The sequence below is a fragment of the Pseudomonas paraeruginosa genome, assembly GCF_003025345.2.
Classification (GTDB): Bacteria; Pseudomonadota; Gammaproteobacteria; order Pseudomonadales; family Pseudomonadaceae; genus Pseudomonas; species Pseudomonas paraeruginosa.
The window spans coordinates 1,686,419-1,741,790 of the sequence record NZ_CP020560.1 but is presented as its reverse complement, the minus strand read 5'-3'; the positions used below and the strand labels follow the sequence as shown (position 1 = coordinate 1,741,790).

At 66.9% G+C, this 55,372-nt stretch carries 53 protein-coding genes, 1 tRNA gene and 2 pseudogenes (1 of these 56 only partly in view); 17 read left to right on the top strand and 39 right to left on the bottom strand.

Translation table 11 applies throughout. The features are described from left to right. The first annotated feature begins 170 nt into the window (after positions 1-170). Genes B7D75_RS08360 through B7D75_RS08350 form a run of 3 tightly spaced genes read left to right on the top strand, consistent with a single transcriptional unit; the run spans position 171 to position 3,712 of the window. Complete coding sequence (locus B7D75_RS08360) at positions 171-1,046, top strand: M24 family metallopeptidase (protein ID WP_053813597.1); 876 nt, start codon at positions 171-173, stop codon at positions 1,044-1,046. Beyond that, positions 1,043-2,815, top strand: a complete 1,773-nt coding sequence (locus tag B7D75_RS08355; protein WP_043098650.1) for an SDR family oxidoreductase — start codon at positions 1,043-1,045, stop codon at positions 2,813-2,815. The genes B7D75_RS08360 and B7D75_RS08355 overlap by 4 nt, the downstream gene beginning before the upstream one ends. Before the next feature lie 9 nt (positions 2,816-2,824). Further along, complete coding sequence (locus B7D75_RS08350) at positions 2,825-3,712, top strand: metal-dependent hydrolase (protein WP_034082000.1); 888 nt, start codon at positions 2,825-2,827, stop codon at positions 3,710-3,712. 40 nt (positions 3,713-3,752) lie between these two features. Here B7D75_RS08350 and B7D75_RS08345 read toward each other — a convergent pair whose 3' ends face one another. The 3 genes from B7D75_RS08345 to B7D75_RS08335 all read right to left on the bottom strand — a co-directional run bounded on the left by B7D75_RS08345 (position 3,753) and on the right by B7D75_RS08335 (position 5,957). Beyond that, positions 3,753-4,349: an ATP-dependent Clp protease proteolytic subunit gene (locus B7D75_RS08345; RefSeq protein ID WP_034081998.1), complete on the bottom strand. Its 597-nt coding sequence runs from the start codon at positions 4,347-4,349 to the stop codon at positions 3,753-3,755. Between the two features lie 228 nt (positions 4,350-4,577). Beyond that, a complete protein-coding gene (gene rfaD, locus B7D75_RS08340) occupies positions 4,578-5,570 on the bottom strand; it encodes an ADP-glyceromanno-heptose 6-epimerase (protein WP_034081996.1) in 993 nt (330 codons plus the stop codon). A gap of 96 nt (positions 5,571-5,666) precedes the next feature. Then, positions 5,667-5,957, bottom strand: a complete 291-nt coding sequence (locus B7D75_RS08335; protein WP_003153251.1) for a SelT/SelW/SelH family protein — start codon at positions 5,955-5,957, stop codon at positions 5,667-5,669. A 68-nt stretch (positions 5,958-6,025) separates the two neighbouring features. Here B7D75_RS08335 and plpD point away from each other — a divergent pair, with 68 nt between their 5' ends. Next, entirely contained in the window at positions 6,026-8,212 is a 2,187-nt protein-coding gene (gene plpD / locus B7D75_RS08330; RefSeq protein ID WP_033996570.1) for a patatin-like phospholipase PlpD, read from the top strand. Positions 8,213-8,219: 7 nt separating this feature from the next. Here plpD and B7D75_RS08325 read toward each other — a convergent pair whose 3' ends face one another. The 10 genes from B7D75_RS08325 to B7D75_RS08275 all read right to left on the bottom strand — a co-directional run bounded on the left by B7D75_RS08325 (position 8,220) and on the right by B7D75_RS08275 (position 20,319). Beyond that, a complete protein-coding gene (locus tag B7D75_RS08325) occupies positions 8,220-10,259 on the bottom strand; it encodes a FimV/HubP family polar landmark protein (RefSeq protein WP_107113912.1) in 2,040 nt (679 codons plus the stop codon). Positions 10,260-10,534: 275 nt separating this feature from the next. After that, a complete protein-coding gene (locus B7D75_RS08315; RefSeq protein WP_012074902.1) occupies positions 10,535-10,969 on the bottom strand; it encodes a MarR family transcriptional regulator in 435 nt (144 codons plus the stop codon). Positions 10,970-11,082: 113 nt separating this feature from the next. Next, positions 11,083-12,099, bottom strand: a complete 1,017-nt coding sequence (locus B7D75_RS08310; protein ID WP_033996572.1) for a DUF2804 domain-containing protein — start codon at positions 12,097-12,099, stop codon at positions 11,083-11,085. A gap of 152 nt (positions 12,100-12,251) precedes the next feature. Further along, complete coding sequence (locus B7D75_RS08305) at positions 12,252-13,421, bottom strand: GGDEF domain-containing protein (RefSeq protein WP_107113911.1); 1,170 nt, start codon at positions 13,419-13,421, stop codon at positions 12,252-12,254. Between the two features lie 88 nt (positions 13,422-13,509). Beyond that, a complete protein-coding gene (gene recQ, locus B7D75_RS08300; protein WP_107113910.1) occupies positions 13,510-15,645 on the bottom strand; it encodes a DNA helicase RecQ in 2,136 nt (711 codons plus the stop codon). 84 nt (positions 15,646-15,729) lie between these two features. Continuing rightward, the gene (gene htpB / locus B7D75_RS08295; protein WP_003151931.1) at positions 15,730-16,080 is read right to left on the bottom strand and encodes a two-component system sensor histidine kinase HtpB; all 351 of its coding nucleotides are present in this window, start codon (positions 16,078-16,080) and stop codon (positions 15,730-15,732) included. A gap of 65 nt (positions 16,081-16,145) precedes the next feature. Continuing rightward, positions 16,146-17,861, bottom strand: coding sequence for a two-component system response regulator HsbR (gene hsbR, locus B7D75_RS08290; protein WP_033996577.1), 1,716 nt, complete (start codon positions 17,859-17,861; stop codon positions 16,146-16,148). 1 nt (position 17,862) lies between these two features. After that, positions 17,863-18,168, bottom strand: a complete 306-nt coding sequence (gene hsbA, locus B7D75_RS08285) for an anti-anti sigma factor HsbA (RefSeq protein WP_003151927.1) — start codon at positions 18,166-18,168, stop codon at positions 17,863-17,865. Between the two features lie 316 nt (positions 18,169-18,484). Further along, positions 18,485-19,309, bottom strand: coding sequence for a protein-glutamate O-methyltransferase CheR (gene cheR / locus B7D75_RS08280; RefSeq protein ID WP_012074898.1), 825 nt, complete (start codon positions 19,307-19,309; stop codon positions 18,485-18,487). Positions 19,310-19,386: 77 nt separating this feature from the next. Continuing rightward, positions 19,387-20,319: a chemotaxis protein CheV gene (locus B7D75_RS08275; RefSeq protein WP_003151925.1), complete on the bottom strand. Its 933-nt coding sequence runs from the start codon at positions 20,317-20,319 to the stop codon at positions 19,387-19,389. Positions 20,320-20,450: 131 nt separating this feature from the next. Between B7D75_RS08275 and flgA the strand changes: the two genes are divergently transcribed. The 4 genes from flgA (at position 20,451) to flgZ (ending at position 22,962) form a co-directional block, all read left to right on the top strand. Then, the gene (gene flgA / locus B7D75_RS08270; protein WP_003151924.1) at positions 20,451-21,149 is read left to right on the top strand and encodes a flagellar basal body P-ring formation chaperone FlgA; all 699 of its coding nucleotides are present in this window, start codon (positions 20,451-20,453) and stop codon (positions 21,147-21,149) included. A 144-nt stretch (positions 21,150-21,293) separates the two neighbouring features. After that, entirely contained in the window at positions 21,294-21,617 is a 324-nt protein-coding gene (gene flgM, locus B7D75_RS08265) for a flagellar biosynthesis anti-sigma factor FlgM (protein ID WP_003151922.1), read from the top strand. A 54-nt stretch (positions 21,618-21,671) separates the two neighbouring features. Then, the gene (locus tag B7D75_RS08260; protein ID WP_034081983.1) at positions 21,672-22,142 is read left to right on the top strand and encodes a flagella synthesis protein FlgN; all 471 of its coding nucleotides are present in this window, start codon (positions 21,672-21,674) and stop codon (positions 22,140-22,142) included. A 28-nt stretch (positions 22,143-22,170) separates the two neighbouring features. Further along, positions 22,171-22,962, top strand: a complete 792-nt coding sequence (gene flgZ / locus B7D75_RS08255) for a flagellar brake protein FlgZ (protein WP_049792028.1) — start codon at positions 22,171-22,173, stop codon at positions 22,960-22,962. Between the two features lie 2 nt (positions 22,963-22,964). On the opposite strand, the gene B7D75_RS08250 is transcribed toward flgZ, so the two are convergent. The 3 genes from B7D75_RS08250 to B7D75_RS08240 all read right to left on the bottom strand — a co-directional run bounded on the left by B7D75_RS08250 (position 22,965) and on the right by B7D75_RS08240 (position 26,354). Beyond that, on the bottom strand, positions 22,965-23,576 hold the full coding sequence (locus tag B7D75_RS08250) for a TIGR04282 family arsenosugar biosynthesis glycosyltransferase (protein ID WP_012074895.1): 612 nt from the start codon (positions 23,574-23,576) through the stop codon (positions 22,965-22,967). Positions 23,577-23,625: 49 nt separating this feature from the next. Continuing rightward, the gene (locus tag B7D75_RS08245; RefSeq protein ID WP_033996579.1) at positions 23,626-24,930 is read right to left on the bottom strand and encodes an MFS transporter; all 1,305 of its coding nucleotides are present in this window, start codon (positions 24,928-24,930) and stop codon (positions 23,626-23,628) included. A gap of 182 nt (positions 24,931-25,112) precedes the next feature. Beyond that, entirely contained in the window at positions 25,113-26,354 is a 1,242-nt protein-coding gene (locus B7D75_RS08240; protein ID WP_074197259.1) for a glutamine synthetase family protein, read from the bottom strand. Positions 26,355-26,680: 326 nt separating this feature from the next. Between B7D75_RS08240 and dsdA the strand changes: the two genes are divergently transcribed. Then, positions 26,681-28,024, top strand: a complete 1,344-nt coding sequence (gene dsdA / locus B7D75_RS08235) for a D-serine ammonia-lyase (RefSeq protein ID WP_107113909.1) — start codon at positions 26,681-26,683, stop codon at positions 28,022-28,024. A gap of 57 nt (positions 28,025-28,081) precedes the next feature. After that, positions 28,082-28,960 (top strand): DMT family transporter, encoded by an 879-nt coding sequence (locus B7D75_RS08230; RefSeq protein ID WP_012074891.1) that lies wholly within the window; start codon positions 28,082-28,084, stop codon positions 28,958-28,960. A 4-nt stretch (positions 28,961-28,964) separates the two neighbouring features. On the opposite strand, the gene B7D75_RS08225 is transcribed toward B7D75_RS08230, so the two are convergent. Beyond that, complete coding sequence (locus B7D75_RS08225; RefSeq protein ID WP_079384913.1) at positions 28,965-29,975, bottom strand: DUF2955 domain-containing protein; 1,011 nt, start codon at positions 29,973-29,975, stop codon at positions 28,965-28,967. A 22-nt stretch (positions 29,976-29,997) separates the two neighbouring features. After that, a complete protein-coding gene (locus B7D75_RS08220; RefSeq protein ID WP_043098659.1) occupies positions 29,998-31,056 on the bottom strand; it encodes an HlyD family secretion protein in 1,059 nt (352 codons plus the stop codon). A 458-nt stretch (positions 31,057-31,514) separates the two neighbouring features. Between B7D75_RS08220 and lecB the strand changes: the two genes are divergently transcribed. Continuing rightward, the gene (lecB, locus tag B7D75_RS08215) at positions 31,515-31,862 is read left to right on the top strand and encodes a fucose-binding lectin LecB (protein WP_034081967.1); all 348 of its coding nucleotides are present in this window, start codon (positions 31,515-31,517) and stop codon (positions 31,860-31,862) included. Positions 31,863-31,908: 46 nt separating this feature from the next. Here the strand turns inward: lecB and B7D75_RS08210 are convergent, their stop codons facing one another. From B7D75_RS08210 to B7D75_RS08190, 5 genes are all read right to left on the bottom strand, one after another. Continuing rightward, positions 31,909-32,583, bottom strand: a complete 675-nt coding sequence (locus tag B7D75_RS08210) for a DUF3313 domain-containing protein (protein ID WP_034081964.1) — start codon at positions 32,581-32,583, stop codon at positions 31,909-31,911. Between the two features lie 252 nt (positions 32,584-32,835). After that, positions 32,836-33,426, bottom strand: a complete 591-nt coding sequence (locus B7D75_RS08205) for an ANTAR domain-containing response regulator (protein WP_034081962.1) — start codon at positions 33,424-33,426, stop codon at positions 32,836-32,838. Continuing rightward, positions 33,423-34,580 carry an aliphatic amidase expression-regulating protein AmiC gene (amiC, locus tag B7D75_RS08200; protein ID WP_012074885.1) on the bottom strand — a complete coding sequence of 386 codons (1,158 nt, stop codon included), beginning with the start codon at positions 34,578-34,580 and terminating at the stop codon, positions 33,423-33,425. The genes B7D75_RS08205 and amiC overlap by 4 nt, the downstream gene beginning before the upstream one ends. 25 nt (positions 34,581-34,605) lie before the next feature. Next, complete coding sequence (locus B7D75_RS08195) at positions 34,606-35,721, bottom strand: AAA family ATPase (protein ID WP_107113908.1); 1,116 nt, start codon at positions 35,719-35,721, stop codon at positions 34,606-34,608. An 81-nt stretch (positions 35,722-35,802) separates the two neighbouring features. Further along, positions 35,803-36,843: an aliphatic amidase gene (locus B7D75_RS08190; RefSeq protein WP_012074883.1), complete on the bottom strand. Its 1,041-nt coding sequence runs from the start codon at positions 36,841-36,843 to the stop codon at positions 35,803-35,805. 266 nt (positions 36,844-37,109) lie between these two features. Between B7D75_RS08190 and B7D75_RS08185 the strand changes: the two genes are divergently transcribed. Both B7D75_RS08185 and B7D75_RS08180 read left to right on the top strand, forming a co-directional pair. After that, a complete protein-coding gene (locus B7D75_RS08185) occupies positions 37,110-37,448 on the top strand; it encodes a YdcA family protein (RefSeq protein WP_012074882.1) in 339 nt (112 codons plus the stop codon). A 154-nt stretch (positions 37,449-37,602) separates the two neighbouring features. Next, positions 37,603-38,149 (top strand): annotated as a pseudogene (locus B7D75_RS08180) (DDE-type integrase/transposase/recombinase); the annotation flags it as partial. Between the two features lie 57 nt (positions 38,150-38,206). On the opposite strand, the gene B7D75_RS29320 reads toward B7D75_RS08180, so the two are convergent. The 5 genes and pseudogenes from B7D75_RS29320 to B7D75_RS08160 form a co-directional block, all read right to left on the bottom strand. After that, complete coding sequence (locus B7D75_RS29320; RefSeq protein WP_124082882.1) at positions 38,207-39,478, bottom strand: T6SS immunity protein Tli4 family protein; 1,272 nt, start codon at positions 39,476-39,478, stop codon at positions 38,207-38,209. After that, complete coding sequence (locus B7D75_RS08175; protein WP_053813587.1) at positions 39,475-41,250, bottom strand: esterase/lipase family protein; 1,776 nt, start codon at positions 41,248-41,250, stop codon at positions 39,475-39,477. The genes B7D75_RS29320 and B7D75_RS08175 overlap by 4 nt, the downstream gene beginning before the upstream one ends. Positions 41,251-41,289: 39 nt before the next feature. After that, positions 41,290-43,786: pseudogene (locus B7D75_RS08170) on the bottom strand (type VI secretion system Vgr family protein). 171 nt (positions 43,787-43,957) lie between these two features. After that, the gene (locus tag B7D75_RS08165) at positions 43,958-44,476 is read right to left on the bottom strand and encodes an Hcp family type VI secretion system effector (RefSeq protein ID WP_012074519.1); all 519 of its coding nucleotides are present in this window, start codon (positions 44,474-44,476) and stop codon (positions 43,958-43,960) included. An 898-nt stretch (positions 44,477-45,374) separates the two neighbouring features. Further along, positions 45,375-45,451, bottom strand: a tRNA-Arg gene (locus tag B7D75_RS08160). 119 nt (positions 45,452-45,570) lie between these two features. Here B7D75_RS08160 and B7D75_RS08155 point away from each other — a divergent pair. The 4 genes from B7D75_RS08155 to B7D75_RS08140 all read left to right on the top strand — a co-directional run bounded on the left by B7D75_RS08155 (position 45,571) and on the right by B7D75_RS08140 (position 47,029). Next, a complete protein-coding gene (locus B7D75_RS08155) occupies positions 45,571-46,089 on the top strand; it encodes a GNAT family N-acetyltransferase (RefSeq protein WP_311622169.1) in 519 nt (172 codons plus the stop codon). A 191-nt stretch (positions 46,090-46,280) separates the two neighbouring features. Further along, a complete protein-coding gene (locus tag B7D75_RS08150; RefSeq protein WP_058136354.1) occupies positions 46,281-46,556 on the top strand; it encodes a hypothetical protein in 276 nt (91 codons plus the stop codon). 88 nt (positions 46,557-46,644) lie between these two features. Beyond that, positions 46,645-46,791, top strand: coding sequence for a hypothetical protein (locus tag B7D75_RS08145; RefSeq protein ID WP_043103901.1), 147 nt, complete (start codon positions 46,645-46,647; stop codon positions 46,789-46,791). A gap of 52 nt (positions 46,792-46,843) precedes the next feature. Continuing rightward, positions 46,844-47,029, top strand: a complete 186-nt coding sequence (locus tag B7D75_RS08140) for a PA3371 family protein (protein WP_012074878.1) — start codon at positions 46,844-46,846, stop codon at positions 47,027-47,029. Between the two features lie 37 nt (positions 47,030-47,066). Here B7D75_RS08140 and phnP read toward each other — a convergent pair whose 3' ends face one another. The 11 genes in view from phnP to phnE are tightly spaced (at most 49 nt apart) and all read right to left on the bottom strand, a layout consistent with a single transcriptional unit that may run on beyond the window. Beyond that, positions 47,067-47,837, bottom strand: coding sequence for a phosphonate metabolism protein PhnP (gene phnP, locus B7D75_RS08135; protein WP_058129904.1), 771 nt, complete (start codon positions 47,835-47,837; stop codon positions 47,067-47,069). Continuing rightward, positions 47,828-48,385 (bottom strand): phosphonate metabolism protein/1,5-bisphosphokinase (PRPP-forming) PhnN, encoded by a 558-nt coding sequence (gene phnN / locus B7D75_RS08130; RefSeq protein ID WP_012074876.1) that lies wholly within the window; start codon positions 48,383-48,385, stop codon positions 47,828-47,830. Before phnN ends, phnP begins: the two co-directional genes overlap by 10 nt. Then, positions 48,385-49,548, bottom strand: coding sequence for an alpha-D-ribose 1-methylphosphonate 5-triphosphate diphosphatase (locus B7D75_RS08125; RefSeq protein ID WP_012074875.1), 1,164 nt, complete (start codon positions 49,546-49,548; stop codon positions 48,385-48,387). Before B7D75_RS08125 ends, phnN begins: the two co-directional genes overlap by 1 nt. Beyond that, on the bottom strand, positions 49,538-50,254 hold the full coding sequence (gene phnL, locus B7D75_RS08120) for a phosphonate C-P lyase system protein PhnL (RefSeq protein ID WP_012074874.1): 717 nt from the start codon (positions 50,252-50,254) through the stop codon (positions 49,538-49,540). The genes B7D75_RS08125 and phnL overlap by 11 nt, the downstream gene beginning before the upstream one ends. A 49-nt stretch (positions 50,255-50,303) precedes the next feature. Then, positions 50,304-51,119 (bottom strand): phosphonate C-P lyase system protein PhnK, encoded by an 816-nt coding sequence (gene phnK / locus B7D75_RS08115; RefSeq protein ID WP_034081837.1) that lies wholly within the window; start codon positions 51,117-51,119, stop codon positions 50,304-50,306. Beyond that, positions 51,116-51,997 carry an alpha-D-ribose 1-methylphosphonate 5-phosphate C-P-lyase PhnJ gene (locus tag B7D75_RS08110; RefSeq protein ID WP_033996596.1) on the bottom strand — a complete coding sequence of 294 codons (882 nt, stop codon included), beginning with the start codon at positions 51,995-51,997 and terminating at the stop codon, positions 51,116-51,118. The genes phnK and B7D75_RS08110 overlap by 4 nt, the downstream gene beginning before the upstream one ends. Next, positions 51,994-53,094, bottom strand: a complete 1,101-nt coding sequence (locus tag B7D75_RS08105; RefSeq protein ID WP_003153345.1) for a carbon-phosphorus lyase complex subunit PhnI — start codon at positions 53,092-53,094, stop codon at positions 51,994-51,996. Before B7D75_RS08105 ends, B7D75_RS08110 begins: the two co-directional genes overlap by 4 nt. Continuing rightward, complete coding sequence (gene phnH, locus B7D75_RS08100; RefSeq protein WP_034081839.1) at positions 53,094-53,723, bottom strand: phosphonate C-P lyase system protein PhnH; 630 nt, start codon at positions 53,721-53,723, stop codon at positions 53,094-53,096. The genes B7D75_RS08105 and phnH overlap by 1 nt, the downstream gene beginning before the upstream one ends. Then, positions 53,723-54,181 (bottom strand): phosphonate C-P lyase system protein PhnG, encoded by a 459-nt coding sequence (gene phnG, locus B7D75_RS08095; RefSeq protein WP_012074869.1) that lies wholly within the window; start codon positions 54,179-54,181, stop codon positions 53,723-53,725. Before phnG ends, phnH begins: the two co-directional genes overlap by 1 nt. Before the next feature lie 9 nt (positions 54,182-54,190). Beyond that, a complete protein-coding gene (gene phnF / locus B7D75_RS08090; protein ID WP_079741079.1) occupies positions 54,191-54,913 on the bottom strand; it encodes a phosphonate metabolism transcriptional regulator PhnF in 723 nt (240 codons plus the stop codon). A gap of 20 nt (positions 54,914-54,933) precedes the next feature. Next, on the bottom strand, positions 54,934-55,372 hold the 3' portion of the coding sequence (phnE, locus tag B7D75_RS08085) for a phosphonate ABC transporter, permease protein PhnE (protein ID WP_003153337.1). 356 nt of this gene lie beyond the right edge of the window; 439 of the gene's 795 nt are visible here — the last part of the coding sequence; its start codon lies off the right edge, out of view; its stop codon occupies positions 54,934-54,936.

The window sequence follows — 55,372 nt, the reverse complement described above, 5'->3', positions numbered from 1 at the left end:
GGTTTAAACGCCGCGCGCCTTCTGCGACGGGCCTTCCAGCGCTGGTAGCAAGTGCCGTAACACCGGCGTGAAGAGACTTCCCAGGGCTGGCGCAATGCCCGCCCATGGGCCAGCATCAACCATGACATCATTCAATGTCACAATAACGACAAGCCAGCCTGGAGAGAGCCATGCCCCAAGGCGCCTGGGTACCCACTGCCGACGATCTCGAACACTTCCGCCAGGTCCAGAGACTGGCCTACACCTGCTGCGAAACCATCCATGCCGAACTGCGCCCCGGCATCAGCGAGAAAGAAGCCGCGGCACTGATGAAAACCTGGTTGCTGGATCACGGCGTCGACGACTGGTTCCACCAGCCCTTCGCCTGGTTCGGCAGCCGCACCTCGTTCAAGGGCTTCGATGGCCTGCGCCATCTCGGCGGCTTCAACCTGGCCTTCTACCCCGGCAAGCAGCGCCTGGAGGACGGCATGCCGTTCATCCTCGACTGCGCGCCGACCCTCGGTGCCTATACCGCCGACGTCGGCTACTCCGGGGCGCTGGGCCACAACCTGATGCAGGAGCGGCTGATGGACGACCTGCTGGTCCATCGCCGCACCATCCTCGACCTGGTCCGCGAGCGCCGTACCCTGGCCGAGGTCAGCCAGGCGGTGGACCGCCTGTGCGTGATCCAGGGTACCCAGCCACGGCACAAGGCCTATCCCTTCGAGGTGCTCGCCCATCGCGTGGAAAAGCTCGGTCATCGCCGTGGCCCCTCGGTGGCGCGCTTCGGCGTGCGCAACCTGTACATCCTGACGCGCAACGCGCTGGTCACCGGCCGGCGCGAGGGCTGGTCGCCGCTGTGGTCCGGCGGCAAGCGCTCCGAGCACCCGCCAACGCCCGGTCTCTGGGCGGTGGAACCGCACCTGGGGCTACGCGGGGTGGGCGCCAAGTTCGAGGAACTGCTGGTAGTCACCGAGGACGACGCCTACTGGCTCGACGACGACCTGCCGCACGTCCGCCGCTGGCAGGCGCGCGGACTGCTGCCGCAAGCACGGGAGGCCGCATGAACGCGCTCCTCGCCCTCCCCGACCTGCAGCCGGAACGCCTGTTCGTACAATCCGGCGACGTACGCCTGGCGGTCTACTGTTGGGGCGCGGCGGACAAGCCGACCCTGCTGCTGGTGCACGGCTATCCGGACAACCACGAGACCTGGTTGCCGCTGATCCGCCAACTGGCCGGGCGCTACCGGATCGTCGCCTACGACGTGCGCGGCGCCGGCGCCTCGGACAAGCCACGCTGGAGCCGCGACTATCGCCTGAGGCTGCTCAGCGAAGACCTGCAGGCGGTGATCCGCGCCACCAGCCCGGAGCGCCCGGTGCATCTGGTGGCGCATGACTGGGGCTCGATCCAGACCTGGGAAAGCGTCACCGACCCGCAGTGCCGCGCGCTGATCGCCTCCTACACTTCGATCTCCGGGCCCTGCCTGGATCACGTCGGCTTCTGGATGCGCGAACATCTCAGGCAGCGCAGCCCGAAGGCCCTGAAACAGGTGGCCAGCCAGTTGCTCCATTCCTGGTACATCGCCTTCTTCCACACCCCCATCGTCCCGGAGCTGCTCTGGAGCATGGGCCTGGCCCGGCTCTGGCCGCAGTTCCTGAAGCGCGCCGAGGGCGTGCGCCATCCGCCGGTCAACCCGACCCAGGCCAGCGACGGCCGGCACGGCGTCAAGCTGTACCGCGGCAACTTCATCCGCTGCCTGTTCCGTCCGCGCAAGCGCCACACCGAGGTGCCGGTGCAACTGATCGTGCCGACCCGCGATCGCTACGTCGGCGCCCAGCTGTTCCAGCATCTGAGCCTGTGGGCGCCGCGCCTGTGGCGGCGCGAGGCGAGCGTCGGCCACTGGCAACTGCTGGCCGACCCGGAGCAACTGGCCGGCTGGCTCGGCGAGTTCATCGACGCCCAGGAAACCGGCGCGCCCACGCCCGCCCTGCAACGCGCCCAGGTCAGGCCCGACGCGCGCTCGATGAGTGGCAAGCTGGTGGTGGTCACCGGCGCCGGCGGCGGCATCGGCCGTTCGACCCTGCTCAGCTTCGCCGAGCGCGGCGCCAGCCTGCTCGCCGCCGACCTCGACCTGGAAGCCGCCGAACGCAGCGCCGAACTGGCCCGCGCGCTGGGCGCCACGGCCCATGCCTACCAGGTCGACGTCGGCGACACCCAGGCCATGGAGACCTTCGCCGAGTGGGTCCGCGACAATCTCGGAGTCCCGGATGTGGTGGTCAGCAATGCCGGCATCGGCATGGCCGGGCCGATGCTCGACACCTCGCCGGCGGAATGGGAGCGCCTGCTGCGGGTCAACCTGTGGAGCGTGATCGACGGCTGCCGCCTGTTCGGCCGGCAGATGGTCGCGGCGAACAAGCCGGGGCACCTGGTCAACGTCGCCTCCGGGGTGGCCTTCGCGCCGTCGCGCAACTATCCGGCCTATGCCACCAGCAAGGCCGCGGTGCTGATGCTCAGCGAATGCCTGCGGGCGGAACTGGCCGGACGCTCGATCGGGGTCACAGCGGTGTGTCCGGGCTTCGTCGACACCGGTATCGTCCAGGCCACCCGCTTCGTCGGAATGGATGCCGAGCGCCAGGCGCGGCGCCAGGCCAAGATCCAGCGTTTCTACAAGCGTCGCCGGCTGAGCCCGGACACCGTCGGGGAAAAGCTGGTGCGTGCCGTGGAGCGCAACAAGGCGGTGGTCTCGGTGGGCAGCGAGGTCCATCTCGGCGCCCTGCAATGGCGCTTCGCGCCCTGGGCCACGCGGCTTCTCGCGCGTTTCGACCTGACGTCCTGAGGTCCCGCCATGAGCGAATTCCAGCACAGGCTGGTACAGCGCAAGGTCCGCTTCGACTTCACCGATACCCCCCTGCACTGGGTACCCGGCGAAGCGGAAGCGTCCCATGTGATGAACGTCCTGCACATGCTCCTGCCGGCCGGCGAGTTGTGGTTCTGCCGCCTCTACAACAGGGCCCTGCCACTGGTGAGCGATGAACGCCTGCGCGACGACGTGCAGGGCTTCATCCGCCAGGAGGCGATGCACTCGCGGGCCCACGACGGCGCGATCCAGCGCTACCTGGGCAGGTTCGACATCGATTCGAAGCCGTTCACCGCCAGGATGGATTTCCTTTTCGAGCGCCTGCTCTGCGACTACCCGCTGGGCCGCAACCGCCTGACCCGCGCCCTCGACGGCTGGTGGCTGCGCCAGCGCTGCGCGATCATCGCCGCGGTGGAGCATTTCACCTGCGTGCTCGGCAAGTGGGTGCTGGAAGCGAAGGAACTGGACCGCCGCGGCAGCGACCCGGTGATGCTCGACCTGCTGCGCTGGCACGGCGCCGAGGAAGTCGAGCATCGCAGCGTCGCCCATGACCTGCACGTGCACCTGGGTGGCAGCTTCGTCACCCGCCAGTTGAGCATGATCCTGGTGATCGTCCTGCTGATGTACCTGTTCGACGCCGGCACGCGCACCCTCCTCGCCCAGGATCCGAGCCTGCGCGACGGCAAGCGACAGGGCTTCCTGCGCATCTGGTGGCGCCTCGGCAAGCGGGGATTGCTGCCGAACCTGGCGCACACCTTCCGCGACGTCGGCCGCTACTTCAACCCCTGGTACCATCCCGAGCACGAGGCGAACACTCAGGAAGCCCTGGAGTACCTGGCCAGCTCACCGGCGGCGCGGCGCGCGGCGAGCGCCTGAAAAGTGGCGGCGCCCGGCACCGCGCCGGGCGTCGCCGGGATCAGTCGCGCGGCAGGACGATCTCGCGTTCGGAGACGATGATCCGGTTGACCAGGCCGTAGGCCTGCGCCTCCTCGGCGTTCAGCCAGAAATCGCGCTCGGTGTCCGCGCTGATCTTTTCCGGCGTCTGCCCGGTGGCTTCTGCGAAGATCCGGTCCAGGCGCTCTTTCATGCGCACGATCTCGCGGCGGTAGATCTCGATGTTGCTCGCCGGCCCCTGGATACCGCCGGACGGCTGGTGCAGGAGGAAGCGGGTGTTCGGCAGCGAATAGCGGTTTTCCTTGTCCGCCGCGGCGTAGATCAGCGCGCCGGCGCTGGCCACGCTGCCCGAGCCGATCATGATGACCTTCGGTGTGATGAAGCGGATCGCATCGAAGATCATGTCGCCGGACTCGACGTGGCCACCCGGCGAATTGACGAACATGTGGATCGGTTCGTCGCTGATCGAGGCGAGGATGTGCAACTGCTGCACCACGTCCCTGGCCAGCTTTTCGTTGACCTCGCCGATGACGAACACCTTCCTGGCCTTGAGCGCGAACTCCATCAGCCTGGCGCCGCCCGGCTCGGCGCCTTCCCGGTCTTTCTCGTCGGTCCTCATGCCCACCCTCCTGGTAATGTCGAAAGATCCGCCCGACCGGTTCGCTCGGCCGGCCGCCATGGCGACGCGCCTCCGTGTGTCTCGGCCGGAACCGCCGTTAAGCGGGCCCGGTGCGGCAAACGAAACGCCGGAAGCCTGTGAGCATATCCCCGTCCAGCGCTCCGCGTGGCATGCGGCCCCCTACCAGAATTGGCAGGCGGCGCGGGGAGCGCGCCGCCCGACGGGCGCTCAGGCGCTGCGCGCCAGCCAGCGGCAGTATCCGCCGACGCCCTCCTCCAGACTGAGGAAATCGTCGCGGTAACCCGCCTCGCGCAGCAGTTCCAGGTCGGCGCAGGTATGGCTCTGGTAGCGCGCGCGCAACGCCTCGGGGAATTCGCGGTAGCCGAGCAGGCCGCTCTCCAGCGCCTGCGCCAGCACCAGCGGCGGCTGGTCGGCGCTGGCACGAACGCTGTTGATCACCGCCAGGGCGACATCGTTGAAGCTGCGCGCGCGGCCGCTGCCGAGGTTGAAGATGCCCGAGCGCTGCGGGTGGTCGAGGAAATGCAGGTTGACCCGCGCCACGTCCTCCACCGCGACGAAGTCGCGCAGGTGGCCGCCGGCCGGGAAGCCATCGTGTTCGCCGAACAGCACCACCCGCCCGTCGCGGCGCAGCTGCTGGTAGCAGTGGTAGGCCACCGAGGCCATCCGTCCCTTGTGCTCCTCGCGCGGACCATAGACGTTGAAGTAGCGCAGGCCGACCACCTGGCTGCGCGCCTGCGGCAGCGCCCGACGCACGCGCTGGTCGAAGAGGAACTTGGAGTAGCCGTAGACGTTCAGCGGCCGCTCGTACTGGCGCGCCTCGCGGAAAGTCCGGCCGGCGCCGTAGACCGCTGCCGACGAGGCGTAGAGGAACGGCACGCCGAGTTCCAGGCTGGCCTCCAGCAGGCGACAGCTGTAGCGGTAGTTGTTCTCCATCATGTAGCGCCCGTTGCTTTCCAGGGTGCTGGCGCAGGCCCCCTGGTGGAACAGCGCGCGCACGGGACCGAAGTCGCCACGGGCGTAGCGTTCGATGAAGTCGTTCTGGTCCAGGTAGTCGGCGATATCGGCGTCCGCCAGGTTGCGGAACTGCTCGCCGTCGGTGAGATCGTCCACCGCGATGATGTCGGTCTCGCCGCGCTGGTTCAGCGCCTGCAGCAGATTGCTGCCGATGAAGCCGGCGGCGCCGGTGACGATGATGCTCATGGGCACTCCCTTCGACAGGATGAATGCCCCCAGGCTATTCCTCCGCGCCCGCTCGCCCGTTGACCTGCAACAAGCCCGGCGGCGAAGGACGCCGGTTCAGCGCGATGGGCGGTCGTTGTGGCCGAGATCGCGCTGCGGATCGATGCGGTCGCGGACCCGCTGCTTGAGCGCCTTGGCCTCGGGGAAGCCGCCGTCGGCCTTGCGCTCCCAGATCTGCACGCCGTCGCAGGTGATCCGGAAGACCCCGCCGGTGCCAGGTTCGAGAGAGACTTTTCCGAGATCGTCGGCGAAGGTGCTGAGCAGTTCCTGGGCCAGCCAGGCGGCACGCAGCAGCCACTGGCACTGGGTGCAATAGGTGATGACGATTTCGGCTTTCGCGGTGGACATGTCGGCGGCTCAGGGGAAACGGTCGCGCCTATAATAGCCGCCTTTTCACCCGGCTCCGGATCGTTCTCATGCGCCGCCTGCTGCTCTTACCGCTGCTTCTGCTCCCCTTCTTCTGCCTCGCCGCGGAAACCCGGCCGAAGATCGGCCTGGTCCTTTCCGGCGGCGCCGCCCGCGGCCTGGCCCACGTCGGCGTGCTCAAGGCCCTGGACGAACAGGGAATCCAGGTCGACGCCATCGCCGGCACCAGCATGGGCGCGGTGATCGGCGGCCTGTACGCCTCCGGCTACACCCCGGCGGAGCTGGAGCGCATCGCCCTGGAGATGGACTGGAAGCAGGCGCTTTCCGACGCATCGCCGCGCAAGGACGTGCCGTTCCGGCGCAAGCAGGACGACCGCGACTTCCTGGTCAAGCAGAAGATCAGCTTCCGCGACGACGGCTCCCTCGGCCTGCCGCTGGGCGTGATCCAGGGCCAGAACCTGGCGATGGTCCTGGAAAGCCTGCTGGTGCACACCAGCGACACCCGCGACTTCGACAGGCTGGCGATTCCCTTCCGCGCCGTCTCCACCGACATCGCCACCGGCGAGAAGGTGGTGTTCCGCAAGGGCCACCTGCCCCAGGCGATCCGCGCCAGCATGTCGATCCCGGCGGTGTTCGCCCCGGTGGAGATCGACGGCCGGCTGCTGGTGGATGGCGGCATGGTCGACAACGTCCCGGTGGACGTGGCGCGCGAGATGGGCGTGGACGTGGTGATCGTGGTCGACATCGGCAACCCGCTGCGCGACCGCAAGGACCTGGCAACCGTGCTCGACGTGATGAACCAGTCGATCACCCTGATGACCCGGAAGAACTCCGAAGCCCAGCTGGCCACCCTGAAACCCGGCGACGTACTGATCCAGCCGCCGCTGTCCGGCTTCGGCACCACCGACTTCGGCCGCGTGCCGCAACTGATCGACGCCGGCTACCGGGCCACCACCCTGCTCGCCGCGCGCCTGGCGGAACTGCGCAAGCCGCAGGACCGCAACAGCGAGGCGCTCGCCGTGGCGCGCACGCCGAACCAGCGCAAGCCGGTGATCGACGCGATCCGGGTGGAGAACAACTCGAAGGTCAGCGACGAGGTGATTCGCCACTATATCCGCCAGCCGCTCGGCGCGCGCCTGGACCTCGGCCGCCTGCAGGACGACATGAGCACGCTCTACGGCCTCGACTACTTCGACCAGGTGCAGTACCGGGTGGTCAAGGAGAAGAAGCTCAATACCCTGGTGATCCATGCCACCGGCAAGAAAGGTGGCACCGACTTCCTGCGCCTGGGCCTCAACCTGTCCGACGACATGCGCGGCGAAAGCACCTTCAACCTCGGCGGCAGCTACCGCATGAACGGCCTCAACCGGCTCGGCGCGGAGTGGCTGACCCGCGTCCAGCTGGGCGATCGCCAGGAGTTCTACAGCGAGTTCTACCAGCCGCTGGACGTCGGCTCGCGCTACTTCGTCGCGCCGTTCCTCTTCCACGAGGCGCAGAACGTCGACGTCACCGAGGACAACGACCCGCTGCTGCGCTACCGCCTGGAACGCTACGGCTACGGCCTCAACGTCGGCAGGCAGATCGCCAACAACGGCGAGATCCGCCTGGGCGCGGTGCAGGCCTACGGCAAGGCCGACGTGCGCATCGGCGACCCGGGGCTGCCGGACATCGACTTCACCGAGGGCTACTACGAACTGAAGTATTCCTTCGACACCGTCGACGACGTCAACTTCCCCCACGAAGGCGAGGAAATCGGCCTGACCATGCGCCGCTACGACAAGTCCCTGGGCTCGGATGACAGCTACCGGCAGTGGGACCTGCGGTTGAACAAGGCGCTCAGCTTCGGCGCCGACACCTGGGTATTCGGCGGCGGCTACGGGCGCACCCTGGACGACGCCGAGGTGGTCGCTTCCAGCTTCACCCTCGGCGGCGCCCGCGAGCTGTCGGGCTTCCGCCGCGACGCGCTGTCCGGACAGAACTACAGCCTCGGGCGGATCGTCTACTACCGGCGCCTGACCGAGCGTTCCTTCCTGCCGCTGGACTTCCCGCTGTACCTGGGCGGCAGCATCGAGCGCGGACGCATCTGGAACAACGACAACCAATACGACAGCGGCTACATCAACGCCGCCAGCCTGATGTTCGGCTTCGATACACCGCTGGGGCCGCTGACCTTCAGCTACGGGATCAACGACGAGAACTTCAAGGCGTTCTACCTGAACCTCGGGCAGAACTTCTGAGCGGGGCTCAGGCGATCAGCGCCAGCAACTCGCGGGCCTCGGCCTTCTGCCACGGATCGCCATGCGCCGCCACCAGGCGCAGGATCCGGCTGGCCTGGTCGAGGTCGCCGCTGTCGATGCAGGCGCGGGCCCGGTCCAGGCTGGCCGAGGCCTCTTCCGCCGGCGTCGCGGCCGGCTCCGGCGGCTCGAGTTCGAGGTGTTCGTACTCGGCGACATCCGGCAGCTCATGGAGATTGCTCTCGAACGCCAATGCCTCCTCCTCCGGCGGTTCCGCCCTGCCGACAGTGGCGCGGCGCGGCAGATCGGGGTTGTCCAGGGGATTCTCCAGGGCGCCCCAGTCGAGATCGAGATCGAGGTTGAGGTCGCCGAAGCCGTCGGCGCCCGAGGTCGCATCCGGTTGCTGCAAAACGGGCGGCTCGGCCAGCGGCAGGTCGCTCCAGTCGTCGTCGTTCATCGTTGCCGCCGGCGCCTCGGTCGCCGGCATTCGTAGCAGTGCCGGGTAGCGCCCACGCAATTCGTCGATGGCCGCGGCGCTACCGCCATTGGCCAGGGTTTCCGCGGCCAGCGCATCGAAGCCCGTCGCATCGCCCAGCTCCGCCAGCACCAGCAACAGCTTCATGCGTGCGCTCAGGCGCTGCGGCTGTTCGGCGAGCACCTGGCGCAGCAGGTCGCGGGCCTGCCCGTAGCGTCCGTAGGCGATATAGATGTCGGCGCCATCCAGTTTGTCCGCCGGCGCCGTTGCGCCCCGCGGAGCGGCGCCCGGCGCCGGCGCCGGGACAGGCGCAACGGGCGGGCCGGACGGCACGGCGGATGCCGTCGCAGGCTGGCGCGCGAGCGGTGGCGGCGTGGCCGCCCGCGCTTCGGCCGCTGGCACAGGTGGGGCCCGACGGAGCGGCATGCGCCGCTTCGGTTGATCGCCGGCAACCACTGGCGCCTCGCGCCGCCGCCGCCACAGCAGCAAGCCGAACAAGGCCAGGACGAGCAGCAGGATGATCAGCCAGCGCCAGTGCTCCGAGTCCGCCGCACTCTCGCCGGATGGCGTCGACGCAGCGACCGCGACGGGCGGGGTGGCGGGTTTCGCCGCCTGGCGTCGGGCCAGTTGCTGCTGCAACTCGCTGACCTGGCGGTCGCGCTGTTGCAACTGTTCCTGCAAGGCCTGGAGCTGGCGCTGCAGGTCGTCCATCCGCTGACTCAGCTCGGCGCGCTGGCGGGCCAGCAGCTCGGCTTCGGCGTCCGCCTGGCGCTGCGCCTCGGCCAGCGTGGCCGGCGTATCCTCCGCCAGGGCGGCAGCGGCCGGCGGCAAGAGTTCCAGCACAGCGTCCGGGGCCACGGCCGGCGCCTCTTGCGGCGCCTGGTAGCCGGCCGGCAGGCGCAGGCGCTGGCCGGCCTTGAGACGATGCCGGTCGGCGCCGACGAAGGCCTGCGGATTGAGCTGGTACAAGGCTTCCATCAACTGCGCGCGGTCGGCGTTGCCGCCGCGCAGGCGTCCGCTGATGGCCCATAGGCTGTCGCTGGGGCGGATCAGGTATTCCTCGCCGGGCCGCAACAGCGCCGGGCTCAGCGCCACGGGAGCACGGCGGCGAGGCTGCGCTGCGGAAGGCGCCCACTGCGTCGTGGACGCCGCGCGCGCGGGCGCCGGACGCGGAGCATAGCCGAGCGGATCGAGCAGCACGGTAAACTCGCGGACGATGCGGCCGTTGGGCCGGGCCACCTCCACCAGGAAATTCAGATAGGGCTCCTGCACCGGCCGGCTAGAGGAGACCTGGATGCGGTTGCCGGCCCGGCCCTGGAGCACCGGCCTGAAGCGCAGCTCCTGGAGAAACTGCAGGCGCTCCACACCGGCCGCGGCGAAGGCATCGGCGCCCGCCAGGCCGACCTTGATCTCTTCCGCGTCGAGATCACCGACGTCGAGCAGTTCGATATCCGCATCCAGTGGCTGGTTGAGCGCCGAATGCAGGGTGATGTCCCCTACTCCCAGGGCGCTCGCTCGCGCCGCCATCAGGCAGGCGCAGGCACACAGCAATACACGCAAGGCTTTACCGGGCATTTCCGTTCTTTCTCCGCACGTCGAGCACACAGCCGCCCTCGGCGCACTGCTACATCTATTTCACACTAGCCCGGATTTCGCCCTCTACGGGGCTGAGCGCACCGAATGGCGCAGAACATGGCTTTTTGCCATCACTGAATAGAGGAAAGCCGTGGAGGCGGTCAAGACTTTTCGCCAGAAAACCGACGAAAACCTTGTTACTGGGCTTTCGCATGAAAGCCCGGGGGGTGCTGCCATAAAAATGGCGACTCTTGCGGAATTGCGTGACGCAATGCTCAGCGTTTTTCCAGGTTCGCCAGGATGCGCAGGAGCACCTGCTGGCACAGCGCCTGTTCGCTTTCGTCGATCCCGGCCAGGACGTCGTTGCGCACGCTGGCGGCGATGGCCTCGATGTCCGCGATCAGCACGTCGGCCTTGGGTGTCAGCACGATATGCTTGGCCCGCCGGTCCTCGGCTACCGCCAGGCGCCGCACCAGGCCCTGGGACTCCAGGCCATCGAGCAGGCGCGCCAGGGTCGGGCCCTCGACCCCGACCGACTGGGCCAGTTCACGCTGGGTCGGCGAGTCGCGGTGACGCGCCAGGTGCAGCAACACCAGCCAGCGCGCCTGGGACAGGCCGAGGTGGCTGAGGCGGCGGTCGAGTTCAGCGCGCCAGGCACGGGAAGTCTGGGCTAGCAAGGTGCCGAAGTAGTGCTTGTCTGTCTGAGCCATGGGGAAATGGAGGTCCGATATATCATTTGACTAATTATTAGTCGGCTAATAATGCCCGTCCAATTTTCCGCCGTACAATGACAAATTGTCGCACGATGTGCGCAGCCCCCCGCCTACCACTTGGCGTACTGGTCCTCGACGAAGCCCCAGAGTCGTTCGATCCTCACCTCGGCTCGCCCGGCCGGCCGCAACACGCCGCTGAAGCAGCCGAAGATCTGCTTGAAATTGCTCGCCAGCAGGCCGAGATCGAGGCGCTCCTGGTGCATGCCATGGGCCTCGAAACGCAATTCCACCTGGCCGTCGCAGGAACGGATGGTCCAGGGGCGCAACGGTTGGTCGCGGTCGAACTCGAAGCGCACGCTGTCGACCTTCACCAGTTGGCCGTCCAGCCAGTAGCAGTTCTCGGTGAAGCTGGTCTCGTTGACTCCGCACGACAGGTTCAGGCCGACCCGCAGCCCACCCGCCTCGCCGGACAGGCAAGCCCAGTTCCAGAAGGTCTCCGGGCGCATGTAGCCGGCCGACCAGTCGTGATGGGCGAAGGCGTCCAGGGCCTGCAGGTCGTGCTCGCCGAGGGCGCTGCGGACTTCGCCGCGGCAACGCACGCCAGCCACCTTCTGCGCGTAGACCCAGCCGTTCACCGCGGTCGGCGTGCACAGGCACATCGGCTGGAACGGCGGCGCGTCCTCGCTGAAGCGCGCATCGATGCGGGTGCCGTCGTCGAGCTCCACCAGCAGGCGCTTTTCCCGCGGCGCCGGGTGGTTCTCCAGGCGCAGCAGGTTGCGTCCCTGGCGCAGTTCGCAGACACCGTCGTCCGGGGACTGGGAAAACCGCGTACCGAACCCCAGTGGCAGCTTGAAGCGCCGCTCCAGCATGCGTCCGCTGGAAGGTTGGTAGAGATAGACGAAGCCGACGCCGAGCAGGCTCAGCTGGGCCAGGGCGCAGCCGCCGATCAGCTGCGGGCTGATCAGGCCGAAGTACTGGAACTGGTGGAAGCGGCGCCACTTGCTCAGCGCACCCAGGCGCCGCCCCATCGGCGAACGGAAGTCGAAGTCGCGGTAATTGATGTGCTGCGGGGCATTCGGGAAGATGCCGTAGTGCGGTTGGCCGTTGGCCTGGATCAAGCGCTGCATGGGTTTCATCCGGCTATCGTTCCGCGGCGGGAACGGCAGCCCTGTGGCTGCGCCTGCCATTTTCCTGCAGAACCTAGCATCCGCCGCGCCCTCCCGCAGTCACCGGTGACGCCAGGCGCAGGGACAAAATCGGCCACGCCGCCGCCCCGCTCTCAGGCCACCACCTGGTTGCGACCGAACGCCTTGGCTTCGTACAACGCCCGGTCGGCATGCTCATAAAGGTCATAGAGGCGCTTCAGGTCGTTGCCGGGAGCCGGCCACAGGCACGACACGCCGATCGACAGGGTCACCTCCCGCGCCGTCTGCGAGCCCTCGTGCTCCATGCGCAACGCCTGGACCTGCTCGCGCAGCGCTTCCGCGCGCAGCCTGGCCTCGTGCTCGTTGGCGCCGTACAACAGCAGGGCGAACTCCTCGCCGCCCAGGCGCACGGCCATGTCCAGCGGGCGCCGGGCGTTCGCCTCGAGCACCCCGCCGATACGCTGCAGCACCGTATCGCCGGCCTGGTGGCCATAGCGATCGTTATAGGCCTTGAAATGATCGACATCGCAGAGCAGCAACGCGAGAGTCTGCTGCTCGCGCTGGGCCTGGCGCCAGAGGCGGTCCAGATGCTGGTTGAAGCTGCGCCGGTTGTGCAGGCCGGTCAGGCTGTCGTGGTCGGCCATCAACCGCAGCAGGCGGCTGATCAGGAAGTGCTCGCGCGACTTGTATTCCAGCAGGTAGCAGCCGACCGCGCCGATCAGGTTGCCGAACAGCAGGAACAGCAGGTTGTTGCCCAACGGCTCGTGGGTGCCCGCCCAGACTTCGCAGCCCAGGTAGGCGAGCAGCACGATCAGCGCACAGCTCAGCGCCTGGACCAGGCGCAGGCCGGCGAGGAAGTAGGCGGCGAAGCTGACCAGCAGCAGGCCTTCGTAGGGGTAGTCGGGATCGGCCCGGTGCGCCAGGCCGACCACCGCCGCCGCGCCGACGCCGAGGGCGAGGACGCAGGCGATGCTCAGCGGCACCATCAGCTGGATGTGTCGGCGCAACATGATCAGCCAGCCGCAGACCAGCAGCAGGACCAGCACGCCGAGGCGCACCGCCAGCACGCCCCACAGCGGTGGGCCGGCGAGGATCAGCAGGTCGATGCCGATGAACGCCAGCCAGACGAGCATGCCGACGCTGAGGGCGATGCGCTTCAGCGCGAAGCTGTCCTCCAGCATGTAGCGCCGGTAGTCACGCTCCAGTTCGGGGAGGAAACGCAGCCCGCGGAACCCGCGGCTCAGTTGCTCGGAATAGAGATTGGAACGCACGTCGTCCAACCTGTCCTTCTGTGTCACGCACACCTCTTCTCTTGGAGGGCTTGGCGTCACAGTAGACGCTTGCGAAGGACGTCACAAGATTGGCGCCGGAAAATACCGGCAAATGGCCATATCAGGACTCCAGTTCCAGCTGCAGGGCGGCGCGCACGCAGTGCAGAACGCCGCTCGGCACGCGCTTGCCGAAGCGCTCTTCGAGCGCCGCCACCGGCGGCAGTTCGCCATCCTCCTCGAGGAAGGCGTCCTGGATCTCGCCGAGCAGCTCCTCCGGCAGGTCGAGCGCCTGCTCCAGGCTCACCTGCTGGCCGGCGATGGCTTCGGCGAGCATGGCATAGACGTTCTTCTCGCTGCAGTTGAGCTGGCGGGCGATCTGCGCCGGGGTCATCCCGGCACAGGCCAGGCTGACCAGTTCGTGGCGCAGGTCCAGCGGCGGCGCGGCGGGCGCCGCCGGCGAATCGGTGAGGACATCGAGGAAGGCCTGGCCGTAGCGCTCCAGCTTGCGCGCGCCGACGCCGCTGACCTGGGCCATGTCGGACAGCGAACGCGGCTGGCTGCGGAGCATTTCCAGCAGGGTGGCATCGGGGAAGATCACGTAGGGCGGCACCGAGTGCTCCTCGGCAAGCTTGCGCCGCAGCATGCGCAGCGCCTCCCACATCTCCCGCTCCTCGCCGCGCACCAGTTGGCTGGCGGCGCTGGCGCCGCCGGAGGCCCCCTTGGCGCGCTGCGGCTTGAGGTCGCGACGCAGTTCCAGCCGCACCTCGCCGCGCAACAGCGGACGACAGGCCTCGGTCAGGCGCAGGCCACCGAAGCCGTCCAGGTCGACATCGGCCAGGCCGCGCGCGACCAGTTGGCGGAACAGGGTGCGCCACTCGTCCTCGCCGCGTCCCTTGCCGATACCGAACACCGCCAGGTGCTGGTGGCCAAGACCGCGGATCTTCTCGGTCTCGCGGCCGAGCAGGATATCCACCAGATGGCCGACGCCGTAGCGCTGGCCGCTGCGGTAGATCGCCGACAGCGCCTGGCGCGCCGACTCGGTGGCATCCCAGGTCTCCACGCCGTCCACGCAGTTGTCGCAATGTCCGCAGGGCTGCGGCATCTCCTCGTCGAAATAGGCCAGCAGCGCCTGGCGCCGGCAGCGGGTTTCCTCGCAGAGCGCCAGCATGGCTTCCAGCTTGTGCCGCTCGACGCGCTTGTGCCGCTCGTCGCCCTCGGAACTCTGCATCATCTGCCGCAGCAGCAGGACGTCCTGCAGGCCGTAGGCCATCCAGGCGTCGGCCGGCAGCCCGTCGCGCCCGGCGCGGCCGGTTTCCTGGTAATAGGCCTCGAGGCTCTTCGGCAGATCGAGGTGGGCGACGAAACGCACGTTGGGCTTGTCGATGCCCATGCCGAAGGCGATGGTCGCCACCATGATCAGCCCCTCCTCGTTGAGGAAGCGCTTCTGGTGGTGGGCACGCAGTTCGTTGGACAGTCCGGCGTGATACGGCAGCGCGGGGAAGCCCTGGTTGCCGAGGAATTCCGCGACCTCCTCGACCTTCTTCCGCGACAGGCAGTAGACGATGCCGGCATCGCCGCGTCGCTCGGCGAGGAAGCCGAGCAGCTGCTTGCGCGGCTGCTCCTTGGGCACGATGCGGTAGAAGATGTTCGGCCGGTCGAAGCTGGAGAGGAACTGCTCGGCGTTCTGCAGGTGCAGGCGCTGGATCATCTCCTCGCGGGTGCGCATGTCCGCGGTGGCGGTCAGGGCGATCCGCGGCACCTGCGGGAACAGTTCGGCGAGCTGGCCGAGTTGCAGGTATTCGGGGCGGAAGTCATGGCCCCATTGCGACACGCAGTGCGCTTCGTCGATGGCGAACAGGCCGACCGGCAGTCGTTGCAGGAAGGCCAGCATGCGCGGCTGGACCAGCCGTTCCGGCGCCAGGTAGAGCAGCTTGATCTCGCCGCGCTGCAGGCGCTCGGCGATCTCCCGTTGCTGCTCGGGGTTGAGGGTGGAGTTCAGCGCCACCGCCGGCACGCCGAGCTCGTCGAGGGTGGCGACCTGGTCCTCCATCAGCGCGATCAGCGGCGACACCACCACCGTCAGGCCTTCGCGCAACAGCGCCGGGACCTGGAAACACAGGGACTTGCCACCGCCGGTGGGCATCAGTACCAGCGCATCGCCACCGTCGGCCACCCGCTCGATGATCCGCGCCTGGTTGCCGCGGAAGGCGTCGTAACCGAAAACGTCTTTGAGGATGCGTAGGGCTTGCTCGCGCATGAAGGACTCCAAATCGAGCGGCGCATTATACGCCAGGGATGCTCGAACGGGCCGTTCCCTTGTCGCCGGATGAGGACGAAAGCCTCAGCGATAGCGCTGACGCTCCTGTTTGAAAAGGATGCGCACGATGGCGAATTCGCGTTCCATCTGTTCGATCAGCGCCGGCGCCCGTTGCAGGTCGCCGCGCCTGGCGCTCTCCTCCAGCTCCTTGCAGTAGCCGGCGAGGAGCACCGCGCCCATGTTGCTGCTGCCCCCCTTGAAACTGTGCGCGGTATGCCGCAGGGCCTGGGCGTCGCCGGCCTGGACGGCGGCATGCAGGCTGCGCAGGCGCTCCTCGGAGTCGAGCACGAAGGTATCCAGCAGGACCGGATACTCGTCCTCCATCACCTCCTGCAGCGAGGCCAGCACACGGTCATCGAGATGCGGCGCGGACATTCGATCGCTCCCTGAAGTCGACTTCCGATGCCCCACCCATTAGGAGCACCGCGACGAAAGCGCGATTATGCCTGAGGCGACCAGAAAAACTCCACGGAGACCACCTTGCCGTCGGCCGACCACTGGCAGCGGTCGGACAGCTCGCGGATCAGCCGCAACCCCCTGCCGCAGAGTCGCTCCCGGCGCTCCACGGCATCCAGCGCGCGCTCGACGTCGAACCCCTCGCCACTGTCCTCGACCCGTACCAGCAGCCGCCCGCCTTCGCCATGCGGCGCCAGGTCCAGGTGCAGCCGCACGTAGCCGTCGCGCAGCGCCTGCAGGCGACTGACGCGCTCCTGGTAGTAGCGGGCGAAACCCGCCGCGTCGCTCTTCATCGCCGAGTCCAGGCCGATGACCCCATGTTCCAGGGCATTCGAATACAGTTCGGCAAGTACCGTGTAGAGGGCGCCGCCACGCGCGCGCAGATCGTGGACCTCGAGCAGCAGTTGCAGCACATGGGGCAGCGGATTGAAATGCTTGAGGGTCTCGGCGCGGAATTCGAAGCTCACCGACCAGTCCAGCGGACTGCTGACGCCACTGTCGGAAAACGCCAGCGGCGGGCATTGCAGGTCCGGGTCCGGCTCCAGGCGCACCTCGAGCATGCTCACGTCGTCCTGCACCACGCCACGGAACTGCGCCAGGCTGCGCTGGATCTCGTCGAACAGCGCCGAAGGCTGGCGATTGCGCTCGAACAACTCGAGCAGCCGCGCCTCGCCGAACATCTCGCCGGCCTTGTTGCTGGCTTCGAGAACGCCATCGGAAAACAGGAAGATCCGGTCCTCCGGCCCCAGCGGGTAGGTTTCGCAGCGGTCGCTGAAGGCCATCGGATCGAGGATGCCCAGCGGCAGGTGGCGGGACACCAGGGCGACCCGCTCGCCGCCGGCGGCACGCACCAGGTAGCCGTCCGGCAGGCCGCCGTTCCAGACCTCCACCAGTTCGCGCTGAAAGCTCAGGTTGAGCAGCGTGGCGCAGCAGAACACGCCGACCGGCAGGATGCGTTTCAGCTTGGCGTTCATCTCGCGGAGGATGTCGGCCATCGGGTAGCCCTTGGCGGTCATCCCATAGAACACCTCGGCCAGCGGCATCGCGCCGATCGCCGCCGGCAGGCCGTGGCCGGTGAAATCGCCGAGCAGCACGTGCATGCCGCCGGACGGCTTGTAGGCAGCCAGCAGCAGGTCGCCGTTGAACAACGCCAGCGGCGATTGCAGGTAGCGCACGTTGCTCGCATTCAGGCAGCCGGAGTGGGCGACCTTGTCGAACACCGCCTTGGCCACCCGCTGCTCGTTGAGCAGGTGCTCGTTGTGCCGGGCGATCAGGTCGCGCTGCTCCAGTACCGTGCGCTGCAGCAGGTGCAGGCGGCCCATGGCGTTGATCTTGGCTTCGAGGATCACCCGGTTGTAGGGCTTGGAGAGGAAGTCGTCGCCGCCGGCCTCCAGGCTCTGCACCAGTGCCTCGGTCTCGCTGAGGGAGGTGAGGAAGATGATCGGCACCAGTTCCTCGCCGGCCTGCTGCTTGATCCGCCGCGCCGCCTCGAAACCGTCCATCACCGGCATCATCACGTCCATCAGGACCAGTTGCGGGCGCTCGGCCTCGAACAGCGCCACCGCCTCCAGGCCATTGCCGGCGGTCAGCACGCGATGTCCCTGGCGGCTGACGATGGTCGACAGCAGCAAGCGATCGGCCGCGTTATCCTCGGCGATGAGAATCGTCAGGCTCTCGATCCGCGCCGCCGCAGGGTTCATCTCAGGTGATCTTGAACAGCTGCTCGAAGTTGGAAATGGCGAGGATCTTGCGCACTTCCGGGCTGCAGTTGGCCAGGCTGATCTGCGCGCTTTCGCCGCCGGCGTGGTCGCGCAACAGCAGGAGCATGCCCAGTGCCGAGCTGTCCAGGTAGGTGGCGTTGCGCAGATCGACGACATAGCGCCGCGGGGTGATCGCGACCCGCTCGTAGGCGTCGCGGAAGTCCTGATGGGCCCCGAAGTCGAAGCGTCCCTGGATCTGGATGGTCAGCTCTTGGCCGTCGGCCGAGGGCAGCGCAGTGATGGCCATGAAACTCTCCTGGTAGGCGTGTCGAATCGGGGAACGCTCGAATCATGTAAGCAGTTCCCCGGCAAAGCGGCAACTTGCCAGGCTTTCCAACTATCAGAAATATCTGTCAATACAAGCACATCGCGCTGCCCTAGACTGCCCCGCTCCGAGCAAGCCGTCCTGTGCTGAGCGGGCTGCGACGGCGCCGCCGCGCGCGGCACTCGGAGCCAGGGCAGTGGGCGAATGCTTCCGACCCACCTGCCCGTCCCAAGCGGACCCGCGCCGAATTGTCAGGTCACCCCCGCGCAGTTCGGCGCGGGCCCGCTTTCCTCAGGTTCTACTTGGCCCGATAGATGATGCCCGGATTGCACTGCACCATCTGGTAGTGGTCGGGCAGGTTGTTCAGCGCCTCGGAGGCGCCGAGGAACAGGTAGCCACCCGGTTTCAGCGTGCCGTGGATGCGCAGCAGGATGTCGCGCTTCACCTCGGCGGAGAAATAGATCAGCACGTTGCGGCAGAACACCATGTCGAACTTGCCGAGGCTGGCGTAGCTGTCCAGCAGGTTCAGGGCGCGGAACTCGATGCGGCTGCGGATCGCCGGCTTGACCGCCCAGCGCCCCGGCCCCCTGGCGTCGAAATAGCGCTGCAGACGCTCCGGCGACAGGCCGCGCCCCATGGCCAGGCTGTCGTACTCGCCGGCCTTGGCGGCGGTAAGCATCGAGCCGGACAGGTCGGTGGCGACGATCTGCACCCCCGCCTTCAGTTGCCCCAGATTGGTCTTCTCGAACTCGTCGATGGCCATCGACAGCGAGTAGGGCTCCTGGCCGGAGGAACAGGCCGCCGACCAGATCCGCAGACGCTGCCCGCCGTTGGCCTTGATCAGTTCGGGAAGAACCCGCTGCTTGAGCACCTCGAACGGATAGGTATCGCGAAACCACAGGGTCTCGTTGGTGGTCATGGCGTCCACCACCATCTCGCGCAAGCCGCCACGCTGGGTCTGGATGCGTTGCACCAGTTCCCCCAGGCTCTTGATGCCCTGTTGCTCCATCAGTTTGTTCAGCCGGCTCGAGACCAGGTACTGCTTGTTGCTGCCCAGCACAATGCCGCAGGTCTTCTCGAGGAAGACCCTGAACAACTCGAAATCCGCATTAGCTGCCGACACGCATAAGCCTCTTCGCCCTGGGCGACCGGAACGCAGCCGGTCGCCCGTATTCACATTTGTCGTAGGGAGCCGATCGCTCAGCCCTCGTCCACTGCCTTGACCCGCTCCACCACCCGCGCCGCCAGGTCGTCCGGACGGAACTTGGCGAGGAAGTCGTCCGCACCGACCTTCTTCACCATCGCCTGGTTGAAGACCCCGGACAACGAAGTATGCAAGAGAATGTGCAGTTTCTGCAGGCGGGGATCGCTACGGATTTCCGCCGTCAGGGTATAGCCGTCCATTTCCGGCATCTCGATGTCGGAGATCAGCATCAGCAACTCGTCTTCCGGGCGTCGTCCTTCGGCGAGCATGTTCTGCAGGTACTCCAGGGCCTGGCGCCCGTCGTTCAGCGCGGTTATTTCCACGCCGACCGCCTCCAGGCAACGGATCACCTGCTTGCGCGCCACCGACGAATCGTCCACCACCAGCACCCGCTTGGTCACCGCGCGACTCTGGGTCTCGGCGTCGATCACGCCGTGGGAGACTTCCTCGGACGTCGGGGCGACCTCTGCGAGCACCTTCTCCACGTCGATGATTTCCACCAGTTGCTTGTCCACCCGGGTCACCGCGGTCAGGTAGTGCTCGCGGCCGGCGCCCTTGGGTGGCGGATGGATCTCTTCCCAGTTCATGTTGACGATGCGCTCCACCGAGCGTACCAGGAAGCCCTGCACCTTGGTGTTGTACTCGGTGATGATCGCGAAGCTGTTGGTCAGGTCCTGCAACCCGCGGCGGCCGGTGGCCAGCGCCAGGTCGAGGATCGGAATGGTGCCTCCGCGGATGTTCGCCACCCCGCGCACCACCGGACTGGACTTGGGCATCACTGTCAGGCGCGGGCACTGCAACACCTCTTTCACCTTGAACACGTTTATGCCGTAGAGCTGATTGCCGTCCAGGCGGAACAGAAGCAGCTCCAGACGGTTCTGTCCGACCAACTGCGTGCGCTGGTTGACTGAATCCAAAACACCGGCCATTGGCGCTCCCCTCAGACGATCGTGACGGACTCCGGCACGACCATTGCTTGACCCGTTGCATGAAACAGGCAACGACAGTTTTTCGACGAATGATGGCACGTAGCCATGTCTCTTTACGATTTGTACCCGTTTTGCTCGGGCTCGGCTACCTGTGCGCGCCGAATCACGGCCAGGCCCAGGGTTTTACCGCTCCCGAAGTGCTTATCGGCTCCACCCAGGGGTTTCTTGAGTTCAAGGTAGAAGAATATCTGCAGAATAGCGGACTCGACGCGCGCTACGAGGTTCAGGTCAACCGGGTCGACCCGCGCCTGCGCCTCGCCGAGTGCGACAGGGACTTGACGCTCAGCCAGGAAAGTCCGGCACAGCCGGTTGGCCGGGTGACGGTGCGGGTCCGCTGCGAAGGCGGTTCGCCCTGGACCATCTTCATGCCGGCCCAGGTGAAGCTGTTCCGCCAGGTGGTCGTCGCGGTGCAGCCGCTCAAGCGCGAGCACGTGCTGGACGACGCCGACATCGCCCTGGTCGAGCGCGACGTCGGCCTGCTGACCCAGGGCTACCTGACCGATCCGGCCCGCGTCGTCGGGCAGAAACTGCGGCGGCCGGTGATCAACGACCAGGTGCTGGCGCCGGCGTTCCTCGAGCAAGCCGAGGCCGTGCGCAAGGGCGATCAGGTGGTGATCCTCGCGCGTACCGCCACCATCAATGTGAAGATGCCCGGCGAAGCGCTGGCCGATGGTGCGCCGGGGCAGCAGATCCGCGTGCGCAACCTGCGCTCGCAGCGGGTGATCAAGGCCCGCGTGCTGGAGCCCGGCACGGTCGAGGTGAATATGTAGAGGGAAAGCCGTGGCCGGTAGCGCTGGCGCTACCCCTGCGGGTTTCTCTAAACTGGGAAACGACGCACGAAAATAAGTCCTAAAGTTTTTCAAGCCTTCGCCGAAAAGCTAGGCAAGCGTCCAATACCTTCGAGGTTTACAACCATGGTCATCGACTTCAACCGGCTGAATCCCGGCACCACGCCAGCCACCACCGGCCGTACCGGCAACACCGCCGCCGGCCGTCCCGACGCCGCTGGCGCCGACAAGGCAGGCCAGTCCGCGAGTCCCGCGAAGCAGAGCGGCGAGTCGGTGCAGATCAGCGAAACCGCCCAGAACATGCAGAAAGTCACGGACAAGCTGCAGACCCTGCCGGTGGTCGACAACGAGAAGGTTGCCCGGATCAAGCAAGCGATCGCCGATGGCACCTATCAGGTCGACAGCGAGCGCGTTGCCAGCAAGCTGCTCGACTTCGAATCCCAGCGCTGAACTCGAAGGAAGCGCTGGGGGCCATTGGACGCCGAATGAACTCCCGAGCCCGAGATGCCAGACTCCCCTACCCTGCTTGACCTGTTCGCCGAGGATATCGGCCATGCCAGCCAGCTCCTGAAGCTGGTCGATGAAGAATTCCAGGCCCTGGAACAACGCGACCTGGCGGCCCTGCAACAGCTTCTCGGCGCCAAGCAGCCGCTGATGCAGCAGCTGGAACGCAACGGCCGGGCGCGCGCGGAGATCCTCCACACCGCCGGCGTTTCCCTCGACCGCGAAGGCCTGGCCCGCTACGCCCGCGAGCACGCCGACGGCGCCGAGCTGCTGGCCCGGGGTGACGAGCTGGGCGAACTGCTGGAGCGCTGCCAGCAGGCCAACCTGCGCAATGGCCGGATCATCCGCGCCAACCAGGCCTCCGCCGGCAGCCTGCTGAACATTCTCCGCGGCCAGGACGCTCCCGGCCTCTACGACAGTCGCGGCAGTACCGCCTCGAGCGCCAGGCAACGTCCGCTCAGCCAGGCCTGACGACCACCAGCGCAAGCATCAAGGCACAATGCTATCATTGAGGCATTCGTGCCCCAGGAGAGCATTGAAGGTGCCCAACCCGTTCGCCGAAGAAGCGGGGCCGCAACCCCCGAAGGTGCTCAAGGCACCGGTGGAAATCCAGGCCAGCCTGCGCCTGCTGCAGGACGGCCGCGACTCGCTGCTGATCACCTTTCATGAGCGCAACCAGCGCTTCCAGAGCTTCCTGGTGGATATCGACCGTGATCGCGGCCTGCTCGCCCTGGACGAACTGGTCCCCAATACCGGCGAACGTTTCCTGCAGAATGGCGAGGCTTTTCGCGTCGAGGCCTTCCATGAAGGCGTGCGCATCGCCTGGGATTGCGAGCGTCCCGTGCAGTTCGGCGAACACGACGGGGTTCCCTGCTACTGGGCCACCCTTCCCGCCGAGGTGCATTATCACCAGCGGCGCAACGCCTATCGCGCCGGCATCAAGCAGAGCCAGCCGATCATCGCGGAAATCGCCGGGGAAAAACTCCGCGTGCCGCTCACCGGGCAGTTGCTGGACATCTCCGCCACTGGCGCCAAGCTGCGCTTCGCCGGCAATGTCGCCGAACGCCTGCATCCCGGAGAGATCTACGAGGCGTTCAGCGCCCAGCTACCGCAGGGCGCGATCGGCAGCGCGATCGAACTGCGCCATGTGCGCTTCGACGAAAAGCTCGACGCGACCTTCGCCGGCGTGCGCTTCAGCGAGATGAGCGGGCCCGCCCAGCGCCAGGTGGACCGTTTCGTCTACCAGTTGCAGCGCGAAGCGCGGCGCTTCGAGAAGGACGCGCTTTTCTAGGCTCACAGGACCACGCCCAGCGCCGCCAGGCGCGGCAGGTCCTCGGGACGGTCGACGTCCCATAGCGCCGGCAACAGGTGATGCTCCCAGCCCAGCTGCCGGAGGCGCTCGCAGGTCAGCGCCAGCAGGCGCTCGCCGCCCCAGGGCATCGACTCGAACAGCAGGGGGTCGACCCGGGTCAGGCCGAGCAACGCATAGCCGCCCCGCTCCACCGGCCCGAGCACCGCCTGGCGCCCCTCCAGGGCGGCGCAGGCCGCCTCCAGGTAGGCGCCGTCCAGCTCCGGGCAATCGTGGCGGATCAGCAGCACCGCTTCGCTTTCCGCCAGGCCCAGCGCCGCGATCCGCCGCATGCGTTCACCGGGATCGCCGGCCGGCTGGCTCATCAGGCTCCAGCCGAGCGCGACGGCCAGCGCCTGGAGATCGCTGTCCAGGTCCTCGTCGAACCACAGGATACGCGCGCTGAAGCCGCGATCGGGGAGGCGCAGGGCGCGCTCGAGCAGGACCCGTTGCAGCCGCCAGGCGCTTTCCTCGCCGATGGCCTGGGCGATTCTCGGCCGCCGCTGTCCGGGCGGCAGGTTGCGGACCATCAGGTGAAGGGAAAGCGTCGGACTCATCGCAACCTCTCCAGCAAACAGGTCGTTCCTCGCAACGGACGGCGCGGGCTCAACTGCGCGCCGCGGCCTCCTCGGCGGGCGCCGCGCTGTCCTCGTCGACCATCTGCTCCTGCACGGCCTGCTCGTCGACCCGCGGGTCCAGTGCCGCGACCAGCGGCGAGCTGGTCATGTTGTCCGGAGTCGGCACGTGGTGCAGCGGCGCGTCGTCGACCCGGTGCAGGCCGCTGACCTTCTCCGGATGCACCCGCCAGACCAGGATCAGGGCGCAGGCGCTGACGAACGCATATAGCATGTTAGCGCCAAACAGGCGCATCAGCGCGCCCGCCGCCAGCGGCCCGATGCAGGCGCCGACGCCGAAGGTCACCAGCAGCATGGCGGTCAGCGAGACCCGCCGCTCGGTCTCCACGTGGTCATTGGAAAAGGCCACGGCCAGCGGATAGAGGGTGAACTGCAACATGCTCGCGGCGATGCCCAGGGCCAGCAGCAACGCCAGCGGCATCTGCTGCAGCAACGCCAGCGGCAGGGCGAACAGGCACAGCAGGATGGCGCAGGCGCGGATCAGCCAGGCGCGGTCGCGGCGGTCGGACAGCCAGCCGAGCGGCCACTGCACCAGCAACCCGGCGAAGATGCAGGCGCCCATGTACAGGCCGACCTGCTCGTTGGGCAGGCCCAGCTGGTTGGCGTAGAGCGGCGCGAGGCCGTAGAAGGAACCGACCACCAGTCCCGATACCAGCACCGTGGTCAGCGACTGCGGCACCCGACGGATGAAGAAGCGCGGCTCCAGCGGCGCCGGGCGCAGCGCCGCGGGGTGGATCTTGTGGGTCAGCGCCAGCGGCACCAGGCACAGGGCGAAGCAGAAGGCCACCAGCATCAGCAGCTCCGGTCCCAACTGCGGGTGGGCCACCAGAATCATCTGGCCGAGCACCAGGCCCAGGTAGGAAGCCGCCATGTAGCCACCGAACACCGCGCCGCGCTGGCTGGCGTCGGCCTGCTCGTTGAGCCAGCTCTCGATCACCATGTACTGGCACATCAGGCCCAGGCCCATCACCATGCGCAACGCGATCCAGGCCGGCAGCCAGGGCAGCAGGCCATGGCCGAGGACCGCGGCGGTGACCACCCCGGCGCAGGCGACGTAGGCGCGGATATGGCCGACCCGGGCGATCAGCCGGTGGCCGACCTTGCCGCCCAGCACCAGGCCGAAGTAGTTGGCCGCCATCAGCGCGCCGACCCACAGGCCGTCGACCTTGTCCGCCGCCAGGCGCAGCGCCAGGTAGGTGCTGAGCAGGCCGGAGCCGGTGAGCATGAGCAGGGTGGCGAAATAGAGAGCGCGAAAAGAGAAGAAAATCCGCCGCATCGGACCTCCGGTCCCGTACAAGGAGAGCCGGCGCCGCTCGCGGACTGCCCGGCTCGCACAGCGTTGGAGTCCCGGGGACGCCCCGGGACAGGACGCGGGCTGCCGAAGCCGGCACCCGAACCACGATCCCGCCGCCCGTGGGCGGCGGGGGTGACACAGGGCTAGGAAGGTACCACGGTGGATCAGGCCTGGGCTGCCAGAACGCGACGCTCCCAGGGGCTGATCTCGTCGAAGAAGCTGGTCAGCTCCATGCTCTTGGTCGCCACGTAGCCTTCGACGAACTCCGTACCGAACAGTTCACGCGCCAGCGCGCTGCCCTTCAGACGGCGCAGGGCGTCGTACATGGTGCAGGGCAGGGTCAGCTCCTCCGGCACCTCGAACTCGCCCTGGATCGCCGGGCTCGGTTCCAGTTCGTGCTCCAGGCCGTAGAGACCGGCGGCCAGGCTGGCGGCGATGGCCAGGTAGGGGTTGGCATCGGCGCCCGGCAGGCGGTTCTCGACCCGTCGCGCGGACGGACCGCTGGCCGGGATGCGCAGGCCGGCGGCGCGGTTGTCGTGCGACCAGCAGGCGTTGTTCGGCGAGGCGTAGGGATGGCAGAGACGCTGGAAGGAGTTCACGTGCGGCGCGAAGAACGGCGTGAAGTCCGCCAGGCAGGCCTGCTGGCCGCCGATGAAGTGGCGGAACGCGGCGGAAGCCTCGCCGTCGGCTTCGCTGAAGATGTTCCGCCCGCCGTCCAGCTCGACGATGCTCTGGTGGATGTGCATCGAACTGCCCGGCGTCTTCGCCAGCGGCTTGGCCATGCACACCACGATCAGGCCGTGCTTGAGCGCGACCTCCTTGAGCAGGTGCTTGAACAGGAAGGTCTGGTCGGCCAGCAGGACCGGGTCGCCATGCAGGAAGTTGATCTCGAACTGGCTGGTGCCCATCTCGTGCATGAAGGTGTCGCGCACCAGGCCCAGCGCATCCATGCAGCGATAGACGTCCTCGAAGAACGGCCGCAGACCGTTGTTGGAAGACACGCTGAAGGCCGAATAGCCCAGCTCGCGCCGGCCATCCGGACCCAGCGGGGCCTGGAACGGCTCGTTGGGATCGGTGTTCGGGGCGAAGACGAAGAATTCCAGCTCGGTCGCCACCACCGGCTGCCAGCCGTGGGCGGCGTAGCGCGCCACCACCTGCTTGAGCAGGCCGCGGGTGGACAGTCCGGACGGCGTGCCATCCAGTTCCTGCGCGTCGCAGATGGCGAAGGCGCGCGGCGTGTTGCTCCAGGGCAGGCGATGGACCTGGGTCGGCTCGGCGACCAGCGCCAGGTCGCCGTCGTCGCTGCCATAGAAGCGCGCCGGCGGGTAGCCGCCCATGATGCATTGCAGCAGCACGCCACGGGCGAGCTGCAGGCGCCGGCCGCTGAGGAAGCCCTCGCCGGTCATCACCTTGCCGCGCGGCACCCCGTTCAGGTCGGGGGTGACGCATTCGATCTCTTCAACTCCAGCCAGCCGTTCGGCGAGTGAGCCTTGGCCTTCGATAGTCATGACTTCTTATCCTTGTTGGTATCGCGGATGCCGCACCGGGACGGCGGCCGCGTACAAAATACGCATCGCTTGTTCAAGATATCAAGCATGCGGCACATTCTCGCGCGTGCAAAGCCTTTCGCCGCAGAGGCGTTCTGCCTTGCCCGCCGGGTACGAGGAAAAACGCCGGCCAGGCGTATATCCTCTGTGCCTTCGCCGCCCTACCCGCCACAGGAGTACAGCCGTTGATTCTCGGAACCCCCAAGGCCGACTGGCTCGCCGAATTCCCGCGCCTGGCCGACCTGATCGCCCTGCGCCCGAGCGAGTGGTTCAACCCGGCCATCGCGCCGAGCGCCGAAGCCCTGGCCGACGTCGGCCTCGGCGCCGCCGAGGTGGCCGATGCCAGCGCCCGCCTGCAGCGCTTCGCCCCGCTGATCGCCCGGCTGTTTCCGGAAACCGCCGGCAGCGGCGGCATCATCGAGTCCGACCTGGTCGAGGTGGCGGACTTCCACGACGCCCTGCGCCAGCACTACGCCGCCGAACTGCCCGGCCGACTCTGGCTGAAACGCGACAGCCACCTGCCGATCTCCGGCTCGATCAAGGCCCGCGGCGGCATCTATGAAGTGCTCGCCCATGCCGAGCGCCTGGCCCTGGAGAACGGCCTGGTCGGCCTCGACGACTACTCGCGGCTGGCCGAGCCGGACTGCCGGGCGTTCTTCGCCGGCCACCGGATAGCGGTGGGCTCCACCGGCAACCTCGGCCTTTCCATCGGCATCATCGGCGCCGCGCTGGGCTTCCAGGCCAGCGTGCACATGTCCGCCGACGCCCGCCAGTGGAAGAAGGACAAGCTGCGCGCGCACGGCGTGACGGTGGTGGAGTACGCCTCCGACTACAGTGTCGCGGTGGAACAGGGCCGCCGCGAAGCGGCCGGCGATCCCTATACCCATTTCGTCGACGACGAGAATTCCCGCGACCTGTTCCTCGGCTACGCCGTCGCCGCCGAGCGACTGCGCGGCCAGCTGGACGCCGCCGGCATCCGCGTCGACAGCGAACACCCGCTGTTCGTCCACCTGCCCTGCGGGGTCGGCGGCGGACCCGGCGGGGTGGCCTTCGGCCTCAAGCTGGCATTCGGCGACGCGGTGCACTGCCTGTTCGCCGAGCCGACCCACTCGCCATGCATGTTCCTCGGCGTCTATACCGGCCGCCACGAGCAGGTCTCGGTGCAGGACTTCGGCATCGACAACCGCACCGCCGCCGATGGCCTGGCGGTGGGCCGTCCGTCGGGCTTCGTCGGTCGCGCCATGCAGCGCCTGCTCGACGGCTACTACACGGTGGACGACGACGAGCTGTTCCGCCTGCTCGCATTGCTCGAGCGCAGCCAGGGCATCCGCCTGGAACCCTCGGCGCTGGCCGGCGCGCCGGGCATCGCGCGGGTCACCCGCGAGCCGCAGGGCTATCGCGAACGCATGGGGCTGACCTCGGCGCGCCTGGCCAATGCCACCCACCTGGTCTGGGCCACCGGCGGCGGCATGGTGCCCGAAGCGGAAATGCACGCCTACCTGGAGCGCGGCCGCGCGCTGCTGGACTGAAACCGAGCATGAGCGGGACGCCACGACCGTCCCGCCACCTCCCGCCGAGGATCTTGCATGCGCACACCCGCCTGGTTCGGCAGCGGCATGCCGCTGCTCTTCGTGCTGCTCTGGAGCACCGGATTCCTCGGTGCCAAGTTCGGCCTGCCGTACGCCGAGCCCTTCACCTTCCTGGCCATCCGCCTGCTCCTCGCGGCCGCCCTGCTGGCCGTCTTCGCCCTCCTCAGCGGTGCGCCCTGGCCGGGCTCGGCACGGCTGGCCGGGCATGTCGCGGTCGCCGGCCTGCTGGTCCATGGCCTGTACCTGGGCGGGGTATTCCTCGCCATCGAGCACGGCATGTCGGCCGGCCTCACATCCCTGCTGGTCGGCCTGCAACCGCTGGCCACCGCGGCCCTGGCCGGCATCTGGCTCGGCGAGCGGGTCAGCCGCCGGCAATGGCTGGGACTGGCGCTCGGCCTGGCTGGCGTAGCCCTGGTGGTGCTCGGCCGCCTCCACGGTGGCGCCGATGGCCTGGCCTGGGGCGCGGTGCTGGTGGCGCTGGCGGCGATCACCTGCGGCACGCTGTACCAGAAGCGCTTCTGCGCGGGCATGGACCTGCGGACCGGCGGCGTGGTCCAGTACCTGGCCAGCGGCGCCCTGCTCGGCCTCGCCGCGCTGCTTTTCGAAGGCCGCGAAGTGCAATGGACCACACCGTTCCTGCTGACTCTCGGCTGGCTGGTGCTGGGCCTCTCGTTCGGCGCCGTCGGCCTGCTCTACACGCTGATCCGGCATGGCGCCGCGTCGAAGGTGGCGAGCCTGTTCTACCTGGTGCCGCCGGTGACCGCGCTGGCCTCCTGGCTGCTGTTCGACGAGCGCCTGGCGCCGACGGCGATCGGCGGCATGCTGCTGGTGATGCTCGGCGTCGCCCTGGTCAACTGGCCGGGCCGGCGCGCCTGACGTCTCAGTGGCTGTAGTGCCGGGTGGCGGCGAAGCGGTTGAGGAACAGGTGGATCACCAGCACCGTCATCAGCGTGACCAGCACCGCGAAGCACACCGAAGTGAAGCGGTAGAGCACGCTGTACATCATGTCGTGGGTCGGCGTCAGGTACTGGCCGAGGACGATCGCCAGGGTGGTCAGCGCGCCGAAGCCGATGCCCGGCACGCCGTTCTCCAGCATGTGGATGCGCGCGCAGAACATCGCCGAGATCCACAGCAGCAGGGCGACGAAAGGCAGGATGTCGTAGTGGTCGTAGAGCAGCACCTGCAACCCCACCGCCAGCGCGCAGCCGAGCAGCGTGCCGAGGGCGCGGATGCGCCCGGCGAAGTGCACGCCCTTCCAGTGCATGGGGAACAGCACCAGGATCGAGGCGATCTGCGCCGACAGCGAATCCTTCAGGTCGAAGGTCTGGAACACCACGAAGGACAGGGTCGCCACCGTCGCCCCGAGCAGCGCCTCGTGGCGACGGCTGGGCGCGTCCTTGGCCGGCGCCTGGCGCGGCGGCCGCGGCTCGACGTCGGGGAACAGGTGGAACATCAGCACCGCGATGGCCACCGTCAGCCAGGTGGCGACCATGTTGCTGGCGAGCATGTCGAACAGATCGACCTCCGGATAGCTGGCAAAGTGCAGCAGCATCGAGAGGAATACCGAGCTCAGTGCGCCGAAGAAGAACAGCGGGCCGCGCGCCATCAGGGCGAAGCGATAGACGAAGAGGCCGAAGACGATCGGCGTCATCAGCAGCGGGCGGTCGCCGAACAACCCGTACAGCACCAGTACCTCGACGCTGATCACCAGCGAGTTGGCGAGGAACTGGCGGACGATGTGCGGGTTGAGCACCGGCGTCAGGCCGAGCAGCAGCATCGGGTAGACGCCGAAGAACGAGCCGTAGTCCCAGTTCATCAGTTTGCAGACGAAGAATCCCAGGGTGCCGCCGCCGGCGATGCGCAGGCATTGGCGCAGGTCGTTGGCGGACATCGCGAGCTTGGCCGGCATGGCGTCAGTAGACGTAGTGCAGCAGGCTGATGGCGACGATCTGCGCGCGACCGAGCAACTGGCTCAGGCCGTCGCCGGGATACAGCTGCACGGTGGCCTTGGCGCCGGTGGGCAACAGGCCTTCGGGCAGTTCGTCGAGCACCACGTGCAGGCGCTGGCGCTGGGCGTCGCGGACCCAGCGATCGGAAGTGACCGGCGCGGCGAGGTCGCCGTTGGCGTCCAGCTGGCCCTCCTTGACCCCAGCGTCGATGGCCGCCACCCGCGCGCCGAACACTTCGCCGGGACGCGCGTCGAACACCACCGCCGCGCGATCGCCCGGGCGCACGTAGCGCAGCGATTTCTCGCGGAAGTCGGCGACGATGTCGATGCGATCATCCACCAGCGCCGCCACCGGCGTGCCGGCCGGAACATAGGTGCCGGGGGTCAGTTGCAGGTTGCTCAGGGTTCCGGCGCGGTCGGCGCGGACGCTGCTGTATTGCAGTTGCAGGCGGGCCTGGGCCAGGGCGTTGCGCGCCTGGCGCAGGCGCAGGTTGTCCTCGCCGGCCGCGCCGCGGCGTGCCTCGAGCTCGCCGATGCGCGCCTGCGCTGCGCTGACCCTGGCGCGGGCGGCCTGGGCCTGGGCACTGACCTGCTCGTGCAGCTGCTGCGAAACGTGGTGGCGCTGCACCAGTTGGGCCGTACGGCGCGCCTCGCTGCCTAATTCGCCGGCACTGCTGCGCGCGGCCAGCAGGTCGGCCCTGGCCGAGGCGATGGCAGCGTCCAGCTCGCGGTTGGTGCGCCCGGCCTCCTCCAGCGCCAGTTCGGCCTGGCGTACCGCCAGTTGGAAGGGTTCGGGATCGAGGCGGAACAGCACCTCGCCGGGCTGTACGTGGCCGTTGTTGGCCACCAGTACCTCGGCGACCTGCCCGCTGACCCGCGGCGCGACGCGCACCACCGGCCGGGTCAGCTGGGCCTGGGGGGTGAGCGGCATCCACAGGTCGGCGACCAGGAAGTAGACGAACAGCAACACGAATACCGCGATAGCGACTTGAACCCAACGGGCAAATCGTTGATCGGGAGTCATAGGGTACGAGCCTCGAATCCAGCAGGAATGCAGTCGCCGCAGCGGGGCCTGAATGCGGGGGTTGCCGCTACCGGGATGGAACCGGCGGCCCGGACGACGGCCAGTGGGTGGCCTTCGCTGCTACGGCGACCGGGTGACGCAGTATATTTCGGAACAATCTCCCCTCGCCTGCCGCCATCGGCAACAGATCGTTGCGCATAGCGTAACGGTCAAGGCAATTGGAGGCGGCCGGCTACCACCATCCAGGTCATGCATCGGCAGTGCCAGCCCAGTCCCGTCACGCCCCTGCGAAGTCTGGCAGTAGCTGGCCGGAACAGTCGGCGTAGATTGGCCGAACGGTGCGTCCTTCCTGCCTGCGCACCGCCTGCCGCCAAGGACTGCGGATCTCCCGTACACGCCATACCGCGCGCCAGACGGCTGCCTGAAAAGGCAGGTCAGGTATTCAGTGGAGAGACATCATGGCAACACAAGGAGTGTTCACCCTACCCGCCAACACCCGTTTCGGCGTCACTGCCTTCGCCAACTCGTCCGCAACCCAGACGGTGAAAGTACTGGTCAACAACGAGACGGCCGCAACCTTCACCGGACAGAGCACCAACAACGCGGTCATCGGCAGCCAGGTGCTCAACTCGGGCGGCGGCGGCAAAGTGCAGATCCAGGTCAGCGTCAATGGCCGCTCTTCGGATCTGGTTTCGGCGCAGGTCATCCTGGCCAACGAGCTGAACTTTGCCCTGGTGGGTTCGGAAGACAGCACCGACAATGATTACAACGACGCCGTCGTGGTGATCAACTGGCCGCTCGGCTAGCGTCGGAAAAGGCGGCGGGGACGCTTCGCCAGTTCCCCGCCGACCGTCATCGACGAGAACCGAGAGTCTTCTCGTACGACATGCGCATGTCTGCCGCCCAACCATCCAGCACCGCCTTGACATCGTCACCCGTGATCGGCTGATCGGAGTCGTCCAGCGCCTTGCCGGTGCCCTGGCGCACCATCTTCGCCAATACTTTGTCGTCTCCACCGTCGAGCAGCATGGCCTCGGTGGCGATCTGGGTATCCTGGTCGCGAATCCCGACCGCCGTGCTCATCCCGGCAGCGATCAGCGCGATAGGAATGACCTCGTAGGGCCGTAGGCCCTGGGTATGGCTGGAAACTGCGGTGATCGCCGGTTTCAGCACCAGGATGCCAGGGCCAGGGGCGCTGGCCAGCGGCAGGCTCTTGCCCAGCTCACGGCGCAAAGCCTGATCGTAGTAGGTCGTGATGTCCGCAAGCGTCTTCGCGGAAACCTTGTCGTTCGGTTTCGGGACCGGATAGAACCTGCTGGGCTCGATGTAGATCCGCTGGTAGCGCCGCACGTCCGCCTGCGGGTCTACCCAGCGCAGGAGCGGCGCTCCGGAAGGCGCGGTGGCAGGCGCCAGCGCCGAATAGTCACCGATGAAGCCCGAGTAGTTTTCCGGCTTGACCTGACCATTGGAACAACCCACCAGCGCCGCTAGCAGCGCGCAGGAAACGGCAACTCGAAGTCGTTTCATGAAGAGCCTCGAACAGGGAAAGGAATATCGCCGGACAGTGGAAAACGCTCACTCGAGACCGAGTCGCTCAGACTATAGGCAGAAGTTGCAAAAACGGAATTCGAATTCTACCCGAGCGCCTGCGGTAAACGATCCACTCCCAAACAGAATCGAAGAACTTGGAGAGGATGCCCGCACCCAAGGAAGACGCTTCGACGAACGTTCCGACATGGATATTCCCCGGCCTGTTGCCAGAAAACAGGCCGGTATCGCTCAGGCGGACGGCTCGTTTCCCAGCAACTCCTGGGCGATCTTCAGGATCGGCTCGCGCCGCTTCATGGCCTCCCGCGACAGGTACAGGTGCGCCTCGCGCTCGCCCCAGCCATGGCGTTGCATCAGCAGCGCCTTGGCCTGGCCGATCCGCGCCTGGCCGGCGATGCGCTCCTGCAACTGGGCGTTCTTCTGTTGCAGCCGCGCCAGCGCCTCGCTGACCCGCCGTGCCGAGACCAGTACCGGCAGCACCCGGTGCGCATCGAGCGGCTGGGTGATCACCCCGTGGCACTCCAGCTCGATGATCTGCGAGAGCACCGCCGGGCTTTCGTACTCCACCAGCGCCACCAGCGTGATGCGCGGGTCGCCGGCGGCGAGCAGCGCGGCGAGCTGGTCATGGTGGCGGTTCTGGAAGATCCCGCTGAAGACCACGTCCACCGGCACCTCGAACGCCTCCGGCGGCGGCCAGCACTGGCGCACCGAGCAGCCGATGCGGATCAGCTGCAGGACCAGGGCGTCGCTCACCTCTCCCGGCGGATGGAGCACCAGCACCTGCAGTTCGCGCAGGCTGCCGAGCAGCGAGCTGGCGCTCATGGCAGCGCCCCCCCGCCCATGCTGGCGGACCAGTCGTCCAGGTTGTGCACCACCACGTAGGGATCCGGACGGATCGGTTCGGGCGACTGCCAGCGCACCTGGAACACCCCGCGCGCATCGATCTCGGCGATGCGCGACGTCAGGCGGCTGTGGTTGTTCTGCCGCTCCACCCGCACCGGCCCCTGGGGGGCGTCGATGTCGATGTCGTACAGGTGCCGCTGCACTTCTTCCACCCGCCAGCTGCCTGCTGCCCGCGCGGCGCGGCCGAGCAGCAGGGTCTGCCAGTAGGCCGCCTCGGCCCAGGCGGTGATGGTCGCGCTTTCCGGGAAGAAGCCGTGGCAGGCCTGGACGAAGGCGCGGCTGGCCGGCGTGTCGACGCTGGAGAAATACGGCGCGACCACCACCTGCCCTTCCGCCACGTCGCGCTCCATCTTCGCCACCTCCGCCTCGCTGGTGGTCAGGCTGGCGATCGGCGGCCGTCCGCCGTCGCCGTAGCGACGGGCGATGGCGCGATACAGCTCGGCGGTACCGGTGCCGACCACGGTGGAGAACACCACGTCGGCGCGCGCCTGGTGGATGCGCTCGACGGCGCGCTGCAGGTCGTCGTCGGAGGGGTACAGCGGAATGTAGATTTCCTCGAGCACCGCGCCGCCGTGCTGGCGGTACAGGTGGCGCATCACATGGTTGCTTTCCCGCGGATAGATGTAGTCCGAGCCGATGAACACTACCCGCTCGCCGTAGTGACGGATCAGGTACGCCGCCAGCGGCGCGCTGTTCTGGTTCGGCGCCGGACCGCCGTAGACGATGTTCGGCGAATACTCGAAGCCCTCGTAGGGAGTCGGGTAGCAGAGCAGCGCGTCGGCGCGCTCGACCACCGGCATCACCGCCTTGCGCGTATGCGACATGTAGCAGCCCACGAGGAACCGCACTCCCTGGTTGCGAATGAAGTCCTCGGCGCTCAGCCGGTAGCGGTCCGGATCGCCGCCGGGATCCTGCGACAGGGTCTCGATCGGTCGCCCGTCGAACCCACCCTCGCGGTTCAGTTGCTCGACCGCCAGCAGCGCGCCGTAGCGCTGCGAGCGTTCGATGTCGGCGGTGACGCCGGTTTCGGAGAACAGCAGGCCGATGAGCGGCCGCCCCTGGTGCAATCCCATCCGATCTTTCTCCCGTGACTGTGGTTCAGCGTGGCACGAAGCGGATCCGTCCATGCTCCAGGCGCGCCAGGTAGGTGGTGAACGCCCCGTCGCCCGGCTGGTGCCGCTCGAGCAGGTACTCGGCCAGCGGTACTTCCAGATGATGACGGACGCTGCGGCGCAGCGCACGGGCGCCGAACTGCCGGTCGAAGCCGGCGCGGGCGATCTTCGCCAGCACCTCCGGCGCCGCTTCCAGGTGGCAGCGATGCTTCTCCAGGCGGCGGTTGAGGCGCCGTACTTCCAGCTCGACCAACCGTTCGACGACGTTCCGCTCGATCCAGTTGAAGGTGACGATGCTGTCGAGGCGGTTCACGAACTCCGGTGAAAAGGCCTTGAGCAGCCGGGCCCGAACCATGTCGTCGATGTCGCGCCGGCGCCGCTCGGGGCCGACCGGCAGGAGGCGCCAGGGCAGGCGCTGGTGACGCTCGTCGTAGCGCTGGATCTGGTGGGCGCAGAGGTTGCTGGTCATGAACACCAGGGTGTTGCGGAAATGGTAGGTGCGTTCGCCGGAAGCGACCCGCAGCAGGCCGTTGTCGAGCACGTTGAGCAGCGCATGGACCACTTCCGGGCTGGCCTTCTCCAGTTCGTCGAAGAGAACGATGCCGGGGCGGCCGGGACTGCCGTCCAGCTTGTCCTGCTCAAGCAGGGTGGTGCCCTCCTTCGCCCCGACGTAGCCTGGCGGCGCGCCGGTGAGGGCGGCGGCATAGTGCTCCTGGGACAGGGTGTTCATGTCCACCCGGCAGAATCCCTCGGCGTCGCCGTGCAGGGCCCTGGCCAGGGCGCGGACGATCTCGGTCTTGCCGACCCCGGTGGGGCCGAGGAATAGCGCGCTGAACAGCGGGCGGCGCGGGTCGGCGATGTCCGCGCGAACCACCTTGAGCATGTCCTCGACGGCCTGTAGCGCCGGCTCCTGGCCGAGCACCTCGGCGCGCAGGCAGTCCATCACCGCCGCCGGGTCGAAACGGAAGCGGCTGTGCAGCGCGCTGCGGTGGCTCGAGTGGGCCTGGAGCAGGCTGGCCTCGGCAAGGTTTTCCCGCGCCAGGGCCTGTTCCTCGTCCCTCTGCCGGCGGGACTGGTCGAGCATGTCGCTCAGAAAAGGCATGGATGAAGCTCCTTCTGCCACAAGGGGAAACAATGGAAACGGCGTGCCGTCAGCGGCACGCCGGGCTGGCGGCGTCTGCCGTCAGGCCTCTTTTTCCAGTCCCTCGTAGGGCAGCCGCCCCACCGGGCACTGCGCCACGCCGGTGGTCGAGCGGGTCAGCCGCTCGACGTTCTCGCGGGCCTTCTCGGCATCGGTGACCCAGGTGCGGTAGAACTCGAACGGACACTCCGCCAGCCCCCGGTCGCCATCGCCGGATGCCTGTAGGCCGCTGTAGCCGCGATGAAGGATCTTGAACAGGTGGTTCTGCGACTGGTCGTTGGCGCGCGCGTCGCGGATCTGCGAAAGCGACAGCTGGGCGTACTGGATACCCATTTCCTCCTCGCCGCACTCACCGAGGGTGCGACCGTCGAAGCCGATGATCGCCGAGTGGCCGAAGTAGGAGTACACGCCGTCGAAGCCGGCGGCGTTGGCCACCGCCACGTAGCAGTTGTTGGCCCAGGCCATGGCCTTGGCCATCATCACCTGCTGGTCCTTGGCCGGGTACATGTAGCCCTGGCAGCGCACGATCAGCTCGGCGCCCTTCATCGCGCAATCGCGCCAGATCTCCGGGTAGTTGCCGTCGTCGCAGATGATCAGGCTGATCTTCATGCCCTTCGGCCCGTCGCTGACGTAGGTCTGGCCACCGGGGTACCAGCCCTCGATGGGGCACCAGGGGATGATCTTGCGGTACTTCTGGACGATCTCGCCGTTGTTGTCGATCAGCACCAGGGTGTTGTAAGGCGCCTTGCGCGGATGCTCCTCGTGCCGTTCGCCGGTGAGCGAGAACACGCCCCAGACGTTGGCCTTGCGGCAGGCGCGGGAGAATATCTCGGTTTCCTCGCCGGGGATGGCCACCGCGGTTTCCATCATCTCCGCCGGATCGTACATGATGCCCTGCAGGCTGTACTCGGGGAACACCACCAGGTCCATGCCGGGCAGGCCCTGCTTCATGCCGACGATCATGTCGGCGATCCTTCGCGCGTTGTCCAGTACCTCCGCCGCGGTGTGCAGGCGCGGCATCTTGTAGTTGACCACCGCCACTCCGACGGTGTCGTTGCTGCTGGAAATATCGCCGTGACGCATGGCTATCACCTCTTGTTGTTATTTTTTCGGGACGAAAAAAGGCCCTCCCGGGTAACCCCGGGAGAGCCCATTTGCTCTGTGTGTATGCGTTAGGTTCGGTCCGGCGACATCGACGCTGATGCGCATGACCTGATGGCGGAACATATAAGCCCCGCCGGAACGGGCTGTCAAGGTTCGTGTAACGTCAGGTAATCGGCGCGATCGCGAAAGCTCGTGGTGAGAGCCTGAGATAGCATGCAGCCATCATTCGCACGGAAGCTTCGCCAATGAAACTCGGACCTTTCGCCTCGATCGCCCTCTTCCTCCTGTCGGCCTGCGCACTTCCGGCGCTGGCCGCCAATAGCCCCTGCTCGGGAAAGAAAGGCGGTATCGCCGGTTGCGACGGCGATATCTTCCTCTGCAACGACGGCTCCATCAGCGCCTCGAAGCGCAGTTGCGCGGCCTACTTCGGCAACGCCGGCGGAGCTGCCGAGCAACCCGCCGTACAGCGCCTGCGCGGCACGCCGGACGGCTGTGCCTGTGGCAGCGGGACGTTCTGCACGGGGCCGCGCGGAGGGGTCTACTGCCTGACGCCGGGCGGCAAGAAAAGCTATCGGAGGAAATGAGGACGCACAGGCAGGAAACAGGACGATACGGATGCTGATCTGCTGCCCGATTTCAGTACCAAGTCAAACTTAGTAGAGTCCGTTTTCCGAGCAGGAAACAGCAGTGAAAAAGCATTTTACCGAAGAGCAGATTCTCGACTTTCTCAAGCAAGCCGATCTGCAAGCCCAACTGGTGGAACTGGCCCAGGAGCGTCGGCGCTTTGGCTATCGCTGCCTGCACATCCAGCAGCGGCATGCAGGTCAACCACAAGCGGATTTACCGGCCGTACCGAGCCGCCGGCTTGATGGTGAAGCGGCGGAGGCGCCACCACGCGGTCGCGGTGGAACACGAACGTCTGAGCCCGCCAAGCGCACCGAATCAGGTTTGGTGGATGGATTTCGTCTTCGATGCGCTCAGCACTGGGCGAAGGATCAAATGCCTGACGGTGGTCGATGACTTCACCAAGGAGTCGATCGGTATCCTGGTAGGGCACGGTATCAGCGGCTTTCGTGTCACGCGGGCGCTGGACGAGATGGTGCGGTTTCGCGGTTACCCGCAGGCGATCGCACGGACCATGGGGGCCCAGAGTTCACCGGCAAGGCGCTTGGTTAGTGGGCCTATCAGCGTGACATCAAGTTGAAGCTGTTCAGCCCGACAGCCTACGCAGAACGCCTTCATCGAGTCATTCAACGGCAAGTTCCGGGGCGGAAGCCTCAATGACCGTGCCGCCAGGGCTGGTGGAATCACCAAGGCGAATGATGTCCATCGCAGATTGCTCCTATAGATCGTCCAGCCAGTTCTCTTTCGGTTCCAGGCTGGTGAGAAATTCTTCTAGAGCGTAATCGTTCGCACCACAAGACAATGATGCTGAGCGTACAGGTGAACTTCTGATCGTTAGACTTGAGCCCGGCGGGGATGGGGTCAACGCACCGGGACGGTAGCGAATACTGTTGAGGATGGCGTCCCAGAGTTCAAAGAACTCCGCCTCAGTCGGGTATCCCAGTGCCTCATCGTGCGAAGGAAAGCCACCTAGTTCGGCAGGTCTAGTTGTGGTTTGGAAGGTAGTACCAAGGTCAATATTGATACTAGGCATGGGGTTGGCACTTCCGATGCCTGGGAAATTCCATTCGCCACCGACGTTGGTCTTGAAGTAGTTTCGGGCACTTCTCCCTTCGGTGCCACCAACAACACGCTCGTCTCCTTCTAACCCATTAACGTTCCGCTTATCCGCTCGATACTCCTTCCGCCCAGCGATAACACCTGGCTTGGCTAATTCTCTCGCTACAAGCCCAGCGAATTCACTTTCCGCTTCGCGATATCGCTCCAGCATGGGTTGCTCTGGTTCCCATACCTTCCTGTGACGTACCACCAATCCAAGGTTCTTCGGCAACTTAAACCCCCAACTTACTGTTTCGGAAGGACCGGCGAGATCGTAGTAGGACTCGACGAAGGCACCATTCAGGCAAAGCCCCGGTTTGCTGGGCACCTCATCATTTTTTCGCGCATGCAGGCGGGGTAACCAACCCGAGATCACATCGGCGCCGTTCAGCTTGGGGCCGAGCGTGAATAAAGTGCCATCGCCCCACAGATAGCCCTCGGCGTCATGAAATACATCCTTGTGCACCATACCATCTAGATCAGGCCCCTCATTTTCGTGGAAGCCGTACGAAAAGACTGTGCTGTTCTTCAGGGGGCTCACTCTCTTTGCCGACTGCGCAGCCGGCCAGGTGGATTTTTTTTCTTCCGCTTCAATTTCCGACCAACGCCTCTCCACCAAGGCATCGTACTCGGCCTCCGTGACCCCCGTGGTGACCGAAAGTGCTAAATAACCGTCAAGATGTGCCCCGCTGGCGTTGGGTTCCCAGGTCGATCCCTCTGGCAGGTCGATGAGCAAGCGCCCAACGCAGTGGGTTTGCATTTTTTGTGTCAGTTCGGTGATGGGATAAATCCTGTCGTATTTGCTGTTATTCCAGTTACGCAAGGCGCAGAAGACCGTGGCTATCACAATGGCCAGAAACGCGGCATGCAGTAGGTATTTGCGCCGTGTCATGCGGGAATCTCTGTGGCTGTCGCGCCTTTGCTGACCGTTTTTCTCGTGGCCGTCGCGCCAATGCGCAGAACCGAATACAGGGTGACGTTTTGCACCATCCGATTGTCGTATGAACCTTGGTGTTCAAACCCCGTCATACGCGCAGCAAAAACTGCCGCCTTGGCGGAGTCCTCAGCAGAGTGAGCAGGCACCGTCGCATCCCCCACCTGATCCCGGTCCTGCAATTTGCCCACATAGGAGTTGCCTTTAGTACTGCGTGTCACGCCCACACCATGCTGCATGATCATGTCCAGCCCCTCGGCATCGTTGATCAAATAAACCGTTCCCTCGTGGTCTTCACGCCACATGCGCAAGCCAATGGCGTGGGCAGAAGAGGGTGCAGGTCCACGGGTAGGGGATAATCCGGGACGGTACGCAGCGATCATTTGAGGCTGAAGATTCCAGGTGACGCGATGGAAAGCCATCTGACCTTCATCTGCACCATAGTACGAGTAGGTATTGGGGTGATAACTGCTGCCCAGCTCTGTGTGGAAACGCTTAGCCTCGAGCAGTCGCTTCCGATAGTTTTCCCAAGCCTCTTGCAGCTTTACTTTCCCCGCGGGTGTGGCTGGACGTTGGATCAATGAATCTGGGTCGATCCATGACGGATCGATCAGGCGCCACCAAGCCCGAGGCTCCAAATAAATACGCTGGTAGGGATCTATCGGCCCTGAACCGGCTTCCGGCAGTTGCGCAATGACTCGACCATTACAAGTGACGCGCAGCCAACCAGCGCCGTAACGATGGTTAGGCAACAATTCCAGCGGACCTGCCGCATTGGCGAACACCGGCATGATCTTCTTTCCTGTCCCGCCGAGACCAACACTGCCAAAGAAGTCCTCCCAGCCCGCGCGGACGCGGCGGTAGGCCGTTCCGGCCCCAACCGCGGGTTGCACGCCATGTACCACTCCTTGAATCAGTCCGGGATATCGCTTGGCGCACATCCGCCCAACCAGACCACCCATGGAGTGAGTGACGAGAATCACGCCATGGTCACACTTGACGCGCAATTCCTTCCTGCAGCGATCAAGGATGGCTTCGACCTTTCCTGCCAAGTAATCGGCCGCCTTGGCATTGGTTTGCAGCCAGTTGTAGCCCGCGGCGTAGACCGGATAGCGAAAATCGGCAGCCTGTTGCAGCATTTCCTTGGTGAGTGGTTGATAGCCTTGGAGTTGGCCCCAGGCTAATGGATTATGCGGCACTGCACCTTGCACGCCTGGATAGAGTTCGCCCTTTGGCGTGAGGATGAAGCGTAGCTGTGCTTCTAGGAAATTGAGGATGCCGCCGTACGAACTGATCATCACTGATCCCCAACCGCGATTGAGCGCTTCCTGCAGCGGCAGAGTAGTAATGTGCTCGGAAACCACCTCACGATCTGCATCCTCAGGAGACGAGACCGGGCGTGTTGTGTCGGGGTCAAGCAACAATTTCCGCTCTGCCGGGCTCAGATGACGGTATCCTTTTTTATTCGTCAACCCCGCCACCCAGCCTGTTGTGTCATCTGGAAACCAGGCCCAGCGATTATCGTTCCCCAGCAGTTTTCTTGCCTCATCTTTCATTGCCAACAATGGGCTGCCCATGATGCCTGGTATGAACACGACCGGAATTGCCTGATCCGGCGGGGCTGTAACTTCGGCACGAACCTTGTTGCTAGTTGGGCTCATCGTCACACGAGCGGTGGTATGTCCATTGCGTCCAATATACGTAGACACAGATCTAGTTGGCTCACTCATCTCAATCTCCTCTCCATGTGGCCAATATGCCGGGTTGCATCAGTCCTCTGCCGGGCCTAGCAACTCGATCTCATATCCATCCGAAGTAAGTCCTTGTTGCAGCGCTGCCCAGCCGTCCTTATCGGTAACGCCCTCTACCCTCGCCCCGTCGCTATACATGAGCGCATAGCGATAATTGGGGAGTGGCCTACCTCCACGCACAACGCGAACGCGCTGATCGAACGGTGTCGAATCCCAGGCGTTGAAGCTGGTCGATGCATGAGCGGGACCGACATGACTGTGCTTCGCCGCCTTGACCACGAAGTTGCCGGGCATGCCCAGCTCGATGTTGCCGCCCTTGAGGGTCAGGTAGGCGCCGCCACACATCAGGGTGATGTGCTCCTTCGCCGTGACCAGCACGTGTTTCTGGCTGGCGCTGACCTCCACGCTCTGCTCGGCCTCCAGGCGGATATCGTTCTTCTGCGCCTGCAGCAGCATCGGCCCCTGGTGGGCGATGGCGCAGTTCGCCGCCCTGGGCGAACAGGCCGATGTCGCTGCCGGCGTTGACCACCACCTTCTGCCCGGCGGTCACCTGCTGGTTCTGCCGGGCCACGCTGTCGACGTGCTCGCCGGCGGCCAGGGTCAGGCTCGCCGGCGTCGCCGCGGCGATCCCCGCCGGGCCGCTCAGGGCGATCGCCGGCTTGCCGCCGACGCCCTGCCCGGGTTCGTCGTTGGCACCAAGGCCGAGGTCGCGCACGGCTTCCTGGAGGCTCTGCTGCGGCGCCGCATCGTGCCCCACGCCCTGGTGCGCCCCGGCGTAGTCGCCCAGCTCGCGAGCCAGTTCCAGCGCCGCTTCCAGCACCTGCACCACCACGCCACGCTCGAGATGGCCGGCACCGGCCCTGAGCTGTTCCTCGGCGCTCAGCAGCAAGCCCCTGGCCGCACGCACCGCGCCATGTTCGTCTGTGCGCAGTTCGAAGCCCTCGCCGCGCGGCTGGCCGCCTTCGGGCCGAGGATGGGTCAGGTAGCCCAGGTGCAGCGCGCTGGCGCCGTGGTCGCTCATCAGCGCCGCACTGATCTGCGCCGTGGTGTCGTCGATGCGCAGCTCGTTGGCCCGGCTGCCCTTGTACTCCTTGCTCTTGATGGTGCTGAGGATCTTGTGGTCAGGCAGCGCGTAGGGCGGCCGGTTGGTCGCCCGGTAGGTGCGCCCGGTGATGATCGGCTGGTCGCAGTCTCCGTCCAGGTAGTCGACGATCACCTCCTGGCCGATCCGCGGGATCGCCATGTGCCCCCAGTCGGCGCCCGCCCAGTTCTGCGCGACGCGGATCCAGCAGGTGCTGAATTCGTCCGGACGGCCCTCGCGATCCCAGGGGAACCGCACCTTCACTCGTCCCCACTCGTCGCAATGGATCTCTTCCCCTGCCGGGCCGACCACCGTGGCGATCTGCGGACCGTCGATGCGCGGCCGGGGCAGCGGCTCGGGACGCCATTCGGCGTCCTCGGGCACCAGTTCGGCGCGCAGGTCGTAGCTCACCCCCAGAGGTGCGTCGGCGGACTCTTCCTCCTGGCCGGCATACTGGGTGCCGCGATGGACCACCCGCACCGGCCGCCACCAGGCGTTGAAGTCGGCGCGCGGATGACCGCTCAGCTCGAACGCGTGGCCCGGGATCAGCCGCGGGTCGTCGCCGCTGACGCAGGCCACCCGCGCGTCGCGCCGGTGCCCGCGCAGGCGGTTTTCGCTGAAGGGCCGGCCCGCGGCACTCTGCTTGTAGCGCCCGGGGTAGTCGTAGCGCTCGTAGGTCGAGCCCTGGTGCTCGAGCGCCTCGCCATGCAGGTGCTGCTCCTGGTCGAAGGTCGGCCGCTTGAAGCTGTAGTCGCGCTGGGTCTGCCGCGCCGTGCGGACGTTTTCGCTGTAGCGCAAGGCATGCAGCACCGGCCGTGGGTTGTCGCCCTCCGGCTGGGCGCTGAACAGCACCGGGCCGCCGGCGATGCGCTCCTGGACATAGAGCCGGTCGCAGCAGACCAGGGTGTGGCGCTGCTCGTCGAAGCGGAAGTAGTAGACCAGACCCTCCTCGAAGGCCAGCCGGTCGTGCAGGTAGCGATCGCTGTCGCCGGCCTGCACGCAGTATTCGCGCGGCAGATGCTCGTGGTAGATGCGCTGCTCGTGGTCGAGCACCTGGTGCTCTTGCAGCAACGCCTGGAGGATCTCCGGAACGCTCTTGTTCTGGAAGATGCGCCAGTTGGAACTCAGCTCCAGGCGCGCCAGCTGCGGCTCCAGCAGCAGTTCGTAGCGGGTCCGGCGAAAGCCCGAGGCCCCCTGGGTGAAGCGGCTGACGAGGCCATGGACGTAGCGGACGGGTCGGCCGTCCTGCCACAGGGTGAAGGTGCCCGGCTGGTCGAGCACCTGCTTGAAATCGACGGCGCGCCTGTCACTGGCCAGCTTCAGGTGCAGGCGGAAAGGCTCGCAGAGCGCTTCCTCCAGCTCGAACTCGACGACGTCGAACGCGAGCTTGCCTTCGCCGACGACGAAGGTGAACTTCAGGTCCCTTTGACGCATGGATCGTTCCCTGTTCCAGTGGCGGGCCCTTCCCGTTCCGTCGGGGGGCCGGCCCATGCTACTACTGTTGCCCGGTCGACCTCCGGATGTCTCCCGGTCCGGGTCGATTCTGCGAAGCGCGGACGCTTCCGGGTGGCGGGGAGCCGCACGCGCGGCCGGCTCCCCGGACCCTCAGCCGGCGACCGGCGAGCGCCAGTCGTCGGAACCGGAGGTGCCGGAGACTTCGTGGGTCCAGGTGATCTTGCGGTAGGTGAAATGCACGTCCTCCAGGTGGGTGAAGTGGGCGTTGCCCGGGTCCTGGCAGTTGTGCATGTAGTCCTTGATGTCGACGATGATCGCGTCTTCCAGGACGGTGGTGTAGTAGTGTTCCTGGGTGCCGGCGGCGGAGGTGCGGAACCACTGGATCTCGACCTTGGTCAGGCGCTCGCCCGAGGTCAGCGCGGCGAGCAGCAGCGGCGAGGCCTTGTCGAAGACCTTGGTGATGACCACCGGCTTGTGCACGCGCTGGCCGGTCGGCTGGCCGGACTGCGGGTCACGAGGGATGATCACCTCGTGGTTGAAGCCCTGGACCATCACCTGGTCCTCATGGCCCTCCTGGTAGGTGTTGCCGACCGAGTCCTCGGTGAAGGCGCCGGCAGTGATCAGGCCCTGCTTGGTGCCGGTGATGGACATATAGGCGGGTGTTGCCATGGATGCATTCCTTGTCATGTGGAGCCGGGACGACATGTCCTGGGCGCCGATTCCTAGACAAGGAACGTGCCATCTTCAGTAGAACCCTTTTGAATCAGTAACTTGGGTGAAACCCCTCAAGCCAGGGGGGCGCTTATTGGCGCGAAAACAGCAAAAATTGTGCAACTTCTTGCACACTGCTATGCAAGAAGTTGCACAGTCGCTTCCAAGCCACAAAAGACAAGGCTCACAGCGATCCATGCACAGCTTTTCCCGAAGTTGTCCACAAAAAGGTTGCACAACGGCTTTTGGGGTGCGGGACTGAGCCTTGAGCTTACGCGGCGCTATCTCACAACCACCAATGGAGGAGGCGAGAAAATCCCACCTTTCCGGACCAATCGCCAAGGGATCGACGAGGGATCGTCCCGATACCTGCGCAATTCTGTGCCCGTCATGTACCGGAAATTCTCCCGTTACATGCATGTATTGGCCAGGGTCTGCAATGGTTTTGCACTCCCCTCGACGACATGTGCCGGAGACGTGCTCTCGATGAAGGTGAAAGATCTGATCGCTCAACTCTCGAGCTGGATCCAGAGGTGCGCTTGGTAGGGTATTCGGAGGATGAAGACGCGCGCGAAGTCGGCCAGCACGTTCGCCTTTTCGATATACGGGCCGTCACCACCAGACAGTGGTATCCGCAGTCGCGATGAGAAGGGAAAGCGAGGATCAAGCTTACCGGGAGCGGCGCAGGCCACCAGTTGCCCTGCTGGAACTGACGACAGACATTTGAGCTGGCCGGCATAGAAAAGCCCCGCCTGAGCGATTCAGGTCGGGGCTTTCTTTAGGCTTACTGCACCCACCATGCACCGACAAAGAACTGGCCCAGGAGAAGCGATTTGCGGTAAGTGCCCGATATATTTGGCGTCCCGGAGAGGGGTCGAACCTCCAACCTTCCCCTTAGGAGGGGGATGCTCTATCCAATTGAGCTACCGGGACACGCCGGACGTGGCGAGCGGTGCACCGCGTCCGGGCGGCATGTTAACGGCAGAGAAAGCGTTTGTCATGCCACTGCCACCAAGGTTGCGCATAATTTTCCGCAACCCCGGAGGTGCAGCATGAACCCGAACGCCGCCATTCCCGCCGCTCAGGACCCGCCGAACGCCCCGCAGCGGACGCGGATACCGGACTCCCCCTTCGCCCGCTTCGACGTGCGGATCGCCAGCGAGCACGATGCGCCGCGCCTGTCGCTGCTGCTGCAGCAACTCGGCAGCACCGATCCGCGTCCCGACCCGGCGTTGCTGGCGGTGCAGTTGCAGCGCCCGCGCAGCGACCGGGTGACCCTGGTGGCCGAGCGCGGCGAACGCCTGCTCGGCACCTGCACCCTGCACCTGATCGAGCACTTGGCGCACGACTTCGCCCGTTCGGCGATTCTCGAGGACATGGTGGTCGACCACCACGCCCGCGGCCAGGGCGTGGGCCGCGAACTGATCGGCCGGGCGGTGGAGCGGGCACGCAGCTGGGGCTGCTACAAGCTGGCGCTGTCCAGCCACCAGGACCGGGAAACGGCACAGCGCTTCTACGCCGCGCTGGGATTCACCTCCCACGGGGTAAGCCTGGCGCTGCACCTGGACTGAGCATCATGCATTTTGCAACCAGCAAAATGCCAGACCGTGCAAAGTGCATTCGAAGGTCCTTGAGGCGAATCTATAACTTATTGATTAGCAAGGATTTATAATAGAAAAAAGTTGGCACAACCGCTGCTATATGACCCTCAGGATCAAACCTTGGCCATCTGCCCGGCAGAGCCACGAAAATGGAGGTGAACATGAGCAGCTCACGCAACCTGGTCGGCACCGGACTTCTTTCCCTGCTGGCTCTCGTGGTCTTCCAGAACAGCGCACTGGGCGACGAGGATCGACCCCGGGAGCAACACGACGAAACGGTGGTGCTGGACAGCAACGCGACGCCGCAATGGGCACCCACCGCGCAGCGACTGGTGATCCAGGCGCCCGACGAAGCGCCGCGGATCGTCACGGTCGGCGAGGACGAGCGCGGCACGGCCCTGGTGACCAGCGCCGACGAACAGGCCTGGACATTCTGACGAGGTACGCGCCGGGAAACCGGCATCCATCGACGCTGCACCGCCGCACAGGTCCCCGGGATGCTGGCGGGCGGAAGGGAGAAGAAACATGTGGATCCTGGCTTTGCCGCTGACCGCCCTGGCCCTCTCGGTCGGCGTCTATGGGCTGCTCTGGCTGATGGAGCGCGGAGGGGAAGAATATCCAGCGAGGGTTCCGCTGAGCGGCGAGGACGCCACGGAAGCTCGGCGCCACTGAGCCGGCACAAGGAACAGCGAGCCCGACGGAGAGGGCTCCGGGAGTGAAAACCATGTCACGATCCGCCGTCATTCTTCTGTTCGTGGTGATCGCCAGCGCCATCCTGGCCCTGAGCCTGCCGCCCGACGCCACCCTCCTCGCCTGGTGCGCCTGGGGACTGCTGGGCTTATCCGGCGCCTGGCTGCTGCTTGCGCTGGTGGTAGGTCGGCGAATTCGCTTCGATCCCAGCCTGGACTGATCTCACCCGCGGCGCTTACCGGGCGACACGGCGTCGCTCACAGCGGCAGGCACATGCCGTCGCGCGCCAGTTCCACCCCCTCGGGCAAGGCAGCGGGGTGCTCCAGCAGCCAGGCGTCCAGCGCATGTCCGACGTGAGTCAACACGGCCCGACGGGGGCGCAGCGATTCGATGCACTCCAGCGCCCGCGTCAGGTCGTTGTGGTTGCGCGGCGGCCGCTCCTGCGGCGGCATCGAACAGTCCAGCACCAGCAGGTCCAGCGGCGCCGCGAGCAGTCGCGAGGCGCTGTCCGCCGGCAATCCCACGGTATCGGTGAGGTAGGCCAGACGTCGCGGCGGCCCCTCCTCGGAAGCTCCCTCCAGCAAATAGCCGAATGTCGGCTTCGAGTGGACCAGCGGCAGCGCGGTCGCCGCCAGCGGCCCCCACTGGCGCCGCTCGAAGGCGCTGAAGGGCTGGCTGAAATCGAGGATGCCAGGATGCTTGTAGAGGTCGGCGAGGCCCTCCGGGTCGGCCGGGCCGTGCACCGGGATCACCAGGCCCTGGCCCCAGCGCAGGTGCAGCAGGCCCTGGGCGTGGTCGGCGTGGTAATGGGTCTGGAGGATGCCGTCGAGGCTATGGGGCGGGAAGCGCTCGCAGAGATCGGCCAGGCCGCTGTCGATCAGCCAGCGCTGGCCGGCATGCTCCAGCAGCGCGCTGCATGGACGGCGGCGCAGGCGCTCGTCGATGCGGGCCCTGCCACAGGCCGGGCAGTCGCAGCCGTAGACCGGCACCTGACGGGCGTCGCCGGTGCCGAGCAGGGTCAGGCGCATGCCCGGTCGCCGCCGAGCCACGCCAGGAGCGCGCGCACCGTGTCGTCGAGCTCGCCGGAGTTGTCCAGTTGGAACAACGGTCCCTCCAGGCCAGCGGCGAACTCGGCGTTGCGCGCCAGGCGCGCCTCGATTTCCTCGGGGCTTTCCCGGCCACGCGCCAGCAGGCGCTGGCGCAGCACCTCGGGCTGCACCCCGAGCAGCACCGCGAGCAGATCCGGATAGCGCCGGCGGGCCTGCGCCAAGTAGCCGCGCGAGCCGTTCACCAGCACGTCGTAGCCCTGCGCCAGCCACTCGTCGATCTGCACCGGGATGCCATAGCAAAGGCCGTTGGCGCGCCAGCTCATGGCGAACGCCGAGGCCCGCTCGAGGGTATCGAACTGCGCCGGGGTCACCGCCTGGGCGTCCTCCCCCACCGCTTCCGCGGAGCGCGTGATCACCCGCCGCACGATACGGCAGCCGCGTAGCGCCAGGGGCTCGCGCGCGGCCTGCAACAGGCTGTCCTTGCCCGAGCCGGAAGGCCCCATCAGATAAATCAGTCTGCCTGTCATCAGAACACTCTCTGCCCGCCGCGCCAGACCTGGCGCACCACCGGCTGGTTGTTGCCGAGCGCCCGCGCCTGCAGCAGATCGGCGCGCAGGCCGACGCGGATTTCGCCACGATCGGTCAGCCCGGCGGCCAGCGCCGGGGTACGGCTGACCATTGCCACCGCGCGCGGCAGGTCGTAGCGGATCGCATCATACTCGCTGTGCTCGCCGGCGAGCAGCAAGGCCGCGTGCAGCAGGCTGGCCGGATAGTAGTCGCTGGAAAGGATATCCAGCACACCGATTCCCGCCAGTTGCGCCGCCGCCACGTTGCCCGAGTGGGAGCCGCCGCGGACCACGTTGGGCGCGCCCATCAGCACCTGCAGGCCATGCTCGTGGCTGGCCCTGGCGGCCTCCACGGTGGTCGGGAACTCGGCGATGGCCATGCCGTAGCCGGCCGACTCGCGGACATGCGCGAGGGTCGCGTCGTCGTGGCTGGCCACCGACAGGCCGCGCCCCTGGCAGACATCGACGATGGCCGCACGGGCGGCGGCGCTGTAGCGCCCGGAGTTGGCTACCTGCTCGACGATGAAGGCGTCCATCTCGGCATCGCTGAGGTGGTACTTGCCCTGGTAGTACTCGCGGTACTTCTCCAGCCTGGCGAACTGGCGCTGGCCGGGGGCGTGGTCCATCACCGAGACCAGTTGCACCAGCGGGTGCTCCACCAGTTCGCGGAATACTTCCAGCGTCTGCGGATGGCTGACCTCGCAACGCAGGTGCAGGCGATGGTCGGCGCGCGCGTCGCCGCTGGCGGCGGCCTCGCCGATGGCCTCGAGCATCTTCGGCAGCTGCTGCATGCGCTTGCCCTTGGGGTTGACGTCGCCGATGGACAGCGCGTCGAACACCGTGGTGATCCCCGCGGCGACGATCTGCGCATCGTGCGCCAGCACCGCCGAGGCCGACGGCCAGTCGACCCCGGGACGCGGGGTCATGTGCTTCTCCAGGTTGTCGGTGTGCAGCTCGACCAGGCCGGGCAGCAGGTAGTCGCCCCCCAGGTCCTCGGCCCCGGCCAGCTGGCTGCGGCCTTCGTCGACCGCGGCGATCAGGCCGTCGCGCAGCAGCACGCTGCCGACGAAGACCCGGTCGGCGCCGACTACCCGGGCATTGCTGAGAACGCGTTCAGACGACATGGGCTTGCTCCTGGCGGGAAAGCTCCTGGCTCATGTCCAGGTAGCGGCTGGCCACCGCCTCGCGGGCGGCGCGGTCGTGGAAGATACCGATCAACGCGGCGCCGGCGGCCTTGGCTTCGCCGATCAGTTCCAGCACCACCTGGCGGTTGGCTTCGTCGAGGGAGGCGGTCGGCTCGTCGAGCAGCAGGATCGGCCACTCGACCATGAAGCCGCGGGCAATGTTGACGCGTTGCTGCTCGCCGCCGGAAAAGGTGCCCGGCGCCAGTTGCCAGAGGCGCTCGGGTATGTTCAGCCGGGCCAGCAGGCCGCGCGCGCGCAGCTCGGCGCTGTCGCGGCTCCAGCCACGGGCCAGGGCCGGCTCCATGACCACGTCGAGGGTCGCCACCCGCGGGATCACCCGCAGGAACTGGCTGACGTAGCCGAGCGTCTGGCGGCGCACGGCGAGCACCTCGCGAGGCTCGGCGCCGACCAGCTCCAGCCAGTCGCCGGCATGCTGCAGGCGGATGCTGCCGCCGGCCGGCAGGTAATTGCCGTACAGCGTGCGCAGCAGGGTGCTCTTGCCGGCGCCGGAGCGACCGTGGAGCACCAGGCATTCGCCGCCGGCGACATTGAAGTTGAGCCCGCGCAGCACATTGAGCACCACGCCCTGTTGCTGGTGCAGGGTGAAGGTCTTGCTGAGGTCGCGGACCTCGATCAGGTTGTTCATCGCTACTTCTCCGGGCGCCCGCCGCATGGACCGGCGCCGACGCTTCGGCTCAGGGTTGCAGGACCGACGACACCAGCAACTGCGAGTACGGATGCTGCGGATCGTCGAGAATCTGGTCGGTGAGGCCGGCTTCCACCACCCGCGAGCGGCGCATGACCATCAGGCGGTCGGCGAGCAGGCGCGCCACCGCCAGGTCGTGGGTGACGATCACCACCGCCAGGTCCAGCTCGCGCACCAGCCCGCGCAGCAGGTCGAGCAGGCGCGCCTGCACCGACACGTCGAGGCCACCGGTGGGCTCGTCCATGAACACCAGGCGCGGCGAGGAAACCAGGTTGCGGGCGATCTGCAGGCGCTGCTGCATGCCGCCGGAAAAGGTCCGCGGCAGGTCGTCGATGCGCAGCGGGTCTATCTCCACCTGCGCCAGCCAGTCCAGCCCGGCCTGGCGCAGCCGGCCATAGTGGCGCACGCCTTGGGCCATCAGCCGCTCGCCGATGTTGGCGCCGGCGGAAACGCCCATGCGCAGGCCGTCGCGCGGGTTCTGCTCGACGAAGCCCCACTCGGTGCGCAGCAGGGTGCGCCGCTCGGCCTCGCTGGCGGCGTAGAGGTCGAGCCAGCGGCCGCCAGCGTCACGGTAGGCGACCGTGCCGGCGTCCGGCGGGCAGCGCCCGGAGAGCAGCGAGAGCAGGGTCGACTTGCCCGAGCCGGACTCGCCGACGATGCCCAGCACCTCGCCGGGATAGAGATCGAAGTCGACGTCCTGGCAGCCCTTCTCCGGCCCGTACAGGCGGCTCAGGCCGCGCACCGAGAGCAGCGGCCGGTCGCGCGCGTCGAGGCTCGCATCGATGGATTCGCAAAGCGCGTTCATTGCGCGTCCTCCCCTTCCTGGCGGGCACGCCGCTGCGTGCAGTAATCGGTGTCGGAACAGACGAAGCGCTTGCCGCCACGGTCGTCGACGATCAGTTCATCCAGGTAGGATTCGTGGCTGCCGCAGAAGGCGCAGCTTTCCTCCCAGCGCTGGACCTCGAAGGGATGGTCCTCGAAGTCCAGGCTCGCCACCCGGGTGAACGGCGGCACCGCGTACAGGCGCTTCTCGCGGCCGGCGCCGAACAGCATCAGCGCCGGGCTCATGTCCAGCTTGGGGTTGTCGAACTTGGGAATCGGCGAGGGATCCATCACGTAGCGCTCGTCCACCGTCACCGGGTAGGCATAGCTGGTGGCGATATGGCCGAAGGTGGCGATGTCCTCGTAGAGCTTCACGTGCATCACCCCGTAGTCGTCGAGCGCATGCATGGTCCGGGTCTCCGCCTCGGACGGCTCGATGAAGCGCAGCGGCTCGGGAATCGGCACCTGGTAGACCATGATCTGCTCGCCGCTCAGGGCGGTCTCCGGGATCCGGTGGCGGGTCTGGATCACCGTCGCCTCCGGGGTCCGTTCGGTGGTGGCGACCCCGGCGGTGCGGGCGAAGAATCGCCGGATCGACACCGCGTTGGTGGTGTCGTCGGCGCCCTGGTCGATCACCTTGAGCACGTCGTCGGTACCGAGGATGGCCGCGGTCACCTGCATGCCGCCGGTGCCCCAGCCATAGGGCAGCGGCATCTCGCGGCCACCGAAGGGCACCTGGTAGCCGGGGATCGCCACCGCCTTGAGCAGGCCGCGGCGGATCATGCGCTTGGTCTGCTCGTCGAGGTAGGCGAAGTTGTAGCCCTGTTCCGGCGCGACGCCGGCTTGCGCGGAAAGGCTCATGCGCGCGTCTCCTGGACGGTGGGTTGGGCGGGATCGGCGGCGCCGGGGCGGCGCAACTTGCGGATCAGCTCCAGCTCGGACTGGAAGTCGACGTAGTGCGGCAGCTTGAGGTGCGAGACGAAGCCGCCGGCCTCGACGCTGTCGCAGTGCATCAGGACGAACTCCTCCTGCTGCGCCGGCGACACCACCTCCTCGCCGTATTCGCCGGCACGCAGCGCGCGGTCGACCAGGGCCATGCCCATCGCCTTGCGCTCGGCGTAGCCGAAGGCCAGGCCGTAGCCACGGGTGAACTGCGGCAGCTCCTCGCGGGAACCGACGAACTGGTTGACCATCTCGCACTCGGTGACCTCGATCTCGCCCACCGGCACCGCGAAGCCGAGTTCCTCGGGCTCCAGCCAGACCTCGCAGGCGCCAATGCGGATCTCCCCGGCGAACGGATGGTTGCGCCCGTAGCCGCGCTGGGTCGAATAGCCCAGGGCGAGAAGGAAGCCCTCGTCGCCGCGGGCCAGGGCCTGCAGGCGCTGGGCGCGCCCGCTGGGGAACTCGAGCGGCTCGCGGGTGATGTCCGGCACCGCGCCGGGCAGTTCCTGCTCCGGGGTCATCAGGCCTTCCCGGCCGAGCAGGTCGAGCACCCGCGGACAGGGCTCCAGGGTCGCGCCGGGTTCCACCTCGGGGCCGGGATGCTCGCCCTCGGCGAGCAGGCTGAAGTCGAGCAGGCGATGGGTGTAGTCGAAGGTCGGACCGAGCAACTGCCCGCCGGGCAAGTCCTTGTAGGTCGCCGAGATCCGCCGTTGCAGGCGCATCCCGGCGGTATCCAGCGGCAGGCTGGCGGCGAAGCGCGGCAGCGTGGTGCGGTAGGCACGCAGGAGGAAGATCGCTTCCATCAGGTCGCCGGCCGCCTGCTTGATCGCCAGCGCCGCCAATTGTTCGTCGTACAGCGAACCTTCGGTCATCACCCGCGCCACCGCCAGCGGCATCTGCTGGCGGATCTGCTCCACCGACAGCTCCGGCAGCGCGCGGTCGCCGCGACGCTTGCGCGCCAGCAGGCGATGGGCGTTGTCGATGGCCTTCTCGCCACCCTTGACGGCTACGTACATCAGGCCACCTCCTCGACGGGTCCGCTGACCCGGGTACTGCGTGGCAGGCCGAGGATGCGCTCGCCGGCGGCGAAGAAGGCATCCAGGCCCCTGGGGAATTCGTTGCGCCCGGCGCGCTGTCGCCAGAAACCGGGGCCCACCGGCAACGCCACCTGGCGTACCTCGGCGATGCCCGGCCCGCGCCATTCCAGCGGGGCGCCGCCGTCGAGGCCCGCCAGCTGGATCAGCAAGGTGCAGGACTGGTCCGGATAGCGATCGCTGCCGCTGTCGAAACCGCTCAGGTCGTCCAGCTCGCCTTCGTCGAGCAGGGCGAACAGCGCCTGCTCGCGCTCGGCGACGATCGGGCAGCCGCAGTGGAACGCCAGGTTGGCGCGCAGCGCCGGGCTGTCGAGGCCGGGCGCCAGCCACAGCGGGGTGTCGGAGTCGAGGAAGCTCAGGCACAGCGCGTAGCTGGCCGGCTGCAACGCGGCCAGCGCCGGGGCGCGGTCCAGGTTGCGCACCAGGCCCGGTTCGGCGAGCGCCTTGAGCGCCGCGCGGAAGCTCCGCTGGGCGTCCAGGACCGGATCCTGGAACGCCGGTTGCAATAGCGCGGCGGTATCCGCCGGGCTGGGAAGCGAAGCGCTGGTCATCAATCTTCTCCTCGGACCAGGGTGAAGAACTCCACCTTGGTGGTGGCGACTTCCGCCTCCAGGGCGGCACGGCGCTCGGCCTGGGTACGGGCCAGCGGTTCGATCAGGCGCGCCTGCCAGCTCGCCGCGTCGGCGCCCTGCAGGTGCGCATCGGCCAGGGCGGCCAGTTCGGCGTGGCGCTTGTCGCGCCCGGCGATGTAGCTGTAGCCGGTGCGTCCGTCGCCGAGGCGGACCACGCAGCGGGTCACGGTCATCTCGCCGAGGTTGAACGGGCTGCCGGTGCCGCCCATGCGCCCGCGCACCAGGGTCATGCCGGTCTCGGCCGCGCGCAGCAGGTGGTAGTCGGCATCGCGCAGGGCGTCCGCATGGGCGTCCAGCTCCTCGCGACGGGCGCGGGCGAGCACGCCCATCCAGCGCTGGCGCGCGGCGATGGTGGGATCGGAATGCAAGGCGGTCATGGGCTTCTCCTAGGGGGCGACCTGGTACTGGAAGCGATCGGCGCGGCTGATCGACTGGGCCAGTTCCACCGGTTGGCCGGCGCGGTCGCGGGACAGGGTGAGGACGGTGAGCAGGGGCGCGTGCCGGGGCATCAGCAGGCGCGCCGCCTCCTCGCGATTGGGCAGGCGCGCACCGATCAGGCTGTAGGTGCGGGTCAGCGGCAGGCCTCGGTCGGCCAGGTAGCGACGCAGCGAACCGCCCTGGTAGTCGGCGAGCAGCTCGCGGCGGGAAACGGCGTAGCAATGGCGGATCAGGCTCACCGGCTGGCCGTCGAGATGGCGCAGGGTGGTCAGTTCGAGTACCCGCCCGCCCTCGCCGAGCCCCAGGTGGGTGGCCTCGATGACGCCGGCCGGACGCTGGCGCGCCTCCAGCAGCCGGGCCTCGACCCGGTGGCCCTGGGCCGAGAGCGACTCGGTGTAGGCATTGGCCGCGCCCATCGGGTAGATCGTCGGCGCCTCCAGGACCTGGGTACCCTTGCCCTGGCGGCGCAGCACGCGGCCTTCGAGCACCAGTTCGTCGAGCGCCCGGCGCAGGGTATGGCGGTTCACCGCGAAGCGCTGGGCCAGTTGGATCTCGCCGGGCAGGTAGTCGCCGGGGCGGTAGGCCAGCAGCTCCTGGCGCAGCCGTTCGGCCAGTTCGCGGTACAGCGGTTCGCTTTGTCTAGACAAGTGCATGGTTTGGAAAGGGCGCACCAGGCGCCCTCCTCGCGTCGTCAGATGAACAGCTTGCGCAGGCGTTGTGACAGAACGTCGATCAGGCTCACCACCACGATGATCACGATCAGCACGGCGCAGGTCTGGCCGAACTGGAAGCCGCGGATGGCTTCCCAGAGGATCACGCCGATGCCGCCGGCGCCGACCATCCCGACCACGGTGGCGGAACGCACGTTGGACTCGAAGCGGTACAGCGAATAGGAGATCCACAGCGGCAGGACCTGCGGGATGACCCCGAAGATGACTTCCTGCAGGGCGCTGGCGCCAGTGGCGCGGACACCCTCGACCGGGCCGGGGTCGATGGCCTCGACCGCCTCGGCGAAGAGCTTGGCGAGCACCCCGGTGGTGCTGATGAACAGCGCCAGCACGCCGGCGAACGGGCCCAGGCCGACAGCGACCACGAAGAGCATGGCGAAGACCATCTCGTTGATCGAACGG

Bases quoted from the DNA above. Each gene is read 5' to 3' on its own strand.
- B7D75_RS08360 (WP_053813597.1), top strand. From the start codon at position 171: ATGCCCCAAGGCGCCTGGGTACCCACTGCCGACGATCTCGAACACTTC.
- B7D75_RS08355 (WP_043098650.1), top strand. From the start codon at position 1,043: ATGAACGCGCTCCTCGCCCTCCCCGACCTGCAGCCGGAACGCCTGTTC.
- B7D75_RS08350 (WP_034082000.1), top strand. From the start codon at position 2,825: ATGAGCGAATTCCAGCACAGGCTGGTACAGCGCAAGGTCCGCTTCGAC.
- B7D75_RS08345 (WP_034081998.1), bottom strand. From the start codon at position 4,349: ATGAGGACCGACGAGAAAGACCGGGAAGGCGCCGAGCCGGGCGGCGCC.
- rfaD (WP_034081996.1), bottom strand. From the start codon at position 5,570: ATGAGCATCATCGTCACCGGCGCCGCCGGCTTCATCGGCAGCAATCTG.
- B7D75_RS08335 (WP_003153251.1), bottom strand. From the start codon at position 5,957: ATGTCCACCGCGAAAGCCGAAATCGTCATCACCTATTGCACCCAGTGC.
- plpD (WP_033996570.1), top strand. From the start codon at position 6,026: ATGCGCCGCCTGCTGCTCTTACCGCTGCTTCTGCTCCCCTTCTTCTGC.
- B7D75_RS08325 (WP_107113912.1), bottom strand. From the start codon at position 10,259: ATGCCCGGTAAAGCCTTGCGTGTATTGCTGTGTGCCTGCGCCTGCCTG.
- B7D75_RS08315 (WP_012074902.1), bottom strand. From the start codon at position 10,969: ATGGCTCAGACAGACAAGCACTACTTCGGCACCTTGCTAGCCCAGACT.
- B7D75_RS08310 (WP_033996572.1), bottom strand. From the start codon at position 12,099: ATGCAGCGCTTGATCCAGGCCAACGGCCAACCGCACTACGGCATCTTC.
- recQ (WP_107113910.1), bottom strand. From the start codon at position 15,645: ATGCGCGAGCAAGCCCTACGCATCCTCAAAGACGTTTTCGGTTACGAC.
- htpB (WP_003151931.1), bottom strand. From the start codon at position 16,080: ATGTCCGCGCCGCATCTCGATGACCGTGTGCTGGCCTCGCTGCAGGAG.
- hsbR (WP_033996577.1), bottom strand. From the start codon at position 17,861: ATGAACCCTGCGGCGGCGCGGATCGAGAGCCTGACGATTCTCATCGCC.
- hsbA (WP_003151927.1), bottom strand. From the start codon at position 18,168: ATGGCCATCACTGCGCTGCCCTCGGCCGACGGCCAAGAGCTGACCATC.
- B7D75_RS08275 (WP_003151925.1), bottom strand. From the start codon at position 20,319: ATGGCCGGTGTTTTGGATTCAGTCAACCAGCGCACGCAGTTGGTCGGA.
- flgM (WP_003151922.1), top strand. From the start codon at position 21,294: ATGGTCATCGACTTCAACCGGCTGAATCCCGGCACCACGCCAGCCACC.
- B7D75_RS08260 (WP_034081983.1), top strand. From the start codon at position 21,672: ATGCCAGACTCCCCTACCCTGCTTGACCTGTTCGCCGAGGATATCGGC.
- flgZ (WP_049792028.1), top strand. From the start codon at position 22,171: ATGCTATCATTGAGGCATTCGTGCCCCAGGAGAGCATTGAAGGTGCCC.
- B7D75_RS08250 (WP_012074895.1), bottom strand. From the start codon at position 23,576: ATGAGTCCGACGCTTTCCCTTCACCTGATGGTCCGCAACCTGCCGCCC.
- B7D75_RS08245 (WP_033996579.1), bottom strand. From the start codon at position 24,930: ATGCGGCGGATTTTCTTCTCTTTTCGCGCTCTCTATTTCGCCACCCTG.
- B7D75_RS08240 (WP_074197259.1), bottom strand. From the start codon at position 26,354: ATGACCGGCGAGGGCTTCCTCAGCGGCCGGCGCCTGCAGCTCGCCCGT.
- B7D75_RS08230 (WP_012074891.1), top strand. From the start codon at position 28,082: ATGCGCACACCCGCCTGGTTCGGCAGCGGCATGCCGCTGCTCTTCGTG.
- B7D75_RS08225 (WP_079384913.1), bottom strand. From the start codon at position 29,975: ATGTCCGCCAACGACCTGCGCCAATGCCTGCGCATCGCCGGCGGCGGC.
- B7D75_RS08220 (WP_043098659.1), bottom strand. From the start codon at position 31,056: ATGACTCCCGATCAACGATTTGCCCGTTGGGTTCAAGTCGCTATCGCG.
- lecB (WP_034081967.1), top strand. From the start codon at position 31,515: ATGGCAACACAAGGAGTGTTCACCCTACCCGCCAACACCCGTTTCGGC.
- B7D75_RS08210 (WP_034081964.1), bottom strand. From the start codon at position 32,583: ATGAAACGACTTCGAGTTGCCGTTTCCTGCGCGCTGCTAGCGGCGCTG.
- B7D75_RS08205 (WP_034081962.1), bottom strand. From the start codon at position 33,426: ATGAGCGCCAGCTCGCTGCTCGGCAGCCTGCGCGAACTGCAGGTGCTG.
- amiC (WP_012074885.1), bottom strand. From the start codon at position 34,580: ATGGGATTGCACCAGGGGCGGCCGCTCATCGGCCTGCTGTTCTCCGAA.
- B7D75_RS08195 (WP_107113908.1), bottom strand. From the start codon at position 35,721: ATGCCTTTTCTGAGCGACATGCTCGACCAGTCCCGCCGGCAGAGGGAC.
- B7D75_RS08190 (WP_012074883.1), bottom strand. From the start codon at position 36,843: ATGCGTCACGGCGATATTTCCAGCAGCAACGACACCGTCGGAGTGGCG.
- B7D75_RS08185 (WP_012074882.1), top strand. From the start codon at position 37,110: ATGAAACTCGGACCTTTCGCCTCGATCGCCCTCTTCCTCCTGTCGGCC.
- B7D75_RS29320 (WP_124082882.1), bottom strand. From the start codon at position 39,478: ATGACACGGCGCAAATACCTACTGCATGCCGCGTTTCTGGCCATTGTG.
- B7D75_RS08175 (WP_053813587.1), bottom strand. From the start codon at position 41,250: ATGAGTGAGCCAACTAGATCTGTGTCTACGTATATTGGACGCAATGGA.
- B7D75_RS08165 (WP_012074519.1), bottom strand. From the start codon at position 44,476: ATGGCAACACCCGCCTATATGTCCATCACCGGCACCAAGCAGGGCCTG.
- B7D75_RS08155 (WP_311622169.1), top strand. From the start codon at position 45,571: ATGAACCCGAACGCCGCCATTCCCGCCGCTCAGGACCCGCCGAACGCC.
- B7D75_RS08150 (WP_058136354.1), top strand. From the start codon at position 46,281: ATGAGCAGCTCACGCAACCTGGTCGGCACCGGACTTCTTTCCCTGCTG.
- B7D75_RS08145 (WP_043103901.1), top strand. From the start codon at position 46,645: ATGTGGATCCTGGCTTTGCCGCTGACCGCCCTGGCCCTCTCGGTCGGC.
- B7D75_RS08140 (WP_012074878.1), top strand. From the start codon at position 46,844: ATGTCACGATCCGCCGTCATTCTTCTGTTCGTGGTGATCGCCAGCGCC.
- phnP (WP_058129904.1), bottom strand. From the start codon at position 47,837: ATGCGCCTGACCCTGCTCGGCACCGGCGACGCCCGTCAGGTGCCGGTC.
- phnN (WP_012074876.1), bottom strand. From the start codon at position 48,385: ATGACAGGCAGACTGATTTATCTGATGGGGCCTTCCGGCTCGGGCAAG.
- B7D75_RS08125 (WP_012074875.1), bottom strand. From the start codon at position 49,548: ATGTCGTCTGAACGCGTTCTCAGCAATGCCCGGGTAGTCGGCGCCGAC.
- phnL (WP_012074874.1), bottom strand. From the start codon at position 50,254: ATGAACAACCTGATCGAGGTCCGCGACCTCAGCAAGACCTTCACCCTG.
- phnK (WP_034081837.1), bottom strand. From the start codon at position 51,119: ATGAACGCGCTTTGCGAATCCATCGATGCGAGCCTCGACGCGCGCGAC.
- B7D75_RS08110 (WP_033996596.1), bottom strand. From the start codon at position 51,997: ATGAGCCTTTCCGCGCAAGCCGGCGTCGCGCCGGAACAGGGCTACAAC.
- B7D75_RS08105 (WP_003153345.1), bottom strand. From the start codon at position 53,094: ATGTACGTAGCCGTCAAGGGTGGCGAGAAGGCCATCGACAACGCCCAT.
- phnH (WP_034081839.1), bottom strand. From the start codon at position 53,723: ATGACCAGCGCTTCGCTTCCCAGCCCGGCGGATACCGCCGCGCTATTG.
- phnG (WP_012074869.1), bottom strand. From the start codon at position 54,181: ATGACCGCCTTGCATTCCGATCCCACCATCGCCGCGCGCCAGCGCTGG.